Source organism: Pandoraea sputorum (genome assembly GCF_000814845.2).
GTDB classification, from domain to species: Bacteria; Pseudomonadota; Gammaproteobacteria; order Burkholderiales; family Burkholderiaceae; genus Pandoraea; species Pandoraea sputorum.
The window spans coordinates 2705747-2762016 of record NZ_CP010431.2; the positions used below are offsets into that span (position 1 = coordinate 2705747).

The 56270-nt window shown below is 61.2% G+C and carries 56 protein-coding genes (2 of these 56 running past the window's edge); 31 read left to right on the forward strand and 25 right to left on the reverse strand.

Translation table 11 applies throughout. The annotated features are described in order from the left end of the window. Positions 1-1025, forward strand: partial view of a lyase family protein gene (locus NA29_RS11940; protein WP_084103676.1) — the 3' portion only. It extends 469 nt beyond the left edge of the window; the window shows 1025 of its 1494 coding nt (coding positions 470-1494); its start codon lies beyond the left edge, outside the window; it ends in the stop codon at positions 1023-1025. Between the two features lie 89 nt (positions 1026-1114). Here the strand turns inward: NA29_RS11940 and NA29_RS11945 are convergent, their stop codons facing one another. Further along, positions 1115-1831 (reverse strand): SDR family oxidoreductase, encoded by a 717-nt coding sequence (locus NA29_RS11945; RefSeq protein ID WP_039398410.1) that lies wholly within the window; start codon positions 1829-1831, stop codon positions 1115-1117. A gap of 129 nt (positions 1832-1960) precedes the next feature. Here NA29_RS11945 and NA29_RS11950 point away from each other — a divergent pair, with 129 nt between their 5' ends. From NA29_RS11950 to NA29_RS11960, 3 genes are all read left to right on the forward strand, one after another. Then, on the forward strand, positions 1961-2887 hold the full coding sequence (locus NA29_RS11950; protein WP_039398414.1) for a LysR family transcriptional regulator: 927 nt from the start codon (positions 1961-1963) through the stop codon (positions 2885-2887). Positions 2888-3148: 261 nt separating this feature from the next. Next, the gene (locus NA29_RS11955) at positions 3149-3406 is read left to right on the forward strand and encodes a hypothetical protein (RefSeq protein WP_039398416.1); all 258 of its coding nucleotides are present in this window, start codon (positions 3149-3151) and stop codon (positions 3404-3406) included. A gap of 191 nt (positions 3407-3597) precedes the next feature. After that, the gene (locus NA29_RS11960; protein ID WP_052252864.1) at positions 3598-4107 is read left to right on the forward strand and encodes a DUF4822 domain-containing protein; all 510 of its coding nucleotides are present in this window, start codon (positions 3598-3600) and stop codon (positions 4105-4107) included. Positions 4108-4197: 90 nt separating this feature from the next. Here the strand turns inward: NA29_RS11960 and NA29_RS11965 are convergent, their stop codons facing one another. Then, positions 4198-4491 (reverse strand): DUF1488 family protein, encoded by a 294-nt coding sequence (locus NA29_RS11965; protein WP_039403199.1) that lies wholly within the window; start codon positions 4489-4491, stop codon positions 4198-4200. Further along, the gene (locus NA29_RS11970) at positions 4481-5896 is read right to left on the reverse strand and encodes an MBL fold metallo-hydrolase RNA specificity domain-containing protein (RefSeq protein WP_039398418.1); all 1416 of its coding nucleotides are present in this window, start codon (positions 5894-5896) and stop codon (positions 4481-4483) included. Before NA29_RS11970 ends, NA29_RS11965 begins: the two co-directional genes overlap by 11 nt. Here NA29_RS11970 and NA29_RS11975 point away from each other — a divergent pair. The 5 genes from NA29_RS11975 (at position 5895) to NA29_RS11995 (ending at position 9821) form a co-directional block, all read left to right on the forward strand. After that, entirely contained in the window at positions 5895-6638 is a 744-nt protein-coding gene (locus NA29_RS11975; protein ID WP_084103678.1) for a universal stress protein, read from the forward strand. The two genes, NA29_RS11970 and NA29_RS11975, sit on opposite strands and share 2 nt — an antisense overlap. Positions 6639-6642: 4 nt before the next feature. After that, entirely contained in the window at positions 6643-7110 is a 468-nt protein-coding gene (locus tag NA29_RS11980; protein ID WP_039398421.1) for a universal stress protein, read from the forward strand. Positions 7111-7226: 116 nt separating this feature from the next. Beyond that, positions 7227-7871, forward strand: coding sequence for a response regulator (locus tag NA29_RS11985; RefSeq protein ID WP_039398423.1), 645 nt, complete (start codon positions 7227-7229; stop codon positions 7869-7871). Positions 7872-8008: 137 nt separating this feature from the next. Then, positions 8009-8797: a helix-turn-helix domain-containing protein gene (locus tag NA29_RS11990; protein WP_084103682.1), complete on the forward strand. Its 789-nt coding sequence runs from the start codon at positions 8009-8011 to the stop codon at positions 8795-8797. Between the two features lie 28 nt (positions 8798-8825). Then, complete coding sequence (locus tag NA29_RS11995; RefSeq protein WP_039403212.1) at positions 8826-9821, forward strand: zinc-dependent alcohol dehydrogenase family protein; 996 nt, start codon at positions 8826-8828, stop codon at positions 9819-9821. A 27-nt stretch (positions 9822-9848) separates the two neighbouring features. On the opposite strand, the gene NA29_RS12000 is transcribed toward NA29_RS11995, so the two are convergent. After that, positions 9849-11777, reverse strand: coding sequence for a PAS domain-containing sensor histidine kinase (locus NA29_RS12000; RefSeq protein WP_167370894.1), 1929 nt, complete (start codon positions 11775-11777; stop codon positions 9849-9851). Positions 11778-11953: 176 nt separating this feature from the next. Between NA29_RS12000 and NA29_RS12005 the strand changes: the two genes are divergently transcribed. Together NA29_RS12005 and NA29_RS12010 are read left to right on the forward strand one after the other, a co-directional pair. After that, a complete protein-coding gene (locus tag NA29_RS12005) occupies positions 11954-12892 on the forward strand; it encodes a universal stress protein (RefSeq protein ID WP_157744775.1) in 939 nt (312 codons plus the stop codon). 24 nt (positions 12893-12916) lie between these two features. Beyond that, entirely contained in the window at positions 12917-13960 is a 1044-nt protein-coding gene (locus NA29_RS12010; RefSeq protein ID WP_039398425.1) for a zinc-dependent alcohol dehydrogenase family protein, read from the forward strand. Between the two features lie 50 nt (positions 13961-14010). Here NA29_RS12010 and NA29_RS12015 read toward each other — a convergent pair whose 3' ends face one another. Together NA29_RS12015 and NA29_RS12020 are read right to left on the reverse strand one after the other, a co-directional pair. Beyond that, complete coding sequence (locus NA29_RS12015; protein ID WP_039398427.1) at positions 14011-14919, reverse strand: ribose-phosphate diphosphokinase; 909 nt, start codon at positions 14917-14919, stop codon at positions 14011-14013. Next, positions 14919-16457, reverse strand: a complete 1539-nt coding sequence (locus NA29_RS12020) for a thymidine phosphorylase family protein (protein WP_052252869.1) — start codon at positions 16455-16457, stop codon at positions 14919-14921. The genes NA29_RS12015 and NA29_RS12020 overlap by 1 nt, the downstream gene beginning before the upstream one ends. Before the next feature lie 582 nt (positions 16458-17039). Between NA29_RS12020 and NA29_RS12025 the strand changes: the two genes are divergently transcribed. From NA29_RS12025 to NA29_RS12035, 3 genes are all read left to right on the forward strand, one after another. After that, a complete protein-coding gene (locus NA29_RS12025) occupies positions 17040-17555 on the forward strand; it encodes a hypothetical protein (RefSeq protein WP_039398428.1) in 516 nt (171 codons plus the stop codon). 67 nt (positions 17556-17622) lie between these two features. Then, the gene (locus tag NA29_RS12030; protein WP_039398431.1) at positions 17623-18663 is read left to right on the forward strand and encodes an Acg family FMN-binding oxidoreductase; all 1041 of its coding nucleotides are present in this window, start codon (positions 17623-17625) and stop codon (positions 18661-18663) included. A 65-nt stretch (positions 18664-18728) separates the two neighbouring features. Next, positions 18729-20036 carry an NRAMP family divalent metal transporter gene (locus tag NA29_RS12035; RefSeq protein WP_052252870.1) on the forward strand — a complete coding sequence of 436 codons (1308 nt, stop codon included), beginning with the start codon at positions 18729-18731 and terminating at the stop codon, positions 20034-20036. Between the two features lie 50 nt (positions 20037-20086). On the opposite strand, the gene NA29_RS12040 is transcribed toward NA29_RS12035, so the two are convergent. Further along, complete coding sequence (locus NA29_RS12040) at positions 20087-20914, reverse strand: universal stress protein (protein ID WP_084103688.1); 828 nt, start codon at positions 20912-20914, stop codon at positions 20087-20089. 234 nt (positions 20915-21148) lie between these two features. On the opposite strand from NA29_RS12040, the gene NA29_RS12045 reads away from it, so the two are divergent. Genes NA29_RS12045 through NA29_RS12055 form a run of 3 tightly spaced genes read left to right on the forward strand, consistent with a single transcriptional unit; the run spans position 21149 to position 22842 of the window. Then, positions 21149-21802 (forward strand): BON domain-containing protein, encoded by a 654-nt coding sequence (locus tag NA29_RS12045; protein WP_039398435.1) that lies wholly within the window; start codon positions 21149-21151, stop codon positions 21800-21802. Between the two features lie 58 nt (positions 21803-21860). After that, the gene (locus NA29_RS12050) at positions 21861-22334 is read left to right on the forward strand and encodes a pyridoxamine 5'-phosphate oxidase family protein (RefSeq protein WP_039398437.1); all 474 of its coding nucleotides are present in this window, start codon (positions 21861-21863) and stop codon (positions 22332-22334) included. A gap of 46 nt (positions 22335-22380) precedes the next feature. Beyond that, positions 22381-22842, forward strand: coding sequence for a universal stress protein (locus NA29_RS12055; RefSeq protein WP_039398439.1), 462 nt, complete (start codon positions 22381-22383; stop codon positions 22840-22842). A gap of 39 nt (positions 22843-22881) precedes the next feature. On the opposite strand, the gene NA29_RS12060 is transcribed toward NA29_RS12055, so the two are convergent. After that, the gene (locus tag NA29_RS12060) at positions 22882-23841 is read right to left on the reverse strand and encodes a universal stress protein (RefSeq protein WP_167370895.1); all 960 of its coding nucleotides are present in this window, start codon (positions 23839-23841) and stop codon (positions 22882-22884) included. Between the two features lie 178 nt (positions 23842-24019). Between NA29_RS12060 and NA29_RS12065 the strand changes: the two genes are divergently transcribed. Continuing rightward, a complete protein-coding gene (locus tag NA29_RS12065; RefSeq protein ID WP_039398443.1) occupies positions 24020-25273 on the forward strand; it encodes an MgtC/SapB family protein in 1254 nt (417 codons plus the stop codon). A gap of 166 nt (positions 25274-25439) precedes the next feature. Continuing rightward, entirely contained in the window at positions 25440-25979 is a 540-nt protein-coding gene (locus tag NA29_RS12070) for a cytochrome b (RefSeq protein ID WP_039398445.1), read from the forward strand. Between the two features lie 76 nt (positions 25980-26055). Here the strand turns inward: NA29_RS12070 and NA29_RS12075 are convergent, their stop codons facing one another. Further along, entirely contained in the window at positions 26056-26535 is a 480-nt protein-coding gene (locus NA29_RS12075; RefSeq protein ID WP_039398447.1) for a nuclear transport factor 2 family protein, read from the reverse strand. A 23-nt stretch (positions 26536-26558) separates the two neighbouring features. After that, complete coding sequence (locus NA29_RS12080; RefSeq protein WP_039398448.1) at positions 26559-27137, reverse strand: TetR/AcrR family transcriptional regulator; 579 nt, start codon at positions 27135-27137, stop codon at positions 26559-26561. Positions 27138-27602: 465 nt separating this feature from the next. On the opposite strand from NA29_RS12080, the gene NA29_RS12085 reads away from it, so the two are divergent. The 5 genes from NA29_RS12085 (at position 27603) to NA29_RS12105 (ending at position 31710) form a co-directional block, all read left to right on the forward strand. Continuing rightward, a complete protein-coding gene (locus tag NA29_RS12085) occupies positions 27603-28031 on the forward strand; it encodes an Hsp20/alpha crystallin family protein (protein ID WP_039398449.1) in 429 nt (142 codons plus the stop codon). Between the two features lie 238 nt (positions 28032-28269). Beyond that, the gene (locus tag NA29_RS12090) at positions 28270-29034 is read left to right on the forward strand and encodes a polysaccharide deacetylase family protein (RefSeq protein WP_039398450.1); all 765 of its coding nucleotides are present in this window, start codon (positions 28270-28272) and stop codon (positions 29032-29034) included. Beyond that, positions 29027-30295 (forward strand): putative glycoside hydrolase, encoded by a 1269-nt coding sequence (locus NA29_RS12095; protein ID WP_039398451.1) that lies wholly within the window; start codon positions 29027-29029, stop codon positions 30293-30295. The genes NA29_RS12090 and NA29_RS12095 overlap by 8 nt, the downstream gene beginning before the upstream one ends. Positions 30296-30383: 88 nt before the next feature. After that, a complete protein-coding gene (locus tag NA29_RS12100) occupies positions 30384-31004 on the forward strand; it encodes a BCAM0308 family protein (protein WP_224786782.1) in 621 nt (206 codons plus the stop codon). Positions 31005-31056: 52 nt separating this feature from the next. Then, on the forward strand, positions 31057-31710 hold the full coding sequence (locus NA29_RS12105) for a nitroreductase family protein (RefSeq protein WP_039398452.1): 654 nt from the start codon (positions 31057-31059) through the stop codon (positions 31708-31710). A 41-nt stretch (positions 31711-31751) separates the two neighbouring features. Here the strand turns inward: NA29_RS12105 and NA29_RS12110 are convergent, their stop codons facing one another. Continuing rightward, entirely contained in the window at positions 31752-32381 is a 630-nt protein-coding gene (locus tag NA29_RS12110; protein WP_039398453.1) for a rhomboid family intramembrane serine protease, read from the reverse strand. A 17-nt stretch (positions 32382-32398) separates the two neighbouring features. Further along, positions 32399-32752, reverse strand: coding sequence for a hypothetical protein (locus NA29_RS12115; protein ID WP_039398454.1), 354 nt, complete (start codon positions 32750-32752; stop codon positions 32399-32401). A gap of 491 nt (positions 32753-33243) precedes the next feature. Between NA29_RS12115 and NA29_RS12120 the strand changes: the two genes are divergently transcribed. Both NA29_RS12120 and NA29_RS12125 read left to right on the forward strand, forming a co-directional pair. Then, positions 33244-33768, forward strand: a complete 525-nt coding sequence (locus NA29_RS12120) for a phosphoribosyltransferase (RefSeq protein WP_371328965.1) — start codon at positions 33244-33246, stop codon at positions 33766-33768. A 37-nt stretch (positions 33769-33805) separates the two neighbouring features. Beyond that, complete coding sequence (locus tag NA29_RS12125) at positions 33806-35611, forward strand: adenosylcobalamin-dependent ribonucleoside-diphosphate reductase (RefSeq protein ID WP_052252871.1); 1806 nt, start codon at positions 33806-33808, stop codon at positions 35609-35611. A gap of 37 nt (positions 35612-35648) precedes the next feature. Here NA29_RS12125 and NA29_RS12130 read toward each other — a convergent pair whose 3' ends face one another. From NA29_RS12130 to NA29_RS12140, 3 genes are all read right to left on the reverse strand, one after another. After that, positions 35649-36122, reverse strand: coding sequence for a carboxypeptidase-like regulatory domain-containing protein (locus NA29_RS12130; protein ID WP_039398456.1), 474 nt, complete (start codon positions 36120-36122; stop codon positions 35649-35651). Between the two features lie 47 nt (positions 36123-36169). Beyond that, complete coding sequence (locus NA29_RS12135; protein ID WP_039398457.1) at positions 36170-36826, reverse strand: BON domain-containing protein; 657 nt, start codon at positions 36824-36826, stop codon at positions 36170-36172. Between the two features lie 221 nt (positions 36827-37047). Next, the gene (locus NA29_RS12140) at positions 37048-37998 is read right to left on the reverse strand and encodes a universal stress protein (RefSeq protein WP_039398458.1); all 951 of its coding nucleotides are present in this window, start codon (positions 37996-37998) and stop codon (positions 37048-37050) included. A 340-nt stretch (positions 37999-38338) separates the two neighbouring features. Between NA29_RS12140 and NA29_RS12145 the strand changes: the two genes are divergently transcribed. Beyond that, entirely contained in the window at positions 38339-38776 is a 438-nt protein-coding gene (locus tag NA29_RS12145; protein WP_150777255.1) for a hypothetical protein, read from the forward strand. Positions 38777-38875: 99 nt separating this feature from the next. Here NA29_RS12145 and NA29_RS25755 read toward each other — a convergent pair whose 3' ends face one another. Beyond that, positions 38876-39103, reverse strand: a complete 228-nt coding sequence (locus NA29_RS25755; protein ID WP_072633268.1) for a hypothetical protein — start codon at positions 39101-39103, stop codon at positions 38876-38878. Positions 39104-39321: 218 nt separating this feature from the next. Between NA29_RS25755 and NA29_RS12155 the strand changes: the two genes are divergently transcribed. After that, entirely contained in the window at positions 39322-39696 is a 375-nt protein-coding gene (locus tag NA29_RS12155; RefSeq protein ID WP_039398460.1) for an ElaB/YgaM/YqjD family protein, read from the forward strand. Between the two features lie 504 nt (positions 39697-40200). On the opposite strand, the gene NA29_RS12160 is transcribed toward NA29_RS12155, so the two are convergent. Together NA29_RS12160 and NA29_RS12165 are read right to left on the reverse strand one after the other, a co-directional pair. Continuing rightward, positions 40201-41205: an alpha/beta hydrolase gene (locus NA29_RS12160; protein WP_072633269.1), complete on the reverse strand. Its 1005-nt coding sequence runs from the start codon at positions 41203-41205 to the stop codon at positions 40201-40203. A 13-nt stretch (positions 41206-41218) separates the two neighbouring features. After that, entirely contained in the window at positions 41219-41800 is a 582-nt protein-coding gene (locus NA29_RS12165; protein ID WP_039398462.1) for a TetR/AcrR family transcriptional regulator, read from the reverse strand. Positions 41801-42776: 976 nt separating this feature from the next. Here NA29_RS12165 and NA29_RS12170 point away from each other — a divergent pair. Next, positions 42777-46277, forward strand: a complete 3501-nt coding sequence (locus NA29_RS12170; protein WP_052252872.1) for an autotransporter domain-containing protein — start codon at positions 42777-42779, stop codon at positions 46275-46277. Positions 46278-46355: 78 nt separating this feature from the next. Here NA29_RS12170 and NA29_RS12175 read toward each other — a convergent pair whose 3' ends face one another. From NA29_RS12175 to NA29_RS12205, 7 genes are all read right to left on the reverse strand, one after another. Then, positions 46356-47504: a YgeY family selenium metabolism-linked hydrolase gene (locus NA29_RS12175; RefSeq protein WP_039398463.1), complete on the reverse strand. Its 1149-nt coding sequence runs from the start codon at positions 47502-47504 to the stop codon at positions 46356-46358. Between the two features lie 20 nt (positions 47505-47524). Then, on the reverse strand, positions 47525-48823 hold the full coding sequence (locus NA29_RS12180; RefSeq protein WP_039398464.1) for an MFS transporter: 1299 nt from the start codon (positions 48821-48823) through the stop codon (positions 47525-47527). A gap of 269 nt (positions 48824-49092) precedes the next feature. After that, the gene (locus NA29_RS12185) at positions 49093-50031 is read right to left on the reverse strand and encodes an N-carbamoyl-D-amino-acid hydrolase (protein WP_039398465.1); all 939 of its coding nucleotides are present in this window, start codon (positions 50029-50031) and stop codon (positions 49093-49095) included. A gap of 114 nt (positions 50032-50145) precedes the next feature. Continuing rightward, positions 50146-51411 carry a Zn-dependent hydrolase gene (locus NA29_RS12190; protein WP_052252873.1) on the reverse strand — a complete coding sequence of 422 codons (1266 nt, stop codon included), beginning with the start codon at positions 51409-51411 and terminating at the stop codon, positions 50146-50148. 15 nt (positions 51412-51426) lie between these two features. Then, complete coding sequence (locus NA29_RS12195) at positions 51427-52701, reverse strand: diaminopropionate ammonia-lyase (protein ID WP_039398466.1); 1275 nt, start codon at positions 52699-52701, stop codon at positions 51427-51429. Positions 52702-52746: 45 nt separating this feature from the next. After that, positions 52747-53607 (reverse strand): MurR/RpiR family transcriptional regulator, encoded by an 861-nt coding sequence (locus NA29_RS12200; RefSeq protein ID WP_039398467.1) that lies wholly within the window; start codon positions 53605-53607, stop codon positions 52747-52749. 368 nt (positions 53608-53975) lie between these two features. Beyond that, the gene (locus NA29_RS12205) at positions 53976-54626 is read right to left on the reverse strand and encodes a carbonic anhydrase (protein ID WP_039398468.1); all 651 of its coding nucleotides are present in this window, start codon (positions 54624-54626) and stop codon (positions 53976-53978) included. A gap of 284 nt (positions 54627-54910) precedes the next feature. On the opposite strand from NA29_RS12205, the gene NA29_RS12210 reads away from it, so the two are divergent. Beyond that, a complete protein-coding gene (locus NA29_RS12210) occupies positions 54911-55942 on the forward strand; it encodes a MerR family transcriptional regulator (protein WP_072633270.1) in 1032 nt (343 codons plus the stop codon). Between the two features lie 97 nt (positions 55943-56039). Further along, on the forward strand, positions 56040-56270 hold the start of the coding sequence (locus NA29_RS12215; RefSeq protein ID WP_224786792.1) for a lipocalin family protein. 282 nt of this gene lie beyond the right edge of the window; the window shows 231 of its 513 coding nt (coding positions 1-231); its start codon is at positions 56040-56042; the stop codon falls past the right edge of the window.

A 56270-nucleotide genomic window follows, 5' to 3' on the forward strand; every position in this document is an offset into this window, starting at 1 on the left:
ACGGGCACTATTTGCTGGGGCACGTGGCCGGATTGCAGCGAGACGCTCAACGTCTGCATGAATTGTATGCACGGGTGGACCTGTCGCCGATGGGAACCACCGTGCTCAACGGCACCAGTTGGCCGCTCGATCGCGACAAGATGGCGCATGCCCTCGGCTTCGCCGACAAGGTCGACAACGCGTACGATGCCGCCCAGATCGCGGCAACGGACCTGCCGGTGGAGATTGGCGCGCTGGCGACGAGCATCGCGCTGCATACGTCCGCGTTTGTGCAGGACGTGATGGTGCAGTATGCCCAGCCACGTCCGTGGATCCTGCTGCGCGAAGGCGGTGGCAACACCTATGTCTCAAGCGCCATGCCGCAAAAACGTAACCCCGGGCTGCTCAACGACACCCGCACGGCGGCGTCGATGGTCGTGACGCTCGGCGTCGGGCGTGCGATCACCGCGCACAATATCCCGCCCGGGATGAGCGATGCAAAGCACATCGACGAAAACATGGCGGTGCTCGATAAAACGACGGCACTGCTCAAGCGCTGGGATCGTGTGCTCAATGCACTGGTGATCGATCCGCAGCGCGCGCTCGACGAACTCGACAGCGACTGGACGGCGTCGCAGGAAGTCGCTGACGTGCTGATGCGCGACTACGGCTTGCCCTTCCGGGTGGGGCATCACTTTGCGTCGGAAATCGTCGATTACGCCAAGGCCCATGACCTGCGTCCGAGCCAGTTCCCGTATCCGGAAGCGCAACGCATCTTCAAGCAGACGCTCACGGAGATGAAGGTTAGCGCAGGAGATCTGCCAATGAGCGAGGCGCAGTTCCGCGCGACGCTCGATCCGGTCGCCATCGTCAAACATCGTGCAACGTCCGGTGGCCCGCAACCGGCCGAGATGAAGCGCATGCTGGCGCGCACCGATAGCGAACTGAGCGCCGACGGCAAGTGGATCGATACCCATCGTCAGGCGATCGACCGGTCGCTCGCGTCGCTGGACGGCGATTTTCGGAAGTATTTGACGGTGAACTGAGGCTTGGGAAGCGCCAGCCGCTGCCGGACGATCACTACGTCGTCCGGCAGAACATCCAGGCGCATGCGGATCGAAGGCAGAGGAAACCGTCACCAACGGACCGTTTGCCCCCGGTAATCCCGATACTCCAGCCCCGGTCGCCCGCGCTTTGCCAGAAGCACGTCCACGACACCGGGGACACTTTCGTCAATCGACAGGCGCCCCTCGGGGCCACCCAGCTCGGTACGCACCCAGCCCGGTGCGACCAGCAACATGGCGCGCTGCGTGGCCGTTGCCTGACGTGCCGCGAAGCTGCGCATGAACTGGTTTAACGCAGCCTTACTGCCGCGATAGAGTTCGCGCTGGCCGGATTCGTTATCCGCGATGCTGCCTTGCCCCGAAGACATGATGCCGATAAGGCCATCCGTGGGCACGAGGTCGCACAGGCTTTCCACGACTCGCATCGGACTTAGCGCATTCGTGATCATGAGGTCCACAAAGTCCTCGGTCGACACTTCACCGATGGTCTGCGTCGGATCGGGGTTCGTCGTTCCAGCGTTGACGAAGAGAATGTCGAATTTCCGGTGACTGAGCCGCTCATGCAACGCTGTGATCTGATCCGGGCGCGTGATATCGAGCGTCTCGATGTCGACGTGTTCCGGGTGCGCAGCCGCCAGATCGTGAAGTCGCGTGTCATGGCTACCCGCGCGTACGGTCCCCACAACGCGCCAGCCGCGCTTGACGAATTCGACGGCCATTGCATGCCCGAGGCCGCGCGACGCGCCAACGAGCAGAATGGTGGGCACAGGGTCGATGGATGTCTGCATGGTGTTCTCCCTTGACTGGTTGATCTGCTGAATTCTCCAGCTCGATGTTGGGTTGCACAAGACGCCTCTCCTGCAATCGTCATTTGCGTCTGACGCCATGCATCATGACTTTTGGCTTATCCTGAGCGAATGTCACGCATCGACCTCAATCTTCTGACTGCGCTGGATGCCCTGCTGAGCGAACGTAGCGTTACCAAAGCGGCTGAGCGCATGAAAATCAGTGTGTCCGCCATGAGCCGGACGCTCACGCGCCTGCGTGCGTCGACAGGCGACCGTTTGTTGCTGCAGGCGGGGAGAACGCTCGTGCTGACACCTTATGCGGAGCGTTTGAGCCAACGCATCCCGGCACTGGCCCGCGAAGCCGAAGCGGCGCTGAGCCGAGCCGAGTACCGATTTGATCCGGCGACGCTTGAACAGCGCTTCACGTTGCGAGCGGGAGAGGGGTTCATCGACTTGCTTGGCGCGGCGTTGGTGGCGCGTGTTCATCGCGTAGCGCCGGGCGTGCAATTGCGCTTCACTCCAAAGCCGGACTGGAATGCGCAGCCGTTGCGGGAGGGATTGATCGATCTGGAAATTGGCGTCGTCAAAGTGTCGGCACCGGAGGTGCGCGCGCGTCGGCTCTTCCCCGACCGGTATGTCGGCGTGTGCCGTAAGGGACATCCGTTGCTGGGCAAGAAGCAGATCACCGTCGAACGATGGCTGGCGTATGGCCATGTGATGATTTCACGCACCGGTGACGCAGAAAATCCGGTCGACGTGGCATTGGAGCTGGACGAACGGAGGAGGGCGTTGCCTATCGTCGTTCCGTCCTATACGAGCGCGATGCAACTGGTGCGGCGCTCGGACATGCTCGCCGTCGTTCCCCAATCCTGTCTGAGCAATTCGCATTTTCCAAACTACGCAGCAGAAGAAGGCTTGGAATCGTTTGCCCTGCCAATCGAGACCCCGGAGTTCAACGTCTCGGCCATCTGGCACCCCCGCCTCGATCATGACCCCGCGCAGTGCTGGCTCCGCGCGCAGGTCATGGCGGTGTGCGCTGCGCTTTATCCGGAGTGAGGCCGGGTCAGAGGGGTAAGATCGCGGTACCTGAAATGTCAGACTTCAGTGGAGCAAACGGATGATGTCGTTGGCGATTGATCCGGCAAGACCGTACAGGGCAGCGGCAATGATGATCGGGTTCATGACGTTTTCTCCTTGATCCGTGATTCCGTGGGTGTGTCGACTTTCGGCGTTTTGCGTCAGTCGATGAATGAAGTATCGGCCTTTGCCTTCAAATCCGATACTGAGACAAATACAAGTTTTGAATAGGAAAGCACCATGCCCAAAAAGAGCGATGGCGAAGTACAAGCTGAAATCAGCGCGTTGACGGAGTTGCTGCCGCAGCTTCCACAGCGCGCACGGCAGGCGGTTGATGCCGCCATCGGAGTTCTGCGGGACGACCTGTCGAACGACGCGGTCCACGAGAAGTTCGAGGAGGGCACCGAGGAGTTTGAGGACGCGTTGACGGCCTTCATGTGGCGCAACGGCGTAGCAGGAAGCAGTGCGCTTTCGGCGTGGTATCGCGACCTGATGTGACGGGAAATACGACCCTCAGCTCAATTTCCGAACGATGGTGTCGTCCGCGAGAATTAGCGGACAGAATGTGGGGCACTTACAGCCGTCCTCATATTCATACGGCCCATGAAAGAGTTATGGGCCGACGCTCTCGACGCGCAGAAAAGTGGTGTATAGATGTCGATCCGAATTCGGCAGACAGACAACTATCCATGAAGCGCATATCGACGTACGGCTTGCTGCTATGGTTTGCGACCGTGATGTTACCGACAGCCCGCGCCGAACCTGTGACAGACATCGATCCTGCAGCGTTGACCTCGAAAGTCTGGCAAACCACAGCGGTGTATGAAGGCGAAGATCAATCTCGAAACGTGATGGAGCGTTACCCGGGCGTCGTGGGCATTTCGATCTGGGACGCGAGCAGCAACCGATTTGAATACTTTGATCCGGCGACAGGGCTATCGAGGCGCACTCAAGGCGGTGAGGGCTACTTCCTCATCACTGGCGACCGACGCCATCAGATCAACGCCTTCGACGCTGGGGGAAAGCCTCTGGTGCGCCGTTTGGAAGTGCTGAACGAGCACGAGTTCACCTATTCCAGAGTCGTACCGAGGAACATGGTCGACGGGAATCCGAATGTCACGATTCGTGTCGTCCACACCCCATACGCTGGCCCGTTTAGCATTCACTTCAGCGAACGAGAGTCCACGGCCACGCCTTGATGCCAGACGTGTTGAAGAACGACGAATCAGGCTGCGCGTGTACCAGGATCGAGTGGGTCGATGTTTTACGAACGTCAAAGCCCCGAGATTCTATTTTCCAGGCAGGTGTGCCGACTTCCATCGAAAGTGCCCACTGCGCAACAGAACCGGGGCGCCATGGCAGAGCAGTAGATAGCGTTCGGCTGCCTTTTCGATTGAAGCACGGTGCGCTTTGAAAGCAGCCATCAGATCATCGACATGGCACGACTTCGCCTCGAAATGATCTTCCAGTGCCTCAGCGGAGATCGCACACACAATGCGCTTACGCTCACAGTCGACGGCAAATTCGATGGACATGTCGTCTGCGTTGTAGGCTGGCGCGACGCGCGGAAATTCAATCTTCACGGTGCTCGCCCTCGTCATGAGAATCGCCGTTTCGAGTGCTTTTGCCGAAATCCAGACAAACACTTTCCATTGGCTCCACCACTTGGCAGGGCCATCCAAATCGATCGGCAATGCGCCTGCGTAAGCTGTCGGCTGCAGCAGGCTCGCCATGATTCAGAAAGATACTGCCCACCGGTTTGTCGAACTTCGAAAGCCAGTTCAAAGTTTCGCCATAGTCTGCGTGAGCAGAGAGTGTGTCGAGTTGAACAACTTCCGCGTTGACGTGAACGTAATCACCAAATATCTTGACTTCGCTCCCGCCGTTCACCATGGTCGAGCCACGTGTACCCGGCGCCTGAAACCCGGTGAAAAGCACCGTGTTTCGCCAATTGTCGCTCATCGCCTTGAGATGGTGCAGGACACGCCCGCCCGTGGCCATGCCACTTCCCGCGATGATGATCGAAGGCATCGCGCGCGTGTCCAGCCATTTGGACTGATCGACGCTGGTGATAAACGTGGCTGCGCCGCACATTTGTGCGCACTCCGAGGCACTCAAGCGCTGGTCGGCAAGATGTGACGAGTAGGTTTTCGTCACGTTGACCGCCATCGGACTGTCCAGATAGACGGGCACGTCGGGCATCTCTGCGGCTGATTTCAACCGCGCAATCCAGTAAAGCAGACTTTGCACCCGTCCAACGGCAAACGCGGGGACAATGACGCTCCCCCCGCGCGCAAACGTGCGATGCAGTATCTCCGCCAACTGAGCGCCGGGATCCGTGCGGTCATGCAGGCGATCCCCGTATGTGGACTCAAGGACGAGGAAATCCGGCGTTTCGGGATTGGCCGGTGCGGGCATGATCGGATCGTCAGTGCGGCCGAGATCGCCCGAGAACAGAATCCTCCGCCCGTCGACATCGACCTGTGCCATCGCGGCCCCCAGGATGTGACCGGCGTGCAAGAACGTCACCCGGACTTCCGGGCAGACATCAAACGGGGTGTCGAACGCTCGCGGAGTCAGTCGCTCAATGGCTCGTCGGGCATCGTCCGTCGTAAAGAGCGGCAGTGCAGGGTGGTGTTTCGACTTGCCGTGACGATTCAGGAAGTCGGCTTCCTCCTCTTCAAGATGCGCACTGTCGAGCAACAGAATCTCGCATAAATCTCGTGTCGCGGACGTGCAATAGACCGGCCCGGCATACCCTTGGCGAACGAGCACCGGAAGATAGCCACTGTGGTCGATATGGGCATGTGTCAGCACAACCGCGTCCAGATCCCGGACGTTGAACGGCGGGGGCGCCCAATTGCGGTTGCGTAGCGTCTTGACGCCCTGAAACAGGCCGCAATCCACCAGCACATTCCTGTCTGCGACGCGAAGTAACGTCTTCGATCCGGTTACCGTGCCCGCAGCACCGAGGAAACTCAACTCCATGAAGGCACCTCTCGCGTCGACTCGACGACGGGATGTCGCCGGGCAATCACAGCATAGTCTTCAGGTCCGCGGCGTCACGATTTCAGAACCTGCCACGTTGATGTGCGTCAAGGAGGGGACACATGTCAGCTCACGCTTAAGCCGGGTTGGACTACCGTCTAATCGCAACGTCGACCATCGCCGCGTATCGATACCTGCGGCACAGTCGGAACGAGTCAAACTCAGCGAGGACGACATAATGTCTCATCGAATCCTGCTCGCCATCGACGGCAGCGAAACCTCCTGGCACGCCTTGCGCGAAACGATCCGATTTGCCATGCCGGACGATGTCGTCAGAGTCGTCAACGTGATCGACGATCCGTTCGCCCACTATCAATCCGCGTTTTCTTCGTACATCGACCTCGAAGCCGTGAGAGAGGCGTTGATCGCGGAGAGTCAGGAGACGTTAACCACCGCCTACAAGCGGCTGCATGAAGAAGGTATTCAGACGGATACCCGCTCCATCGACCTACGGACGTGGGGCGGCACTATTGCTGGCGCCATTATTCGTGAAGCCCGGCGTTGGCAAACCGACCTCCTGGTCCTTGGCACGCATGGACGCAAGGGCGTTCGCCGCATGCTGCTCGGCAGTGTGGCTGAGCAAGTCCTGCGGCACTCGCATCGCCCCGTCATGCTGGTCAAAGAATCCACGACGCTGCCTACGGGGGCGGCCAGCGTACCGACTGCTGTCGCGGAGAATTGACACCATGTATGAACGAATTCTGGTTGCCATCGATGGCAGCCCCACGGCGGACACCGCCTTCGACTACGCGCTGTCGCTTGCGAAAGCACGTAAGGCGAAATTGCATGTGTTGTTTGTCGTCGATATTCCTGTTGCCTATATCAGCGACGCGGACCCGTTTCCCTTCATCGAAGCGTTGCGAATTCAGGGGAACAGCATCCGGGAGCGAGCCATGAAGCGCCTGAACGACGAGAAGGTCGCCGGCGACGTCGAGATCCGTGAGCTCCTGCCGCTCGGCGGAGACGTCGCGTTTCAGATCAACGCCGCAGCCGAAGAATGGCAGGCCGACCTGATCGTGATCGGAACCCACGGCCGACGAGGCGTGCGACGTCTGACGTTGGGAAGCGTGGCGGAAAACTGCGCCCGGCAGGCGCAGCGGCCAGTCATCCTTATCCCGCCCCCCGGGACGGAGGAATTCGCCGAAGTGTTGTAATCCGCCAATGCGCGAAGACTTGCGCTGCCCGGGAGTCGCGCGTGTAGAATCGATTTCATGGATGTCCGGGCATGGACATCCCGAAACGACGTACTACACGATCCAAAGGCGGACGCATGATTCGCATCATCGTGACAGACGATCACACGCTGGTACGTGCCGGATTGCAACGTATTCTGGCAGGCACCGGCGATATCGAAATCGTAGGGGAAGCCTCGAACGGAGCGCAAGCGCTGGCGCTGCTGGGGGATACGCCGTGCGATGTCCTGTTGCTCGATTTGTCGATGCCCGGGCGCAGCGGCGTCGATCTTATCGCGCAGATCAAGGCGTCGTTTCCCCACCTGACCATTCTTGTCCTCACAATGCACGGCGAAGAGCAGTACGCTGTGAGAGCGCTCAAGGCCGGTGCAGCGGGTTATCTGACAAAAGAGAGTGCGCCGAACGAACTGGTGAGCGCCGTACGCAAAGTTCACGACGGTGGGGTTTACCTGAGCCCCTCGATGGCGGAGCGAATCGCCCGGGATCTATCCTCTGCGGCCACCGAAGGCCCGAGTTTCCGTCGTCTGTCCGACCGCGAGTTCGATGTATTCCTGATGCTCGCCCGAGGGCTGACATTGGGCGACATTGCTGGCCGCCTTTGCGTGAGTACCAAAACGGTCAGTACCTATAAGGCACGCGTACTGCAAAAGCTTCAACTCAGGAGCCAGACCGACCTGGCGCATTACGCTATCCGCCACGATCTGCTGCGCGACAAACTCTGAGGCGCGCACTGTAGTCCTTTGCCTACAGGCTGTCATGTCGGCTGACATGAGATCGCGCCCGTCGCTTATTTTTTTTCCTCGCTTCGTCTCCGATACTTCAGACGTGATGACACGACGCTGAATTGCCGGAGTTTGCCATGCATGCCATTTCCCGCCAACTGGACACCGTCCCCGTCGAAGCCCCTCAACACGTGAGGGTTCACCGCGCCTTCGACGTCGTCGAATCCGCAAGCCCAAGATGTAGCACTTGCCTGCTGCGCCAGTTCTGTCTGGCCGAAGGACTCAATGATGAGTCGATTCGCCGTCTGGACGGCGTGACACGTGTTCGGCGCACAGTTCGGCGCGGCGAAGTGCTGTTCCGCCCGGGGGACGCGCTTGAGTACATCTATGCCGTACGTGCGGGTTCGTTCAAGACGGTGTTGACACACCCAGACGGACGCGAGCAAGTCACCGGCTATCTGCTTGGCGGAGAGTTGCTGGGTCTGGGAGGCATTGCCAGCGGTCGATATGTCTCCGAAGCCGTCGCTCTCGAAGACAGTCAGGTCTGCGCAATCCAGTTCGCAGAATTGGAGGCCGTTGCCGCGAAGGTGCCGGTCGTGCAGCACCAGCTTCACCGACTGATCGCCGCGGGCATCGTGCGCGAACAACAACAGTTGCTTCGACTGGGAACCGCTCGCGGGGAGGCCCGACTGGCGAGCTTTTTGCTGGACGTATCGTCGCGGCTGGCCGCCCGGGGATACTCGCCCAACGCATTCCTGCTTCGCATGACGCGCGAGGAAATCGGCAGCTTTCTTGGTTTGCAACTTGAAACCGTCAGTCGCATGTTTTCCCGCCTCCAGGCACAGGAAGCGTTGCGGGTACGCCAACGCGAAATCACGCTGCTCGATACGCAGCGACTGGCTCAAATGGCGAATGCCGTTCAGTAATCGCGCCACGTTCACGGAGCACGATGGCATGCGAGCGATGCAACTATCCAAGGCTGACGGCACGCTCAGACTCGTTGATATTCCCGTGCCGACCCCAACGCCTACGCAGGTGCTGATTCGTGTGAGCGTCTGTGGTGTTTGCCGCACCGACCTGCATGTCGTGGACGACGAATTGCCGGGTGTTCCGGATGGCATCATTCCCGGTCACGAAATTGTGGGGATTGTCACCGCTACAGGGCCGAACGTCCGGGACCTGCAAATCGGCGACCGTGTCGGCGTGCCATGGCTGGGATCGACCTGTGGATGTTGCCGCTTTTGCCTGAACCACAAGGAGAATCTCTGCGAAGCAGCGCGATTTACCGGCTATACGCTCAACGGTGGTTATGCCGAGTATGTCGTCGCCGAAGCTCAGTTCACGTTCAAGCTCCCCGATGCCTACGATGACGCGACCGCCGCGCCGCTGCTGTGCGCCGGTCTCATCGGCTACCGGTCCCTGAGCATGACCGGCGACGCACGGCGTCTGGGGATCTACGGATTCGGTGCTGCGGCGCATCTCATTGCGCAGATTGCGAGCGCTCAGGCACGCGAAGTGTATGCCTTCACCCGGCCCGGCGACAACGAAGGCGCGGCGTTCGCCTTGTCGCACGGCGCCAGTTGGGTTGGCCCGAGCGACGCGGATCCGCCCGTGCCGCTGGACGCCGCCATCATCTTCGCGCCGGTCGGCTCGCTGGTGCCTCAGGCGCTCGCGGCCGTAGACAGGGGAGGGGTCGTCGTTTGCGCAGGCATTCACATGAGCGACATCCCAAGGTTTGCCTACCGACTGTTATGGGGCGAGCGTCAGGTGCGCTCCGTCGCGAATCTGACGCGAGCGGACGGTCTGGCCTTTCTCGCCCTGGCCGAGAGCATCGCGCTGAAAGTGGCCACGACAACATACCCGCTCGAAAAGGCCAACGCAGCACTTGACGACCTGCGCCGCGGTGCCATTTCGGGGGCTGCTGTGCTTCAAGTGCGGCCTGCTGCGTAGATATCCGCCCGCGCTCAATGCGCTGAGTCAAAGCGCTGAGGGCGGCGTCGACGCGGTGGGTTCCATCGGGATGACGGTGGTCACCATGGTGCCGCCCTCCAACGGGCTGCGGACTTCCAGCGTCCCGCCGAGCAGGCGGGCCCGCTCCCGCATGCTGATGAGCCCCAGGGCATCCGGTTTCGGACGCGTCGGCGGCAATCCTCGCCCATTGTCGGAAATACGAAGTCTGCACTCTCGGTCGCAGGACAATTCGACCGTGATCGCGGTGGCATGCGCGTGCTTGGCAACGTTGTTCAGGGCCTCCTGCACGATACGGAACAAAGTCGTCGCCACTGCCGGCGCGACAGCAGGTAACCCGTGTGTGCCCGTCACATCGACGGCCACGCCATAGCGACGTGAAAACTCCTGCGCGTACCATTCGATTGCCGGACCGAGGCCCAGATCGTCGAGCATCGGTGGACGCAGATCGGCTGCCATCTGGCGAACTGCGCCGACCATGCCGTCGATCGATTGTTCGATGCGCTTGACGTCCGCCGACATAGCAGGCTGCCCGTCCAGCGCTTGTCTGAGCATCGCCGCGTCCATTTTCAATGCGGTGAGACGTTGACCGAGATCGTCATGAAGTTCTCGTGCGATACGGGACTTTTCGTCTTCGCGAACCTCCTGAAGTCGTGCATTGAGTTTCTCGAGTTCGTGGCGGGATGTTTGCAGGGCGCTCGCCAATTGACGTTGCTCAGTGACGTCTCGCAACACGACCGTAAAGAATTTGCCGCTGGCGTCAGCACTCTGTGAAATGGATGCCTCCATCGGAAACTCCTCACCGTCCGCCCGCAAGCCCCAGAGTGGACGACCGCGCCCCATCAATCGCTCCGACACTCCGGTCGCCCCGAAGCGTTCGATGTGCTGAAGGTGGGCGTCGCGGAATCGTTCGGGGATGAAACGTCCAATCGGCTCCCCGATCACCTCCATGGCGCTGCACTTGAAAATACTCTCGGCGGTCGGGTTGAATATCTGGATTCGCTGCTGGGCGTCGATGGTGATGATCGCCTCGCGAACCGACTGAATGACGCTAAAGAGTCGGCTTTCGGAGCGTTGCTTGCCGATCGCTTCCCGTTCGTTGACGGACATGGCGTGCCGACGGGAGAGCAGGGCCACGACCCAGGCAAGTATCGTGATAATGCTCATCAAAATGCCGGAAGCAAGCGCCCAATTGGCGACGCCTGCGCCGCGCAATGCAGCAAACTCGCCCGAGGCCGTGTAGGCCAGTTCCAGCGCTGGCCGGTCCGCGTAGGTAACGTGTGCGACCGTCCGATAATCGACCGGCGGTCGAGGCTCTGCCGGCGCGCGAGGCGAGAGGCTGTCGAAGATCTGTTGCGCAGGCCCCTTGTCGCCGTTCACGGCAATCGTCAATGTCAGGTCATGAAGCAGCGGTCCGATCGCCGCATGAACCAGCGTATCGACATTGGCGATGGCGTAAGTACAGTCCGCAGACAAATCCTTGCTCGTCATAAAGATAAGTGATGGCGGAGTACCGGACACCGTGGCACCGGCGAACAGGCGTTCCCGAACGTCAGGGCCGGCGGGAAGGCGAACGCGGGCGCGGGTGCCGAGCACCGGTTCCCCGCTAGGTGAGTAGCCGGACGTTCTAACGATTTCCTCACCGGAGCGTTCGCACTTGCCGAAACTTATTAACCCCGGCAAACGTTCGGATAGCTTCATCCCTTTGATGTAGTCCATCCAGCGGGTGTCGTCGGACTGAGGCGTAGCCGCAGTGAGGTCGGACGCGCCATGCAAGGCGTCCCGGTAAGCGGTCAGTGCTATCGAAAGCTTGTCGGTTGCCGCGCTTGTGCGCAAGGCAAAACGCGCATCGACATTGTTCTGAAGCGCTGTCCGAACGGCGAGCCAGTTGGCCAGCGCAACAACCACACACATCACACAGAGCATGGCGATGATCACAGCGTCCGCCCTGCGGCGTGAAGCGAATTGCGTACTGCGAAGCGTTCTGTCCATCGATCGCCCCGATTCAAGAGTGATTCAAGCGTTTTCGTGCGGTAGGTAGGCTAGTTGTATCACCGTTCTCCTGCGTTTCCCATACGCATCAATCCGCAATGTCTACGGCCGCTGGCAGGGATATGGGACCGACCGATGGTGGCCTTGACGCTTATCAAAGGCACCCCGACGCTCTGCACTACTGTTCAGAGATGACATCACGTCTCAGGAGCATGGCCATGACTTTCCGCACGTTACTCGTACATGTCGACAATAGCGATCGGTGCCGCGCCCGGGTTGAACTGGCGGCTGACTTCGCCTATCGATTCCCTGCCCATCTGACGGGCATCTACCTGCCGTTTCATCCTCCGGGCTTTCCCGATGTGACGGCCATGGGCGGCACCGGACTTCCGCCGCCGCCTGCGCCCGAGAGCGACCCCAAACGCCTCGCTCAGGCAGAACAGATGTTCTCGGAAGTGTGTCGACGGCAGGACGTCAGCCCGGAATGGATTACGCCGCGCTATGAAGAAAGCTCCGAAATGCGGACCCACGCCCGGTATGCGGATCTCGTGATCGTTGGACAAGAGGATCGTTCCGACCCCGAGTCCTCACCGACGATCGGATTTGTCGCGTCGGTCGTGCTCGGAGGCGGGCGACCGGTATTGATTCTCCCGTATGCGGGAAAGCTGCCCACGGCGTTCAATCACATTCTTGTCGCGTGGGATGGCGGCCGCGAAGCCGCGCGTGCCGCCGCCGATGCCATGCCGTTTCTGCGCTCGGCGAAAGCGGTCGACGTGATGCATGTGAGCCGGGTTGCTCGTCCGGACGATCTGGGCCCCATACCCGGCATGGACATCGCCATGTATTTCGCGCGGCATGGTGTCAACGTCACTGTGACACCGGAGTGTAGGACAAACGATGTCGCGATTGGCGAGGCGTTACTCTCGCGCGCTGCCGACCTGAACGCCGACCTCATCGTCATGGGCGGGTATGGGCATTCGCGCATGCAGGAGTGGGTGCTGGGTGGCGTGACCCGCACCATGCTCGAATCCATGACGGTTCCTGTGCTGATGTCGCACTGAACCTCAGCAATGCGGAGTAACGCCATGAAAGCCCTTGTATTCCACGGTCCGAAGCAGATCACGCTGGAAGACCGGCCGACCCCCGAAATCCTGGCGCCCACCGATGCCATTGTGAGGATTCGCAAGACGACGATTTGCGGTACGGATCTTCACATCCTGAAGGGGGACGTTCCCACCGTGACACCGGGCCGCATTCTTGGGCATGAGGGCGTTGGGGAAGTGGTGCAAACCGGTGGGGCGGTCACATCCTTTAAGGCCGGAGACCGGGTGCTGATCTCGTGCATTTCATCCTGCGGAAAGTGTCCCGCGTGCCGCAAGGGCATGTATTCCCATTGCGCCGTGGGCGGGTGGATTCTCGGCAATCGTATTGACGGAACACAAGCCGAATACGTCCGCGCGCCTTATGCGGACACCAGCCTCTACCACGTGCCCGCCAGCGTAGACGACGACACGCTGGTCATGCTGAGCGACATCCTGCCGACCGGCTTCGAGTGCGGCGTTCTGAACGGCAAGGTTCAGCCGGGCAGCAGCGTTGCCATCGTCGGGGCGGGGCCGATCGGGCTGGCGGCATTGCTCACGGCGCAGTTCTTCAGCCCGGCTCAGGTGATCGTTATCGATCCGGATATCGCACGGCTGGAAGTGGCCTTAAGGCTCGGTGCGACGGCCATCGTGTCTCCGGAAAAGGAGGACGCCGCCGCTTTCGTCAACAGCCTGACAGGCGGGCAGGGGGTCGACACGGCCATCGAGGCGGTCGGCGTGCCTGCGACATTCGAACTCTGCGAAGCGATTGTGGCTGCCGGGGGCACGATTGCGAACGTCGGTGTCCACGGTCGGAAGGTAGACCTGCATCTCGAATCCCTATGGGACAGGAATATCAGCATCACAACCCGGCTGGTCGACACCGCCGCAACGCCCATGTTGCTCAAAACCGTCGAGTCAGGGCGGCTCGCGCCGGGTGTCCTGATCACGCACCACTTTTCGCTCGCCGATATTCTCGAGGCCTATCGAACCTTCGGTGACGCGGCGAACACGCATGCGTTGAAAGTGATCATCACACCGAAGGCGTAGCGCCCGACTTGCCCTTAGGCGCCCGCGTAGTGCGCCGTCGGCGAAGAAATTCACCGGCGGCTGGCCAGTTCGTCAAGCAAGTCACCAAGCGCCTCACGCACGGCCGGTGTCACATCGATGGCGTTCGACGCGTGGGGCACGGTATTACAGGTCACGACCGATCCGGCACCTGCGGCGATCAGTTCGTCTACCCCGATCCCGTCGAACAGCCCGTGCACCGCGATACACACGGGACTTCCGAAGCCCGCTTTGACCAACGCGCCAATCGCGGCGAGCATCGTTTGCCCGCTCGCGAGAATGTCGTCCACGATCACCGGCTGGCGATGCGCATACGCGGCTGGCACATGTAGTTCAAGGCTAACCTGCCGATCGCCCTGTCGGGTCTTGTGGGCCACGACCGACGGCGCGCCGATTCGCCCCGCGATCTGCGCTACCCACGCGGCGCTTTCCGTATCCGGGCCGACAATGAGCGGATCGGTAACGTTCGCGGCGATCCACGCGGCCGTCGCGGTCGCGCTGTGGGCAGAGCGCAGCGGAATCGTATAGACGGCGCAAAGCGATGGCAGGCGGTGCAAATGCGGTTCAACCGCGATCAGACCATCGAACCAGCTACTGAGCAACCGGCCGAAGCTGTTAGCCGATACCGATTCCCCCGGTCGAAAACGCGCATCCTGACGCAAGTAGCACAGGTATGGCGCGATCAGGATCACCTCACGCGCGCCAAGGTCTCGCGCCGTGTCTGCGGCAAAGAGGAGCGGCAGCAGTTTCGCGTCAGGCCGTTTCAACGAGCAGACGATAACGATCGACTTTCCGCTCAGCGGCCCGTCAAGCGTGACAAGTTGCTCGCCATCCGGAAATCGATGGATCAGCAAGCGTTGCAAGGGACATTCGACGAGTCCGGCGAGCACCCGGGCAAACGATTCGTTTCCGGGCATAGCGTAAATGGCGACGTCTTTCATCAGGCCCTCACACAGACAATGTCCGGAAAGCGGTTTGCATACTCGAATGCATATTCGAGTTCACCGGGACTCTCCGCATAGATGGTAAAAAGCGGCTGCCCCGCGCCGACTACCGTGCCGATGGGCGATTCAAACACCACCCCGGCACGCTTCGCGAGGGGAGCACCGGCAAGCTTCGCGACGCGCGACAGTTGCCGATTGTCTACGGTGGTGACAACACCAGCGTGGCGAGCCGTTATCGGCTTGCTATGACGGCCTACGACAGGCTCCAGCATGCCGCCCTGAGCTTCACAGATGCGCTGAAACTGTTGCCATGCGAGCCCGCTGATCAACACTCGGCGCGCCATCTGTGCCCCTTCGCCCGGCAACGCCTTGCCGCCGGCTTCCAGGATCCGTCCTGCAATCTCTACGCTCTTGGTCATCAGATCCATCGGTGCCCGGGCGCGATTCTGCAGCACCGCCAGTATGTCGCGGGCTTCGAGACTGGGCCCGATACCTCGCCCAACCGGCTCTTTGCCCTGGCAGACGTACGTGACGACCTCCAGTCCAAGCGCGCGTGCGATGGTACGCAGTCGTTCCGAAAAGCGCGTGCTGGCGTAGTCCGAGCGAATCTTTGTGGTAGGGCCGACCGGAATATCGATCAGGACGTGCGTCGCGCCGACGGCAAGCTTCTTCGACAGAATCGAGGCGATCATCTGCGCCTCGCTGTCCAGTTCCAGGGGGCGCTCCACCTGTATCAAAATGTCGTCGGCCGGACTCAGATCCGCCGCGCCACCAAAAACGACGCATCCCCCGACATCCTCGACGACACGGCGCATTTCGTCCGCACCGAGATCGACGGGGGCTAACGTTGCCATGGTGTCGGCGGTGCCTGCGGGAGAGGTAATCGCACGCGAAGACGTTTTCGGCATGACCAGGCCCTGCGCCGTTACGATCGCCACGACGATAGGTGTAGTCCGATTACCGGGCAGTCCACCAACGCTGTGCTTGTCCATGACCTTGTCGGCAGCCCATGTCAGCGTCTTTCCCGTTGCAACCATGACCTGCGTGAGTGAGATGATTTCGTCGTCGGAAAGACGGTCGCCCGTGCACGCGCTCAGGAATGACGATATATGAATGGGCGAATAGCGTCCCGCAGCGATATCGCCGATCACTTCGCTTAATGCGTCGTATGTGAAGGGTTCGCCGTACATGCGCCCACGAACATGGCGAAAGGATTCCAGCGGTGGCATGTGATGAACCCTCACCCAATCGCCTTCGGCAACATCCAGTGCTTGCAGTGCCGCCTCGCTCAAGCCGATCTCGTCGAGTTCCAGCCAATCGCCCGTGACCGTTTGCAACGTGGCCGCGATGGTCGTCTCACCATAGTCGAGCTGCAAACGCGTCTGCGCGGCAAAGCCTTCGGAACGGCAGACCTGGCTGTCGTGGCGCAGATATGCAACGGCCTCACGAAGGGTGTCGACGCTGACATGGCGCGCACGTAAGCACCGCCCGCAGGGCGGTACGGCGGAATCGGTCTTCGTTTGGCGGTCCGCCATCCCGGCCTCAGGATCGGGAACCGCAATCGGGCAAGCGCGTTGGACGTTCTCCGGCACGGGGCACCTTCCTTGCAGAATGGGACGCGGGGGCATGGCGGGAATCACGCTCACACGGACCGACATGCTGGTGCCTCAAAGCCTAGTCGGAATCCCGTAGAAGGTAGCGATTGGTTGTCATGACGTTGACGCGGGTCAAGCGGCCGGGCGTCACAGCCGCCAGGCTTTCCGAGGGTGCAAAGACATTGAGATATGTCAACCGTATGCCCGCCGATCGGCGCTAAGGTAAGAGCGTTGTCGGTGCCAGTCGACCGATGTTCGAATCACCCGATGTTGCCGAGTCAGTGGCACTTGCGCCCGTATACGGCCCCGTTCAGGGCGCAAGCAAGTTGGGATTACGCCCGCTTCGGCGGGCATTTTTTTGCGCGACGGTAGCGCACGCGCGCATTGACATTGACGTGGCGCAAGGCGCAATTGCAGCGCGCGATTATGGTTCAAGTCAGCATGCCTCATCACGCCTGCGCGTGAGGCCCGGGTCGATACCGACCCACCGCGGGCACGCAATTGGTTCAAGGAGCTCCGACAATGCCTACCGAACAGAATCCGCCGCTGCACATTTACAAAGCGCCGATGCTCGCAGCGCTTGACGCACATCGCCACTGGCTCGCCAATCTCAAATGCCTGCGACAGGTGCAACTACAGGCGGATGACGGGTTGCTTGAAGCGGACGATGCGTTTGGTGCCGAACTGGCCAATGCGCCAAGCTTTAATGCCGTCTTCACCAGCCAACTCGCGTTCATCAACCGCCAGTTGGCGGTCCAGCATCTGATCTGGCAGGGGTGGTTGCAGATGGGAGCGCGTGGACCTGCCGCATGGGCGGAGCAGTACCAGTGCGCCGAAAAGGCGTGGCAGCACATTTTCTCGGATACGCTCGACGCCTCGTCGAATCGCGGCTCGAGTGCATGGGAAGCGTGGGGCGATTTGACGCGATCCGCGATGGACGCCGTCAACACCCTGTCAGGAGAAACCGGGCGAACGCTGGCGCAGCGCCTGGCCTCGCTCCAAACGACACTCGTCGGCACGGCCAGCGAAAAACAGTGAGGTCCGGGCGCAGCGTCGATCATGAATGACAACGGCCAGACGGACCGGATTATCCGAGGAGACTATCGTGACCCAAACCTACGACGACCGGCTTCACGCGTGGTGCGTTGACGAGCAGACGTTCCCAACATCGGCTTCTGCGCGCGAAAAGCTCCGGTTCTGTCTGCAATACGCGATTCTTGCCCCCTCGACTCACAACACGCAGCCGTGGCGCTTCGTCCTGGGCGACGATAGTGACGATAGCGTGCTGCTGTGCGCGGATCGATCTCGAGGACTTCCCGTCAGCGACACTTACGACCGCGAACTGGCGATCAGTTGCGGCGCGGCCTTGTTCAATCTACGCGTCGCGCTCAGTCATTTCGGTTGTGCCTACGCAATCCGGATTTTGCCCGCGTCTGCCGAGCCCGATGTCATCGCCAGTGTTCAGCTTCTGGACGAAGGTTTCGTCGACCCTGTCATTGCAAGGCACTTCACCTCGATCTTGCGCAGAGTAACGAATCGCCAGCTATTTGACGCAGCGCCGGTGCCCCAAGTCGTGATCGATCAGCTGTGCAAAAGTGCTGAGGCCGAGGGGGCTCGACTAACGCCTGTCGTTGACGAAAGCGACCGCCTGCGTCTGGCAGAACTGATCGATCGGGCGGATCGGGCGCAACTTGGCGATGCTCGCTTTCGCAGAGAACTTGCGTTGTGGGTCAGCGCGTCGCGCCGTGACGACGGCATGGCCAGCTACTCGTCGACAGAAAGCCATCTTCTCGACTTCGCGTCGCCGGTCCTTGCGTCCGTTGTCAGAACGTTCGATATCGGCGGCGGCATTGCCGCAAGCCACCGGCGCATCGTCCAGGGATCGCCGCTACTGGTGTGCCTAAGCACCCCCGCCGACAATCCGGAAAACTGGATCATGGCGGGGCAGGCCATGCAGCGCGTTCTGCTCACACTGACGGACAACGGGCTGTACGCTTCGTTTCTCAACCAGCCGATCGAAGTCGATGCGTTGCGCGCCGATGTCGGTGCAGGCGCTTCGGATCATCCGCAATTGCTGTTGCGCGTGGGGTATGGCGCCTCGCAAGCGCACACGCCGCGCCGCAGCCTGGCGTCGGTCGTCTCCTGACCTGTGTCGGTCATCCGTTCCGGCCCGATGTCTTTGCCGAGCGGGTCACGCAAGCGGGATCAGCAATGACATCGGATCTGGCTAACGAACGCTCACGGACGCGCGTCGCGACGCTGCGCAGGCTTATCCGCGAGAATCCGCTTGCACGCATCGGACCGGGCATGATCACCGGCGTTGCGGACGACGACCCGAGCGGTGTCGTCACCTATTCGCAGGCGGGCGCGCAGTTCGGCCTGAATATGCTGTGGACCATGCCGCTGGCTTTTCCGCTCATGGCGGCGATGCAGCTCATTTGTGCCCGTATCGGTCGCGTCACCGGCAAGGGCCTGGCGGCCAATATCGGCACGAGATTTCCGCCGTCGGTGCTTCGCGGGACTGTCGCGCTGCTGCTCGTGGCCAATACACTCAATATTGCAGCAGACCTCGCCGCTATGGGGGAGGTCGCAGAGTTGATCGTCGGTGTCGAGCGGCACTGGATGACGGTCGGTTTTGCGCTCGGCACGTTGTCGTTGCAGATATTCGTGCCATATCACCGGTATGTCGTCTTCCTCAAATGGCTGACGATGTCTTTGCTCGCCTATGCCGCCGTGCTGTTCACAGTGCATGTGCCGTGGCATACCGTGGCGCTGAGAACGTTTCTTCCCGAACTGAAGCTCGACGCGTCCGCAGCGGCGGTGGTCGTCGCTGTGTTCGGCACCACCATCAGTCCGTACCTCTTCTTTTGGCAAGCCTCGGAAGAGGTCGAAGACATGGCGCGCAATCGGGCTGCGCAGCCGCTGGTGGACGACGCGACCGCCGCCGGACCCGAATTGCGCCGGATCGGATGGGATACCTGGAGCGGGATGTTTTACTCGGATCTGACGGCCTATTTCGTGATCCTCGCGACTGCGCTCACCTTGCACGCCGCAGGCGTGACGCGCATCGACACCGCAGCACAGGCGGCCAGCGCACTGCGCCCGCTGGCAGGGGATATGGCGTACGTGCTGTTCAGCATCGGCATCGTGAGCGTCGGGTTGATCGGCGTGCCGGTGCTTGCGGCGTCGGGCGCTTACGCGCTGGCCGAGTCACTGCATTGGGAGGAGGGGCTCGAGCGCAAGCTCACCGGTGCCAAGGGCTTCTACGGCATCATCGCACTGAGCATTCTGGTCGCGACCGGCATGCAGTTCACGACGATAAGCCCGATGAGAGCGCTCTTCTGGAGCGCGGTGATCAACGGCGTCGTGGCCGTCCCGCTGATGGTGATCGTGCTTGTGCTTGCCGCGAGTCGTTCGGTGATGGGCCAGTTTACGGCCCGTTGGCCGATCCTGGCGTTGGGGTGGATCGCGACAGGGGTGATGGGGGCAGCGGCGCTCGTCATGCTATGGCCTGATTGAGAGACGCCGCCACCCCGTTGCTTCAATGTGCCGCACAGGGCGCCGTCGCGTCAGTGAGACAACAATACCGGTGTGGACATGTGCTTGAGCAGCGTGCGGGTGGCGCCTCCGAATACGAGCTCCCGTGTCGGTCCATGTCCGTAGGCACCCATGACGATCAGATCGGCCTGATAGGCTTCTGCGACCGACAGCAGTTGTACGCCGTCGCTGGCTTCGGTGTCTTCCCTGATCGACACTGGCGTAGCGCGCAAGCCGTGCGCCTCCATCAATCGCACGATGTCGTGAAGCGAGGGATCGTCCTCGCCCGGCGCGCGGTCGATGCTGACGATCTGAATGTCCTGGGCGCGTCCGAGCAACTGCCAGGCGTCGCCGATCGCACGCCGAGCCTCGCGCGAGCCATTCCACGCTACGACAATGCGGCGGATTTCGCGAGGCAGCGTCACGTTGTGCGGGACGCCCATGACGGGAACACCGGCCCACCGAATGACGTCGCCCAGCCCATCGAGACCTAACGCAGCGACTCCGCCCGGCGCATCCGGTTGACCGACGATGCAAAGGTCGGTGGCACGCGCGGCATTCGCGAGGAGCGTCGGCGCTGCACCGTAGGGCGTGCGCCAATCGCCAACGATATCCGCCTCGGCGCACAACTTCGAGAAGAGATGCTCAGCCGCCTGGAGTGCCGTACGCGAATGCGCCTCGGTCTGAAAATGCTCGCCCGACGACTGAAGCTGTCCGGAATGAACCGCCCCCGGACGGTGAGGTAAATAGATGCCCGAGAGACGGGCCTCGTGTTGTCGCGCCAACTCGGCGCTAAAGCGCAGCCGCGCCGCCCCCGTCGCGGTGTCGTCCACGTGAACGCAGATTTTCCGTAGGCTCATTTGATCGCTCCTGAGATGGGTGTCTTCCTGTTCACCCGAGGGTTGGCCGTGACGTCGAATCGTCACTGTCTGCCTATTTATAGCCGCGTGAGCACGATTCGCGGTGTCTGCCGATGCCTCCCGTTGACGTGCGTCAAGCCGCAGCAAGCCAGATCGGCGCAACGCGATCCCGCGCCCTAAAGTTCAACCACAGAACGGACTCAACGGTTCAACGCATCTCCCCGGAGACATTCGATGAAGACCGACATTCAATTGCAGCGCGACGTTATGGACGAACTTGCACGCGACACGAACATCCACGCGAACGACATCGGCGTGGAAGTCAGGGACGGCATCGTCACCCTTTCCGGCGACGTCGGCAGCTTTCTCGAAAAGTGTGAGGCAGAACGCGTAGCGAGCAAGGTCGCCGGCGCACGCGCGATCGTGGTGTCGCTGGAAGTCAAACCGGCGAACCATGACCGTCAGACCGACGCCGACATCGCGCGCGCAGCGCTCGCCATTCTCAAATGGCACGCGGGCCTACCGCCTGAGGGGATGCACGTCAAGGTCGAGAATGGCTGGGTCACGCTGGAGGGCGCTGCGCCGATGTACACGCAGCGCTTGCAGGCGGAGAACGCCGTACGTGCGTTGCGCGGTGTCAAAGGCGTCATCAACGACATCAGGGTCGAAGGAAGTCCCCATCGACGCGAGATCGTCGGGCACATCGCTGCAGCGCTTTCGCGCCAGGCGCAACGGGAAGCTAGCCACCTTGAGATTTCGCTGCTCGGCAACGGCGAAGTCCTGCTCACGGGGACGGTGCACTCGCTCGCGGAGAAGGAAGCGATCCGGGGCGCGGCCATGAGCACTCACGGCGTTAGCGCGGTCGTAGACCGGCTGCAAGTGGAGTGACGGGAGAGTAGGTGCCACCGCGTTGCGACGTGTGTCGCGACATAACGGGAGACGGTCAATGAATCCGAAGCTTGAGACGGTCGTGATGGCGATTCTGGACGGCTGCCGGGAGTTGTCGCTTGCCACGTTGATGCAGGACGGCAATTCGCAATCCGACATCGTATGTTTCGTCCATCAAGGGCTCAATATCTACTTTGCGACGGCACGGGACAGCCGCAAGATTGCCAACATCGGGCATAACGCGCAAGTGTCCTACTGCCTTTTCACACCCTACGCAGGATGGCCGGAGATCAAGGCGATCTCCGGGCATGCCTATGCGGAAATCCTGCCCGATGAATCCGCTGAGCGCTCCCTCGCCATCCGTTTGCTCGACGCCCGCTTTCCCGATGCGTGGACGCGAGTCCCCGAGCACGGATCGAGTCGAACCACGATCGTGAAGCTCGAATCCTGGGCAATGAAAGTGCTCGACTATAGCCGTGGCTTCGGTCACGCCGATATCGTCTCGATTGCTTCGAAACGCAAATTTGAATGACGTCGTCCGGGGCTGCATACGTCGTCTCAAAAACCAGAGGTGCCACATGTATCGAAACATTCTGATGGCTTTCGACGGCAGCGCTTCGTCGGAGATCGCGCTTACTCATGCCGCACGCCTCGCGCGCGCGTTGGGCGCCAGCCTGCGTGTCGCTTACGTCGAAGTCGATCCCGCGCTGTACTTCCCCCTGATGGCTGCGGCCTTGCCATCGATTTCCGACGTCAGAGACTCGGTCGGTGCGGAAACGATGGCCGTGCGGGAGGCGGCACTGAATGTGCTATCGCGCGAAGGGGTAGCGACCGACTTCATCACGCTGCCGCTCGTCGACAGTCACATGCACGTGGCCGACCGTGTGCTCGCCGAGGCGCTGCGTGCCGGATCGGATCTTGTCATCTCCGGCTCACATGGCCGTCGGGGGCTGTCTCGTCTGGCGCTCGGGAGCGAAGCGAGCCGTCTCGTATCACGCGCCGAGATCCCGGTGCTCGTCGTAAAGTCGACCGCTCAGTGATCTTCCCGGCGATCTCGCGGGGGAGCGGTTCAATACGCGCTATTGCGCCACATTGACTACGAGAAGCGGGCGATCGATTTCTCGCGCCACGCGCTCGTTCTCGTGTCCCCGGAACCACGAGAACATACCGTTGCGGTCCTCTGCCCCTACGACTACGACATCGGCCTTCCAACTACGCGCCTCCCGTTTGATGGCGCACGCCACGTCCTCGGTCAGACGAGTGTGCGAGACCAGACGCTCGATCGTCATACCGGGGTTACCTTCGGCCATCACTGCCTGCGCTTTCGCCAACGCGTGATCGGCCGTCCGGGTTTCGAGCGTTGGGGAGATGAGAAACTGACGCAGTTGAGCCAGGTCGATACCCCGGTCTTCGACGAACAACGCCAGAAGCCGGGCATGTGGCGGGGCAAGCCGCAAGCCCACACGCACCGCGTGTAGCGAAGCGTCGCTGCCGTCTACAGCAAACAAGAGGCGCTTCGCTGGGTGCAGCGTCGATTCGTCCGCATCGCCTGGCACCACAAGAATGGCGCGGTGCGTGTGCTCGGCCAATTCTGCGGACACCTTGGTCGCCAGCAGGGAAATCACGCCAGCAGTGCGCTCGGCCCCGACGACGATCAGATCGGCGTCCCAGTCCCGGGCAGCGCGCGCCAATTGTGTGGCTATCTCGACGTTTCCGAGCGCCGGGCCGAGCAAGCGCAGATGGACTTGCGCACCGCTGCTTCGCAGCGTTGAACGTGCCGTTTCGAGCGACGCCAGCTCATCGTTTTTCAGTTCCTCGAACGCCTCGCGAACGTCGGCGGGCGTGGCGGAGTGGGGCAGGAGGTAGGCCTTGGGGTCCTCGAAGATTCCCATTACCAGCACCTGCGTCTGTGCCGAGCAAAGGTGCGCTGCGTAGCTGACGGCCCTGTTCGAGGCACCGCCAGGGTCGACAGCGATGAGAATTCGCTTGAAGGGGCGATGTGCGGTCTGAGGCGACAGCAATGGCGAGTTGGGAGACATGGTGGATATCACGGCAGATGCCGCGCCGAAGTGAGGTGTCGATACCAGCATAGGCACGCGAGCGGTCAGTGCGATTGCGCTCGATCAATGTTGGTTCATTGCGTAGGCACCGATGCCATGCACCCACTAAGCTGGAGGCATTCTCGCTACGACGGTGGCAACCGTGCCGAATTTCGTCATGACCGGACCCATGAATGACCTGTTGCCGTTTGCGGCGGCACTGGCGATCGGTTTGCTGATCGGTGCCGAACGGGAACGACGCAAAGGCACGACACGAGAGCGTGGTGCGGCGGGTATCCGGACGTTCGCCCTGACCGCCATGCTCGGCACCGTCACCATGTCGGCAGGGGGTGTCTGGTTTGTCGTCGCGATGGCTGTCGGTCTCAGCACACTTCTGGCCGTGGCCTACTTGCGGCCGCACGACGACCCCGGATTGACGACCGAAGTCGCGCTGCTCCTTACCCTGACGCTCGGCGCACTGGCGCAACGCGCACCGGGTCTGAGCGTCGCGCTCGGTGTGGCCGTGGCATACGTGCTACAGGTCCGCTTTCGCCTCCATCGCTTTGTGACAGGCGCCATCACCGAGCGCGAATTGCAGGACGCGCTATTGCTCGCCGTCGCCGCACTCATCATTCTTCCCGTCCTTCCCGACCGGCCAATCGACGGGTTTCACGCTCTGAACCCCTACACGATCTGGCGGTTCACGGTGGTCATGCTACTGGTCGCACTCATCGGACATATCGCGCAGCGCGTGCTCGGGCCGCGGGCAGGGCTGCCTGTCACGGGCTTCGTGTCGGGTTTTGCGTCGAGCATTGCGACGATCAGTGCCATGGGGGCCCTGGCAAAACGAAATCCCGAACGGCTTCCGACGGCCGCAGCCGGTGCAGTGTTATCGACCATTGCGACGATGATACAGCTGGGAATTGTGATCGGCACGATCCATCCCGGGGTGCTGATCCAACTGGCGTTCCCGCTTGGCGCCGGTGCGCTGAGCGCGCTGGCCTATGCCCTATGGGCACTGTGGCGCGCAAGCCGTCAGAACGGGGCGGACATGCCCGTTATCGATACGGGTATCGATCTGAAGTCGGCATTGATACTGACGCTCAGCGTCTCGCTGGTCATGCTCGCATCGGGGGCACTTTCGCAATGGTATGGGCGCGCCGGTTTACTGGTCGTGGCGATGACCGGAGGATTGGCCGATGCGCACTCGGTGGCCGCCAGCGTCACCTCGCTTGTTGAGCAGGGGCAGTTGAGCATGCCGAGCGCGGCGCTCCCCATTCTTGCCGGCGTGTCGACGAACGCATTGGCCAAAGGCGTCGTCGCGGCGATTTCGGGTGGCCCGCGGTTCGCAAAGACGGTGGTGCCCGGCCTTATCTTTGTCGTCGCCGCCATCTGGCTTGCCGACCTTTTGTCTTCCACCGGCGGGGCCTAGGCATTCGCCGGACAGACGTAAGCAGTGCTGGTGCCCCGTCAGATTAAATGGGGGGCTTGCTAAGTCTTCGCTAAGTGTCGTGCCTCAGAATTAGCCGTCATGGGCCGTGGCATTGTGCAACCGTGCAGGCCAAATGTAGTTTCCAACCGATGGATGAGAGGTTCAGATGAAACAAAGCATTACGCGTTACGATGCGGCGTCCCGGTACTTGCACTGGATCACTGCCGCACTTTTAGCGGTTCAATTTGGTGTCGCCTGGGCGATGCCGGATATCACGAAGCAAACGCCGGCCATCGGTCTCGTCGCGTGGCATCTCTCGTTAGGCGCAACGATTCTCGGGCTTACGGCAATACGGATGCTGTGGGCGCGTTGGCGGATCAAGCCGGAAAGCGGACAGAAGTCGCTTATGCATGCGTTCGCCGCAATTGCACACAAGGGGCTTTACGCACTTTTGGTGATCATGCCCGTGCTGGGCTGGATCAATGCGTCGGCAAGAGGCTACGGGGTCAAGTTCCTTGGCGTGATTCCGTTGCCTGCTTTATCGGCGCAGGGGTCATCGTTCGGTCACGCAATGGGCGACGTGCATTCGCTGCTGGCCTATGGGCTGTTGGGCGCTGTAGCGCTGCACGTTTGTGCTGCGCTTTACCATCACTGGGTGCTTCGGGACGGGACGTTGCACAAGATGCTTCCCCTGTCGAGAACATGACGCAGACTTGATGCGGGGCGCTGCCAACCGAGCACGCCGCCAGTGCGGCGTGCTCGGTTGCGGGTCGAACTTGCAATCAGAGTCCGAGATCGGACAGCCCCGGATGATCGTCCGGCCGACGCCCAAGCGGCCAGTGGAACTTGCGCTCCGATTCCTTGATCGGCAGATCGTTAATACACGAGTAGCGATTCGACATAAGCCCATCCGGGCCGAACTCCCAGTTCTCGTTACCGTACGAGCGGAACCAGTTGCCGGAATCATCTCGCCATTCGTAGGCATAGCGCACCGCGATACGGTTATCGGCAAATGCCCACAGTTCCTTGATCAGACGATAGTCGAGTTCCTTGGCCCACTTGCGCTCGAGGAATGCCTGCGCTTCGGCACGGTTGTTCACGAATTCGGCGCGGTTGCGCCATTTCGTATCGACGGTATACGCGAGCGCGACCTTGGCGGCATCTCGGCTATTCCATCCGTCCTCGGCAAGGCGGATTTTCTGAATCGCGGTCTCACGCGTGAACGGCGGAAGCGGCGGACGGCTGTCGTTGGTGGATGACACGTTGGATTACCTCACGGGTTGGGTTAAGACACGGCAAGAAGTCGACGCGCTACACGCGCGGCAGTGTCGGCGGCTTCGGTTCCGCCGAAAACGAGCGCGACCGAGATCGCGCCGTCAATCAGGATCAACAGCTCTTCGGCGAGCGCATCCGGCTGGGGCAATCCGCTCGCGGTAGTGAGTTCGCTCAGGTAATCGAGAAGCCGTTGTTTATGGAGTTTCGATACCGACCGAATACTGCTGGCCGGATCGCCAATCTCACCGGCCGCGTTCAGGAACGCACAACCGTGAAAGCCGTCGGAGGCAAACCAAGTACGCAGGGCGTCGAAGCACGATTGCAGGCGATCGAGAGGATCGTCGCTTTTCGATGTCGCAGCGACGAACCATTGCATCCAACGCTCGTCGCGCCGCAGGAGCGCAGCTTCCACCAACGCTTCCTTCGTCGGATAGTGACGATAAAGCGTTTTGCGGACCACGCCCGACTCCTTGACGATGGCATCGACGCCAGTGGCGTGAATACCCCCTGCGTAGACGAGTCGCTCGGTGGTATCGAGCAGCGCGAGTTGAGGTGCAGAGAGATCGGCGAGTTGAGAAGAGAGGGCCATTGGGAGATGCGGAGAATGATCGTTCTCTGCAGTGTAGAACGATCATTCTCCGGAGTCAATGAGATTTCAGGGAGCGCGTCGAATGTCTCGAAGTGGATATCTGTGAAGACGTTAAGAAATCGCGTTTCTGCTGATGGCTTGTGAGGGCGAATCAGATCGTTTCGATCTCAGACGAGAGGTCGACCCACCGTCGGTGATGCGCCGTTTCACGGCTCGCTGACCGATTCTGGCGCTGGGCTGGCCCGAAATTAAGGCGACTTCAAGGTATGAGTTCGCTGAAATCCTGCCGGACGAGTCGCCTGAACGATCGCGTGTCATAAGTTTGCTTCCGCAGGCGCGGCAGCCTGAATCGACACCCCGGCTTGACTTCGGTCAATGACGGCGTGGGGCGCCCTTATACAGTAGATACGGTATGTGCCGGGGATACGGAGTACATCACCACGTTATCAACTTTTGGAGTCAGCCATGGCCAACCTTACTCGATTCGATCCATTGAATATCGAAGAGCCTTTCGAAAGCTTTATCCGCAACGCCTTCTGGCGCCCGCTCGCGCTGGAAAGCAGCAAGCGCATGCAGATCAAACTCGATGTCGAGGAAGACGATACGAAGTTCACCGTTCGCGCCGACATGCCTGGCGTGAGCAAGGAGGACATCAAAGTGACACTGGATGGAAATCAGGTTTCCATCAGCGCCCACATCAGCGACTCGACGGAAAAAACGGACAACGGCAACTTCGTGCATCGCGAGCGCTATGAAGGCGATATGTATCGCAGCTTTTCATTGTCGCAAAGCGTCGACAAAGACAAGGCACAAGCGAATTACCGCGACGGCGTGCTCGAACTGGTCTTGCCGAAACGCGCCGATGCGAGCCGGCGCGAACTGACGATCCAGTGAAGCACGCGGCGTCAGCCGTCTTTCGCCTCGAGGCCGGAGCGGGGCTCGCAGGCCCTCTCCGGCAAGGCGTGCCAACTTATCCGACTGCCTCCGCAGGCTAGTGCCATCCCATCGACGGCGCTCCGTGACAAAAACGATCATGAACGAGAATAGGGGCCCGGGTACCGAAATGGGACAAGTGATCGCCGCATGGCCGCGCCGAAACATCCGTCGGCTTACCGTCTCGTTGGCAGCGGCAATGCTGCTGTTGAGCGTGCCTGCGCAGGCGGACGCCGGGCCGGCACAGCATGACGTGCTTATCCTCGTTTACCACCGCTTTTCGGAGGGCAAATCGGCGCACGATGTGGGCTCGACTACAGTGAGCCTGGAGACGTTTTGCTCTCAGCTCGAATTCTTCACTGCGAACGGTTACCGGATCGTGCCGATGGCAGATGTGCTTGCGTGGCTCGCCGGGTCTCAGGACACGTTACCGCCGCGCGCCCTCGCGCTGACGCTGGACGACGGCCACCGATCGGTCTTCGAGATTGCGTGGCCCATGCTCAAAGCCAGGTCAACGCCCGTCACGCTCTTCCTCTATCCCAGCGCGATCTCGAACGCGTCGTATGCGATGACCTGGAATCAGGTTCGCGAACTGACGAGATCGATACACGTCGGAGTCGGATCCCACACCTATTGGCACCCCAACTTCAAAACGGAGCGCGCCCGGCGCACGCCTGCCGACTATGAGCGCTTCGTACGCGATCAATTCCGGCGTTCCCGGGCATCTCTCGAAACGGCAATGGGCAAACCCGTTCAGTGGCTGGCGTGGCCATTCGGAATCTATGACCCACAGCTCGAAGCGATCGCACGCGAGGAGGGCTATCGATACGCATTCTCCATTGATGCGAAGCCCGTCACTCCTCATTCCGATCCGATGGCTATCCCGCGATACTTGATGACGCAAGAGTGCGGTGCGGTTTGCCTGCGACGCATGCTCACGCAAGCGCAGACACGCCATGATTAATCGATTGAAGTGCACCGGCGCGATAGTGCTGTGCCTGCTGGCACTGGTTCCGCTCGCCGCGAACGGTATATCGGGCACAGTCGTCGACGCAACGTCGCGGCGTCCCATACCGGGTGCAACCGTTGTCGCGGGCGCGCACGTGCAGGTGAGCGCAGAAGACGGATCGTTCACGATCCCCGAAGCGGATCCGTCTGTCACAACGCTGCAGATTAAGGCCCCGGGATTTGCAAGGGTCGCGATCCCCATGGCGCAGGCGGGGGAAGGCACTATCGTTTCAATGCCGAGGCTGCGCCCTAAGGCCGTTTATCTGTCTGCTTACGGCGTCGCGAGCCGATCGCTGCTTGCCAGCGCCGTGGCTCTCACGAACACCACGGTCATCAACGCCCTCGTGATCGATATGAAGGGCGATCGCGGCGTGACGCCATACCGGAGCCCAGCGCGAGAGCGCATCGGCGCTCAGGCGCATGTTGTGAAGGGCGCGCCGCGCGTCGCGGACCTCCCGGGATTGATCAAGTCCCTGCATGCGCGCGGCCTCTATCTCATTGCGCGAATCGTCGTTTTCAAAGACGACCCTTTGGCGCAGGCGCATCCGGAGTGGGCCGTGCGCGATGCCAGGGGCGACGTGTGGCGAGACCGGGAGCAGTTGCGATGGCTCGATCCGACATTGCCGCTCGTCTGGTCCCACAACCTTGATCTTGCGGAAGAAGCGGCGCGTATGGGATTCGACGAGATCCAGTTCGACTATCTGCGATTTCCGGATACGTCAGGTCTGCAATTTCATGAGCCCAACACAGAGGCCAATCGGGTGGCGGCCATCACCGGCTTTCTCGACGCCGCGCGCGAGCGCCTGGTGCGCTACAACGTTTACACCTCCGCCGATATCTTCGGCTACGTGTGCTGGAACCTGAACGATACCGAAATCGGGCAACGGATCGAGACGTTCGGTGCCCGCGTGGATTACATCTCCCCCATGCTTTACCCCTCAGGGTTCGCGTGGGGACTTCCCGGGTGCCGCAAGCCGACTGAACATGCCGGTGAGATCGTCGAGCGCTCGCTGGGCGAAGCCATTCGGCGCTCTGGATTGCCGGGCGTCAGATTCCGGCCATGGTTGCAGGCATTTCGAGATTACGCCTTCGATCATCGAACGTTCGGTGCGGCGGAAATCCAGGCACAGATCAGGGCGGCCGAGTCGGAGCAAACCGACGGCTGGATGCTGTGGAATCCCAGAAATCAATACGATCCCGCCACGTTGCCGCGGTAGTGCTCCGCAAATGCCACTCGTTCATTTTCGGTAGAACGACACGTGGCGCGCACAGAATTTGATTCAGGCCAAAGCGCGGGCGTCCCGAATGACTACCGTTAACGTGTCGATCGTTCCATCTGAGTTGCAGCAACGACGCTTTCACGCACCGGGGCGACGGTCGGTTGTGCGCAAACGCGTATCCGCTATTTTCAGGAGCTGCATGATGAAAGTCAGAGCCCGGTCGGCAATGGTTCGACCTGTGAGGTGGGATCGCTTTCCGGAAGCGGATATTCCGGACAGCTACAAGCAACCCGACTTAGCACCCGCCCTTGCTGTTTGCCCGGGCTGCCATGCCGTCTATCTGCGAGGGCGCTGGCAATGGCGTGCAATACCGCCTGGGGCGGCATCGGTGACCTGTTCCGCGTGTCATCGCATCGCAGACAACATGCCCGCCGCGCGCCTCTGCCTGGAAGGTGATTTCGAGGCAAAGCATCGGGCCGAGATTCTCGGACTTGTCCAGCATCGGGTACAACGCTTGCAACGAGAGCATGCGATGGATCGCGTCATGAATGTCGCCTCGGATGAGACCGGGACCGTCATTACCACGACCGGCGTGCATGCGGCACGCGATATCGGTACCGCGATTCATCGAGCCTACGGCGGAAAGCTCCAATTCGACTACGGGCACGGCCAATCCGAGTTGCGCGTGCGGTGGCATCGTCCCTGAACCGCAAGCACCCGCGCACAAGATTAGACGTCATTCACTGAGAATTCAGACCATGAACGACCTTCAACATTCTCCTTACGAAATCGTCCCCGAGGCGCCTGTGCGTCCGGCTGCGACCGGCTCCCCGGACATCATCGATCTTCCCTCGCCGGACCTGAGCGCCGGGGCCTCTCTGATGATTGCGCTTGCCCGGCGCAGAAGCACGCGGGAATATTCACCGGCTTCGTTGTCCGCCCAGCAACTCGGCGACCTTTTGTGGGCCGCCAATGGCATTAACCGCGCGGACACCGGTGGACGCACGGCACCCTCCGCGCAGGGTGTTCACGAGATCGATATTTACGCTGCGTTGCCCGAAGGAGTGTACCGGTACGACCCCATTTCGCACGAGCTGCGGCTCAAGCATGCGGTGGATGCCCGAAACCTGACCGGGTATCAGGACTTCGTCAGCAACGCGCCGCTGGATCTCGTTTATGTGGTGAGCCATGAACGCGCAGATCAGTTTCCTGCCGTGCAGCGGGACTCGTTTGCGGGGGTTGCCATCGGTGCAATCTCGCAGAACGTTTCGCTATACTGCGCCGCCTCGGGACTGGCGTGCGTAGTTCGCGGCTGGCTGAACCATCGTCTGCTCGCCGACGCCATGTCGCTGAACGAAAACGAAGTCCCCGTACTCGCACAGACGATCGGACACGCAGCGGTGACGCTCTGAAGAGCGGCGAAGCGAGGACGCAGCGTGGTGAACGCTCGAATTTACCCGCCAGCATGCTGCTGGCGGTTGTGCTGCCGCCAGTACAGCATCAGGAGTGCGCTTCCCAGCATTCCCCCCACATGGGCGAAATGCGCGATTCCGTTGAGCGTCCCGGAAACGCCTAGCGCCAACTCCGCAATACCGTAGAGCGTAGCGAACAGCCAGGCTGGAAGAGGGATGGGCGGAATAAGCAGAATGACCGTCCGGCGCGGGAACAGGACGGCAAATGCGAAGAGCAGGCCAAATACCCCGCCGGAGGCTCCCACGGTCGGATACGGCGAGGGAAGGAGCACAGACGTGACCAGCAGTTGTGTCAGCCCTGCGCTGAATGCGCTGCCGACGTAAAGCGCGAGCAAGCGCATTGCGCCGATCTCGTCTTCGATATCTCTGCCAAAGAGATAAAGCCCCCACATGTTGAAGGCGAGATGTACCCATCCCGAATGAAGCAGACTGTAGGTCAGCAGTTGCCAGACGTGAAAAGGTGCGACGGGATAAAGCGTGCCAGGGGTGTGCGCCATGTCCGAGGCTGCGGACGACAGGGGCCAAAGCGCGAGCACATCGATGGCGGTGTCGCCCACGGCCAGCTGAATCAAAAACGCCACGACGTTGATAAGGACAATGAGTTGGGTCATGGCGATTTTCGCTTTCTTCAATGAAGCACCCGGGGCAACGGGATGGGGATCGGTGCCATGAGTGCAATGTCGAAGTCGGTCCCCGCCATCGCATCGATCACCCGGTGCGCATGCGCGACAGCGACCTGAATGGCGCGATACGGGTCCGTATCCAGACAATTGCTCAGCCGAATATGAATGACGACGCCTTCCGATGCAACGGCTTCATTGCGTTCCCCCGGATCGTCGGTGTCCCCGACGCTAACACCACGCAAGACAGCGATGGGCACATAGCGCCGCTCATTGCTTGGAACAGAAAAGCCCCCCGGACCGACAAGTTTTGCCTGTGCCTCGATCTCGAAGCCTTTGTATCGCTGGTGAAGGGAAGACATGGAATCTCCGGTAAGTCATTTGAGTGATGTGCGCGTTTGCGGTGCCGTACATCTCGCCATCGGCTATCTCAAATGTATAGGCCCGTTCATGGCGATCGCCATGACGCATGTCAAAACCGCATGCGCACGGGGCCGATGCGCAGGGTTTCTCCTTACGCCGACATTGCGCGTTCGCGTTGGGGTGGGGTGGGGTGACAGGCCGTGAGCGTTGAGCAACATTGATTTGCGACAAGGCTCCCCGCAGACAACGTGCCAAGCTGAAACGGTCGCGGATCGTACTGTGACGCTCGCCGTTTTTTGGGCACCCACAGTGAGTCGCGCAGGCGGCTCGCTTCGGCCACGGAGGACGGTGCACAAAGGCGTAGTCAGGTTTGAGGAGCAGATCGATGCGTCCGTTTTCCAACAGACAAGACGCCGGACGTCAGTTGGGTCGGGCGTTGGGTCGTTACGCGGGCAAACATCCGTTGATATTAGGCGTGCCGCGAGGGGGCGTGCCCGTCGCAAGCGCCGTTGCCACCGCGCTGGGCGGCGATCTCGATCTTGTACTGGTGCGCAAACTGAGGGCTCCCGGAAATGCCGAGCTTGCGATTGGCGCCGTAGACGAATCCGGCGAGACGTTTCTGACACCTTACGCCCGAATGGGAAACCTCAAGAGCACCTATTTGCAGCAAGAGAGGCTCGCGCAACTGGAAACGTTGAAGCGCAGACGCGCCAGTCTTACGCCGGGCCGGAAGAGCATCAGCCCGCGGGGACGCATTGCGATTGTCGTCGATGACGGGGTCGCCACGGGATCCTCCATGATCGCTGCGTTGCAGGCTGTGCGGCAATACGCACCGGCTCGTCTCATCTGTGCGGTGCCGGTGGCGCCGTCAGACGCGCTTCGCGCGCTTGCCACGTATGCCGACGAAGTGGTGAGCCTCGCCACGCCGGATGACTTTGCCGCAGTGGGAGAGTTCTATGAGGACTTTGCTCAGGTAAGTGACGATGAGGTGTTGACATGCCTGAAGATGACTTGACCCGATTCCCTAATCTGCAAGGCGCGAGTTGCATGACATGAAATCGCCCCCAGCATCGGAAATCTGCAACAGCCTATTAGCGCAGCGATACTTTGCGCCAGGGGAATCGACACGCAACGACGTCTACCGCCGTGTCGCGTGCGCGCTTGCGCAGGCCGAGCAGCCCAAACACCGAGCGCATCAAGCGCGGCGCATCTACGCCAATATGCTCCGTGGAGCGATCGGTGCGGGTCGAATCATGGCCAACGCAGGGACGCTTAAATCGGCCACGATGATCAATTGCTTCGTTCATCCGATCGTGGCGCCAGATACCCAAGTTGCGCAACAGCACGACATTCTGCGCGCGATACAGAACGCCTGCCGCACACTGCGCATGGGCGGCGGCGTGGGCTACGATTTCTCGAGCGTCGCCCCATGCAACGCCAGCGTGGGCGAGGAGGGCGGTTCGACCGGAGATGTCTGTGCAGTCATCGACCGCTTCGATCTCGCCTGCCGTTCGTTGCCACTTCCCGACACACGAGGAGGTGCGCAAATGGCGGTATTGCGATGCGACCATCCTGACCTGGAGGCCTTTATCGAGGCGAAGCGCGGCAGACTGCGCTGGGCGACGTTCAACGTTTCCATCGCGGTAACCGACGCTTTCATGCACGCCGTCGAGAACGACGCCGTGTGGCAACTTCAGCACCGTGCGACGCCCGACGCGAGAACGCTGGGGCGCGGTGTACACCGACTTGTCAACGGCAACTGGTGCTACGCCACCGTACCCGCGCGTCGTTTGTGGCGCCGCATTGCCGAAGCGGCTCATGACAGTGCGGAACCCGGGCTGCTCTTCATCGACACGATTCGGCGCGCCGACGATCTGGCCGATATCGAATCGATCGCCGCGACGAACCCATGCGGTGAACAACCATTGCCTCCATGGGGGAGCTGCGTTCTCGGCCCGATCGACCTCTCACGCAGAGTCCGGCATCCGTTCGGAGTCGGTGGCAAGCCGGCGTTCGATTTTGCGACGCTCGGCCACCTCGTTCGCACACAGGTGCGAATGCTGGACAATGCCATCGATATCACGCAATGGCCAATGACGGAGCAGTGCATCGAGGCCAGGAGCAAGCGACGCATCGGTGTGGGAGTCACCGCGCTAGGCGACGCACTGACGATGATGTGCCAGCGCTACGATTCGCAAGCGGCACGCGATCTGGCCAGCGATATCGGCCGATGCCTTCGCGATAACGCTTACATGGCCTCGGCGATGCTCGCGGGCGAGCGCGGCCCATACCCGTTGTTTCGGCTCGAGCGAACCTTGTCCGCAGGTCACTTCGCCTCTTCGCTGCCCGACGCAGTGCGCGATCTCATCGCTCGGCAGGGGTTGCGTAACAGTCACTTGCTATCGATCGCCCCAACCGGCAGTGTCAGTCTGGCGTTCTGTTCAAATTGTTCGAGCGGCATCGAACCCGCTTTCGACTGGGTGTTTCAGCGGCGTATGCGCCTGAACGACGAACCGGCGCGGGACTATCGACTCAAGAATCACGCGTTTCTGTCCTTTCAGAGGCTATGCGGCGAGCAAACGGCATTGCCTGACTACTTTGTCACGGCTGGGCAGGTCTCGGGCAGCGATCACCTCAACATGGTGGCGGCCCTTCAACCGTTTATCGATGGCGGCATTTCCAAAACCGTCCTGCTCTCGAAACCCACATCGGTGCAAGAGGTAGGGACCATATTTAAGCAGGCCTGGCGTGCAGGACTCAAGGGGGTGACAGTCTTCCGCCAGGATGACATCGCCGATGCGGTACTGCATACGATCCCTTCGCCGTGCGACACCCCCCGGTGTGGCGTCGCGAGTTGATTCGCGCGCCCCGGGGTAAGGACGGCCCCTCCTGCCATCAGCGTTTCGGCGGCGTCGGGCAGTTCGCGCAAAGGTGCAGATCACCGAGATAGCCAGGAATATCCCAATGGAAATTCAATTCCGCGCTCCCCCGGGCGGGGACTCGAACGGTGCGGTGCTCGGCCATTTGTGGCATTTGCGCCGCAACGCCGTAACGCCCAGGCGGCAATTTGACGAACAGGAACGGGCCTTCGGTTCTCACTGCGAGTATCGAATGTCCGGCGGCGTCGGAGATCATCACATCCACGTCCGACAGATAGCTGCCGGACGTCGTTGCGAAGGTCATTCGCAGGTTGTATCTGGCGGCCGCCTCGCGGAATTGTTGGACTTCATCCTCACCGATGCCGCCGGTGATAAAGGGGACCTCCGACGATTTCTCGTGTGTGGTAAGGGGCGCCGATACGGCATTGTCTGCCGTCCATAGGGCAGGAAGCCAGCAAAGCAAGCAGGCTATAGCAACGAATCTGATCATGGCAATTCCCCTTGGAAGCCTCATGATGCAGCGCGCCGACGGCACGCCTACGGGCGCCCGACGGACATTTCATCGATTACATGTCGCACGCCGGGAGCGGACCACGCGGCGTTGCACGCCATCGTCTTCTCATCCAGAGAACTGACATTCCCGCGCAACGTGACCGTGCCGTCGGCGACGTGAACGGAGATATGCCGCGCATCTTCCTCGGCATGCCGCCTGAGCGCCGACTCAATCTTGCTGGTGATATCGGTCGGTGCCGCACGGCGCTTGATACGAATATCGTTGAAGACGGTGTTGACACCACGAAGGTGCGCGACGACCTTCTCTGCCGCTAGCATCTGGTAGCCCCAGTCGACTTCACCGGTCAGCGTAACGCACCCTTTTTCCACGGTGACTTGTACGGCACGCTCGGATAGCCCTGCGCTCCAAAGCAGTACGGTGCGCGCAGTACTCGCGATGTCGGCATCGGTGCGTCGATGCTCGTTGGGTACCGCTACCACCATTTCGACGACCACGGCCCGCACGCCTTCGACACGCTGCGTCGCCCGCTTTGTCGCGAGTTTCTCTGCGTAGCTATGCAGATGGCCCGACAGCGTGACGATACCGTCGTGGACTTGTACGCCGATGTCCGCGGCATTGATGGCAGGGTCCCACTCCAGTTCCTGCTCCACGTCCTTCTTCAACTGAAGATCGTTTTTCATCCTTACCTCCTTGTTTTACCGAAGGCGGTGCGCCCCGCGTCGATGACACCGCCCCACGATTCAAGCTAATCCATCGGGGCTCGGCGGGATTGACGCTGGTCAATGATCCGGTTGCATGAGCCGAATTCGGTGCCCGGATTTTCGACGCCAAACAGGGGTTGGGGACGGCGGGCGGTTCCGGTGAAGTCGTGCGTTGCCGTTACCGCTTAGCCCACGGGGCGTCACCCATGCGACCCGCGTACGAGCAGGACCGGTGTTCGGGCGATCTGCGCCACGCGTCCGGCGACCGTGCCCAGCATCCAACGAACGATGCCGCGTCGCCCGTGAGTACCCATTACGATCAGGTCGGCATGCCAGCGTTGCGCCTCCCGGACAATCGCGTGCGCAATATCGTCCCTTGTGCGGTCCGTTCTGATGAGCGCGGTGCTAGATCTGGATGACGTTTGGGCGAGCGTCAGTTTTGCCGCCTCAAGCGCACGAGTCCCTTCTTCCACGAATTCGTTTTCGAGAAAATCGACGGGGACAAGATCGCTCAGGCGCACCGCGCAATCGACCACGTAGAGTGCTCGGACATGCGTGACGCTCGTGGCAAACCGCAGGCCGAAGCACATTGCCTGCGTCGCCTGCTCGCTGCCGTCAATGGCGAACAACAAGCGATTGAGCGAATGGCTGACCTTTTCTGAAGAGATTTCGGGCACGACGAGCACCGGGCAGTTTGCGAGTCGCGCCACTGGTTCTGAAACGACACCCTCGATCCAGCGCGACAAGCCATGGTGCTGATGTGTGCCGAGCACCACCAGTTCCGCGTGCCATGCGAGCGCGTCGTCGACGAGAGCGTGCACGACGTCACCACCGTGCTGGGACAGGTCGATTGTGTGCGTTTCGACGTGAATGTCCCGCTCGGCAAAAGCGCCGGCGGCGGCGGCAACCGCCTCGTGCGCCTTCTCCGACAGTTCTGCGCGTGCCGCATTCAGCGCTTCGCCGACGAGCGAGCCTACGGGCACATGCGTGAGCGGGTTCTCAGCGACACTCACGAGACGGACCGCACCCGAGGGGGCGATAACACGTCGTGCAACGGCAATAGCATGTCTTGCCTCGCCATACGGGTCGATTGCGACGAACACGCGGGCGGGTAAGTGAGGGGGTGATTTCAGGGAAGTCGGTCCGTTCATTGTTCACCACCTTTACGAATCGGGTTGTGCCAGGGGCGCGCGATCAATGCCGAAAGCGACGTTTGAGACGCGCTCACGAACGTCACCGTCTCGCGATCCGGCCGACGGTTTCAGTTTGGACGACGCCAGCCTCCGGCAGGTTGATTGAGGTCAACCATCGGGCATGCCCCATGGGCTACGGACCGATGACAAGCGCGCAATGTGACGACGCCCACATGCCTTGTTGACTTGCATCAAGCCTCGTGCGGTGCTCGGAACTAGCGTTGAGACGGGTTCCCGGAGGGGGCATGAAACGGCGTCGCCAGACCGGGCCTGTGTAAAAACTGAGGAGACAAACATCATGCGAAGCGAGACGAGGCATGGGCGCGTTTGCGTCTTGATTTCTGCGGTATTTGCCATGCTGGCCGGGGAAGCGGGCGCACAACCGGTAGACGGCAATTGGGGGTGTGCGCAGGGTTATGGTCCCGGCATGATGCGTGACGGGAATGCCGGCCGAATGATGGGGCAGGGCATGATGGATGGGCCAGGGGGATGCGCTCCGTGTGCCGATGCCGATCGGTTCCCGCAGCGCGAGAAGCTCAACCTGAGCGTCGATCAGGTACGCAGCAATATGGAGTCATGGCTAAGACGAGCGGGCAACCCGCGCCTGAAGGTGGGTAAGGTGGCCGAGCGCGATGCCGATACGGTTTCCGTCGAAGTCGTGACGGTCGAAAAGAACGTGCTCGTGCAACGCTACGACGTGAACCGGCACTCCGGCTGCATCCGACCGGCGCGGTAGTCAGCGGCATTGCCTTGGGATCGGGGCAGACGCCTTGGGCACCTTATCCCCGTGCGAAACGACAAGCGAATGTCGGACGGCCGGGCTCAATCGTCCGCTTCAGCGGGATTTAGACGCTCTTTCCTTCTTCTGTCGTTTGCGCGACATATCGGAAATGAGCCACCGCGCAACCGCCTCGGGGCCGTTGATATCGCAGGAGGCAAGACGGCAATCGTCGTCAAGGTACGCAATCACCGATCCATTGACGACACGGTAGTGCCCCACGTACCGGCGACCGTTGATCTCGACTTCCACCGGCGTGCGGCTATCTGAATTGAATGGCGACATGATCGGGCTTGTTCCGATGTTTTTACCGCTTCACGATAGTCACGACGGCGCTCGGATTTGCACGGAAATCAGGAGATGCTTGATCTATGTCATCGCCGCTCGAAGTGCCCGGGTTTTGACCTGAGGCAAAGCCAACCGACGAATCGATGCCACTATCCAAAAGGCGCCAGACAGTCCGGCGGCGACAAATGCAGTGCCAGAACTCAAAGGAGTCGAACATGAACGACACTTCGATGGAACATCGGAATCAACGGCAGACCCTCATCAACGATGCAGATGCGCTGCTCGCGGACGTCAAAGCGCTTTTGAAGGACCTCGCCGACGAAGCAAGTCTGGAGGTGGGGCAAGCCAATCCGTCGCTCGGTGCGCGACTGCAGAATCTAACCGCGCATCTTGAGGACTTGCGCAAGACAAGCCGCCAAACAATGTCCGAATGGGCGACGGTGACAGATGGCTATGTGCACGCGCACCCGTGGAAAGCGCTCGCCGCGACGGCCTCGGTCGCGGCGGTGGCGGCAGCGGCGGGAGCGATCGCGGTGCCCAAGCTCGTGCGACGCCGGGCGCGTGCGACGGATGGCGACGTCCAGTTGTAACGCTATTGCGCAACTGCCGGACGACAGCAACGTTGGCCAGCCGGAAGCAACCCTAATCATTTGAATTTTATTGAAATTCCCAGCAAGAATGCATATTTGAGCGTCCTGATCCGTGCAGCAACGTTGGCCAGTTGTCAGCTTCGCGTAGCAACTTGAGGCAGGTGACATTCCAAAGGGGAAACGAAGGGCAGGTGTCGCTCTCGGCGTCGGAACAACGGACAGTCGAACGGATGATGGTCGTAGGAAAGATCAAATCGGATTGTGTAACTGCCTCTATCACGAGCAACTCAAATGCAGAACACTGGTGTTACTTGGTACCGCGTTTGTCGAGTTCTTTCACCAATGCACACAAGTGTCGCCGTACGTGGCGTGCGATGTAGCGAATCAATTTTAATCCGACACCAGCAGGGCGGTCGCTTGTGGCCGATAACGGGTGACCGCTTTCGACCCTCACGCGCCTTTCGGCATTTTGCGTCAAATGTCTGATCGGTGGTCGAAATCTGACTAAAGGTCAATCGGGGGCGGCAGATGCGCGTGGACAAAGCGAGCCACTTCGGCGCGCAACTCCATGTCTTCTGGCGCGCCCATGAAACCGCCATGAGGCATTGCTTCGAAGATGTGTAGCTCGCAGGGAACGTTGACGCGGCGCAGGGCGCGGTGCAGTCGAACGGCGTTCGACAGGAACAGGTCGCGCGTGCCGCTCTGGACAAAGGTCGGCACAAAACCCCGGGAGAAATCGCCGAACAGCGGCGACAGATAGGGATGAGCCAGATCGGCATCCGCCGCATACAACAGGTTGTTAGACATAAGCGGTCTGGGCAGCAATACGTCGACGAGCTGGTTTAGTACGAAGCTGTCGCCGGACTCGGTCAAATCCACTTCCGGCGACAGCAACACCAGCGCTGCCGGCAGTGGTAGCCCTTCGTCGCGCGCGCGCAGCAGCATGGCTGCGGCCAGATTGCCGCCGGCGGACCGGCCGCCGACGATGATATTGCGCGGCGAATACTGTTGCAGCAGACGCCGGTACACCGCCATGCAGTCGTCCAGCGCGGCCGGATACGGGTGCTCCGGCGGCATGCGGTAATCGATGCCCCAGCAGCGGAGGCCCAACTGGTCGGCGTGCATTTGCGCACCGATACGGCAAACTGCGCCACCGCCGAAGACCAAGCCGCCGCCATGCAGATCAACATAGATCGCGTCCTCGACCAGAGGGTTTGTCGGTGCGGCGATGTGTACTGTGGCGCCATCAACCTCCACGGTTTCCACGCTCGCGCGCAACTGGCCGGCCATCTGGGCCATCGCGGCCCCGTATTGCGCGTCGGCAGCGGCCTTCAAGCGCATCCAGCCGTCGAAGTCCTCCGGGTGGGGCGGGCAGTGCAACGCATTTAGCGGCATGCCGTCGGCATTGACGAGGCGGCGCAGCGCGGCTTGGGCCTCGACGCTGATACTGTGAGGAAAGGGGATGTCACGGGCCGGAACTCGGACTCCGTCGGCCGGGATCGTGTTCATGGCAAATCCTTCTTTAAAGTGCGTCAGGGCTGGACGGCCAGTGCTGTAGCGCCACATGCAGGGCCTCCAGACTGCGCCGCCAAGAGGTTTCGGCATCGGGCGCGCTATGCGCGAATGCGGTTGACAGTTCGAGCGTTGCATAGCCCATGAAAAAACTGCCGAGAAAGCGGATGGCATGGACCTGTTCGGCCTCGGGCAACGCGTAGCCACGCAGCACCGCGCGACTCAATTGCGCCAGTTGTGGGCCGGCACTGGCAGCAGCGAGTTCAGGCGCCAGTTGGTAGCGGGCGGCGGCGAAGCGGCCGGGGTGTCGATGCGCATAGTCGCGATGGACATCGGCCAGCGCCCACAGCGCGTCCTTGCCAGCACGGCCAGCGATCGCTTCGGTGGCGGCGTCGGCAAGTTGCCGTAGAGCAAACAGAGCAATCTGGCATTTCAGCGCGTCCAGATTTTTTACGTGGGAGTAGAGGCTGGCGAGCCGGACATTGAACCTGCGCGCCACTGCGGCGCCAGTCAGTTGTTCGAAGCCGATTTCGTCGGCCAGTTCGGCCCCGCCTTCCACGAGCCGGGCGACCGTCAATCCTGTCTTGGTCATTGAGTTCCTCGCCACAAAACTAATAGTATTAGGTTTTTTCCTAACTGTATTAGGACTCAGCCGTAGAGTCAAATTGTGCGGGGATACATGCACGTGATCTGAACGAGCATGTGCTCGGAACGAGACAGGTATCGGAGTGTCGCGAGAAATTGAACTAGGCGTCCATATCCACGACCGCAACAAGAGGCAAGTAACTAGCGACAACGAGCAACTAGAGGCATGCGTCTGTGGGATTTGGATTTCCGCGAACACCTGGCCATCGTTGCTCCCACTGGCTGGTCAAAGTTACTGCCGTCCGGCAGCGGTTGGGGCCGCTGCAAATTGAGACCCGTCGATGTGTCCGGGCAGGTTATAGATCTGGATGCTCGGGAGTGTCCTAAATTTAACATAATGTACATTATGCGAATATACGGTATGTATTTGGAGGTTGCGTCATGACACGATTTCGGCCGATCTCGGGTGCAACAGCCAGGATTGACATGCTTAGGAAAGCTACAAGCTCTTGATCCTCCTCGCTTGAGTTGAAACGCACAACAAGGAACTCGCTTTTCGGGGGCAAGCTCAGTCATTCCCGATTGACAGTCGTTAAAACGTGTGAAAGTATTCGCGGGATTAAATGGTTGCCGAATATAACAAGAACGCTGCGTCGATCGACGGCGCAAGCCAATATAACGGGGTTGTCCGAATGCTTCGTACTGCGTTTCAGACGTCATACGCCTTTGCGCGAGCGCAACTTTCCTTTGCTGCACGGCAAGGCAACGCCATTTCGACATTTTCTGTCGCACCCGACCGACTCATCGCCGTATCTCGCGTCTTGACGCACTAGCGTCTGCACGCCCTCCCGACTTACGCACCGAATATCAACGGACTTCGCCCGCATGGCGGAGTTTTTGTGTTGGCTTCACGGGCGTTAGGCCCGGGGGCGTACCGAATCCAGGGTCCGTCGCAATAAAAGAATACTCATTAGGGGAAGCAAATGAATCACGTCTACCGCGTGGTGTGGAGCGTCGCTCTTGGCATGTATCAGGTCGCATCGGAAATTGCCTGCGGCCATAGTGGCAAGTCACGATCGGTGGACCGTCGCCAGACACGCAAGGCGGCAGCCGCTGCGGCACTGGTCGCACTCTCAGGCGTGGTTCAGGCGGTGCCCGCGCCCTACGCGGGGATACTCACGCAGTCTGATAACAACGGGTTCGCGCTTTCTCCCGGCAACGCAATGGGGTGGTTCCCCGTATGGGACTGGAACGGTACCGATCTGAACATCACGATGACCGGCGTCAAGACCGTGAGTTTCAACAACCTGACTGGGCAGATCCAGGTGGGTGCTGGGGCTGCAATATACGGTGGCTCAGAGGGTATTGTCATCACGGCAACTAGCCTGCTGTCGAACCTGTCGACGCTGACGAACAACGGTACCGTGTCGGGCTCGCAAACCGGCGTGACCGTGGCCGGGGCGTTGGGTTCGATTGCCAACAATGGCCTGATTTCGAATGGGCTGTTTAACGCCGCTGCCGTTCAGGTGTCGGGGACTGTCGGAACGCTGACTAACACCGGCGCCATCACCGGCGCAAGCGATCGCGGCAATGGCATTACCGTGGCACCGGCGGACCCTGCTCTGCCTGCCCTGCTCAACCGTATTGACAATACCGGTACGATTTCCGGTGGCACGAACGGTATTAACAACGCGGGCGGGACGATCGGTACGATCTCGAACAACGTTGCCGGAACCGTAACAGGCACGATCAAGGGGCAAGTCGGCATTGTCAATACGACCAACTACCTCAACGGTACCCTCGTGGCCGGCTCGCTCGATCGGCTCGAGAACTCCGGCCTGATAACGGGAACGGACGTCGGTATTGCCAACGCGTCGACGATCGGCACGATTCACAACAATGCATCGGGTTTGATCTCGGGCACCAGCTCCTACGGGATTCGCAACGCGCTCGGCCAGATCTCCGCAATCGAGAACAGCGGCAATATCACGGGGGGCATCATCGGTGTCCAGAACCTGGCGACGATCACATCGGTCGATAACGTCGGCCAGATTTCCGGCGTATCCACCGGATTGGCCAACACTTCGCATATCAGCACATTAACCAATTCGGGCACGATTGCCGCGACCGATGTCTCGGTGGATGCGATGGGGCTGGTTAGCACCGGCCAGTTCGGCGCGCTTAGCAATAGCGGACTGATTAGCGGATTTAACGCCCTTGTGAATCAAGCGCCGGGCAATGGTGCGTCGGCTACGCTGGGCACGCTCACGAACAGCGGCACGATTGCTGGCGCTGGTGGCACGATTTCCAGCGCAGCGCATGGCGTGGCGAATTACGGTGGCACCATCGGTACGATCAACAACCTCGCCAGTGGCAAGATCACGGCGACCGGCACCAATCTGCCTGCCGGGGTTTACAACAGTGCTTCGGTCATCGGTGGCACGATGTACGGCGGTACGATCAACGCGATCAACAACGCGGGTCTGATCACGGGCGATTACTACGCGATCTATAACACCGACCGTATCAATACGATTAACAACCTCGCCGGTGGCGTGATCACGGCGTCTGGCGGCGCGATCTCGAATCAGGACCTCAACGGCAGCATCGGCCAGATCAACAACGCGGGCACCATCGGCGGCTGGATCATCAACCGCTCGGTCAACGATATGCGCATCAGTGGCGCCACCGACTCGACGTTCGGTACGCTCACGGGCGTTGGCGGCGGTGTCGGTACTATCGTGAGCACCAGCGCCGATGTGCACTTCAACGGCGGCAACCTGCTGGTCAACGACAACTTCGACCTGAACGGTACGCGTACGGCTTACAACGATGCGTCGGTGCTGCAAGTCAATCGCGCGCTTCAGGTCGCGGGTAACTATGCGCAGGCAACGGGCGCAACGCTGCAAATCGGCGTGGCAAACAACGCAGTGACGACGGGCGACATGACCACCGACAGCGGCTACGGCCGCCTGGTGGTGAGCGGCAACACCACTCTCGCCGTGGGCTCGAATGTCGCGCTGCAATCGCTAGGCTATTCGTTTGCCGCCGGGCAGCGCTATGTGGTGATCGACACCGCCGGTACCGCCAACTACAACGCGGATTCGCTGGTGTACAAGGTCAACGGTTCGACGACGCTTGCTGCAACCGGTGCTGCCGTGACCAACGGCACGCATCAGAATCTGGTGGTGACCCTCGCCCAAGGCTCGGGAAACAACGGTGGAACGCCGAGCGGTGGTAACGGTGGCAATAGCGGTGGCAATAACGGCGGTAACAACGGCGGCAACAACGGTGGCAGCGAAGGCGGCAACAACGGCGGCACTACGCCGGCGTTCGACCCGCGCAGTTATGCCACCATCGCATCCAACCCGAATGCCGTCTCGTCGCTGCGCGGGCTGCTCGGCTACACCGGCGTGAGCGACCTGCGGTTGCTAAACCTGTACAACGCGACACTGGGTTCGCTCAGCGATAACTCGACGAGTTCGGCTAACCGCGTTGGCCAGCAACTGGCACCGGTTCAGCACATCCGTGCCGCAGGTGCCGCGACGATCGACGCGTTGGGTGTGGTGAACACACACGTCAATAGCCTGCGCCTTGCACAGGCGGGCGGCACGGGCGTGGCCACGGGCGATGGCGCGTCGAATTGGGGAGTGTGGGGTGAGGCGTTTGGTGGTCACGCCAGCCAGTCGGCACGTGATGATGTCGATGGTTACAGCAGCAATTACGGCGGCCTGTTGGTCGGTGCCGACCGTGCCTTCGGCGATCACTGGCGTGCCGGTGGTGCGTTCCAGTTCTCGCGCACGGTCATCAACAACGACGGCAGCACGTCGGGCAACAACACGAGCGTGAATGGTTACGGGCTGATCGGCTATGCCACCTTCACGGGCCAGCCGTGGTACGTGAACGTATCGGGTTCGGCGGTGATGCAACGCTACAACTCGACGCGTATGGTGTCGATGCAAGGCTTCAACGGCGTTGCGAGCGGCAGCTCCAACGGTCAGCAATATGTGGCCAGTGCCGAGTTCGGTTATCCGCTGGCAGTCGGTCGCGCAGTAGTTACGCCGCTGGCGAACCTCACGTATAGCTATCTGAACCAGAACAGCTACACGGAAACTGGCGGCAACGGCACAGCGCTGTCGGTGAGCAGCGCGTCTGCGAGCTCGGTGCGCAGCGCGTTGGGTGCGAAGTTTGCACTGCCGTTCGATACGTCCTATGGCAGCCTGGTGCCGGAATTGAGCGTGCGTTGGGTGCACGAGTACAACCGTACGCGTTTGGCCACCGGGGCAAGCTTCGCTGCAGACCCGATCGGCCAGACGGGCTTCACGACAGTGGGCGCGACGCCGGTGTCTGACCTGGCGGATATTTCGTTAGGACTCACGCTCCTGCGTGCGAACAACCTGAGCGCCTCGGTTCGCTACCAGTTGCAAGCCGGTTCGGGCTTCATCTCCCACACGGGTATCGTGCGCGTGCAACAGCGTTTCTAACTTTAGGTGTTGCACCTGCGTTGACCTTTACTGGAAACAGGAGCAACACCTCGCGTGTGAGAGCGTCGGCCTACCAGGTCACGCCCCCGCCAACTCCAGCGCGAGCGCACGATAGATGTCGCGTGCGCCCTCCAGTTGGTCGAGCGCGATCGACTCGTCGATGGTGTGCGCGTCTTCCTCGTTCCCCGGGCCCAGACCAATGGTCGGAATCCCGCGGCGCCCCGCCGATTCCGATCCGTTGGTGCAAAAGCGCCAGGTGCCAAGACTCGCGACGCGGCCCGCCGACTGAACGGCGCGCCCCGCAGCAGACACCAGCGCGTGATCGTCTGCAATCTGCCACGCAGGCAACCATCGGAAAGGCCGTGCGCAGCAACCGGTGAATGTCCGCACCTTGTCTCCGGTCACGCTCAGCGTGAAGCGCTCCAGACCCGCAGCGCGCAATTGCACCTCGATCTCCGAGAGCACATCCTGCGACGTCTCCCCAGGTAGCGTGCGCCGGTCGAAGCGGATCGTCGTCGCCGTCGGAATCATCGAGATCGACGGATACGGTGTCGAGACGATGTCCGTGGGCACCAGCAGTGCGTTACCCAACGACGCGTGCGTCGGCAACTGAAGATCCTGCAAGGCGATTAGCGCCCGTGCCGCCGCATGCAGCGGATTCTCGCCGCACTCAGGCGACGCCGCATGCGCAGGCGTGCCCTCGAACGTCAGCAGAATTTCCATGCGGCCCTTCTGCCCCGACTTGATCTGAAGCTTCGACGGCTCGCAAATCACCACCGCTGCGGGCGAGCACCGGTCCAGCACCGGCGCCAACGCGAAGCCTTCGACGACTTCCTCCATCACGCTGGCCGAAACCGCGACGCGCTGCGTCAGACGCCCCGTCGCCGCAGCCTGCGCTACGCCACACATCGCAGCCGCGATGCCGCCCTTCATGTCGGTGCTGCCACGCCCGTAGAGCCGCCCGTCGCGAATCTCACCGCCGAATGGCTCGATCGACCACTCGCCCACCACGGGCACAACATCCATGTGGCCGTCGAACAGCACGGCAACATCCGTATCCGCCGGACCGATAAGGCCCAGCACCGATCCGTTCTCGTCGCGATGAATCTCGTCGAAGCCGAGATCGCGCATGTGCTGTTCGACCAGCGAGGCCATGCTCCCCTCCTCGCCCGAGAAGCTCGGCGTGCGCACCATTTCCTGCGTCAGGGCAATAACATCGATCGTCATGTCGTCATGTCTCCCGAGGCTTAGCGGTTGACCAACCGCGCCGGGACACGCAGCACCAGGATGGCACCGATGAACGCGAAGCTCGCGAGGAAGTACATGCCCCAGTCGGTCGAGCCTGTTGTGTCCTTGATCCAGCCGATCGCGTAAGGGCTGACGAATGCCGCCAATCCGGCGAAAGCGTTGATTCCGGCGATACCCGCGGCTGCACTGCGGCCTTCGAGGAAGGCCGTCGGCAAGCTCCAGAACAGCGGCGAGCACACCATGCATCCGGCAGCGGCGACCGAGAGCATGGCAACGGCCACCGGCGGGTTATGACCGAACAGTGTCGAGAGGATGAGACCGACGCCACCCACGATGAACGGAATCACCATGTGCCAACGGCGTTCGCGGGTCTTGTCCGAATGACGACACACCAGCACCATCGACACGACCGCACACGCATTGGGGATCGCCGTGAGCAAGCCAATCTCCAGCAGCGACGTCACACCGGTCGACTTGATCACCGATGGAATCCAGAACGCCAGGCCCGACAGACTCGACACCGTGCAATAGCAGATCAGCGCCATGTGCAACACCCGACGGTCCTGAAGCAGTTTCCAGAGCGACACGTGCTCGACCTTCTCGCGCGTTTCCGCCGCCACGTTATGGGCGAGGCGCGCCTTTTCGGCATCGTTGAGCCAGCGCGCATCGGTGATGCGGTCGTCGAGATACGCGAGCACCGCGACACCCAGCACGAGCGACGGCACGGCTTCAATGATGAACATCCATTGCCAGCCTGCAAAGCCGTGGCCCATATGAAATGTCTGCATGATCCAGCCAGAGAGCGGACCGCCGAGAATCCCGGCAAACGGCACGGCCGTCATGAAAATGGCGACGATCTGTCCGCGACGTGCTGACGGGAACCAGTACGTCAGGTACAGGATGATGCCCGGGTAAAAGCCCGCTTCGGCGGCACCCAACAGGAAGCGCAGCACATAGAACTGGGTCGGGGTCTGCGCGAAGGCCATGGCCGCAGAGATGAACCCCCACAGGACCATGATGCGCGCCAGCGTCTTCTTGGCGCCGATGCGGTGCATCAGCACGTTGCTGGGCACTTCGAACAGGAAGTAGCCAATGAAGAAGATGCCGGCGCCAAGGCCGTACACGGTCTCGGAAAAGCCAAGGTCGTCGAGCATCTGTAGCTTGGCGAAACCGACGTTCACTCGATCGAGGAACGCGGCCACGTAGCACAGCATCAGGAACGGCACGAGCCGCCACGCCACACGACGGTACAGTTCATTGTCGGCAGCGGCAGCGAGCGCGCCAGGGTCGGCATGCATGGAATGGTCAGGCGGGTTGCCCGCAAGGGATGCAGGGGACGGTGCGTTTTTCATCATAGGCTCCAGCGCGAATATATCTCGTGACGAACTGTTGGCCAGGCGTGATGCGCACGAAGACTTCGGCATAAGCTTCGGGCAACACGTTCCCCTGCGGGCCTCGCGGCCTGCATGCCTGTTATGGGGGTTGGGAAAAACCGGGAGGCGTCGCGTTGCCTGCCGCGTGCCTCCGTCAGACGCTTGTGCGTCTCACACGGTATGGCGAACCGGCATCAAGCCTCCGGTGCCACTGCGCCGCGCCGCTCGACGATCATGCGATACGCCTCCGGACGACGGTGCTTTGCAAAATTGAAAGTCGTGCTCTTGTACGAGTGGCACAGATCTAGGTCGCAACGCGCGATGGCGAGTTCGTCGCCTTTGGTCGAACACGCGGCCACGACTTCACCCGACGGCGCGATGATGCAGCTACCACCGATCATCTCGCAGCCCTCTTCCTTGCCCGCCTTGGCCACGCCGACGACCCATGTGCCGTTCTGATAGGCACCCGCCTGCATCACCAACTGATTGTGGAACATCGACAGATCGTCGTGCTCTGGCGCAGGCGGGTTGTGGACCGGCGTGTTGTAGCCGAGCAGGATCATCTCGACGCCTTGCAGGCCCATCACGCGGTAGGTCTCCGACCAGCGGCGGTCGTTGCACAGCGCCATACCCATTACGCCTCCGAAACCCCGCCACACTTCGAACGAATCGCCCGGCTCGAAGTAGTACTTCTCCAGATGCTGGAACGCGCGCCACGGCTCGTTCTCTGCATGGCCCGGCAAATGCACCTTGCGGTACTTGCCGATGATGTTGCCGTCGGCGCCCACCAGAATCGACGTGTTGAAGCGGTGCGGCCGGCCTGCGTCGTCGAGCGCGATTTCCGCATACCCCAGGTAGAAGCCGATGCCCAGACGTTTGGCCGTGTCGAACAGCACCTGCGTTTGCGGACCGGGCATTTCGCGCTCGTAGAACGCGTCGATTTCGACCGGGTCTTCCATGTACCAGCGCGGGAAGAACGTCGTGAGCGCCAGCTCAGGGAAGACGACCAGGTTGCAGCCCATCGCGTGGGCGTTATGCAGATGTGCGAGCAGACGCTCCATCACGTCGGCTCGGGAATCGGCGCGCTGGATCGGTCCGAGCTGCGCGGCGGCGACGTTGACGATACGGGACATTACGTTTTCTCCTTGATGAATCCTCGAATCCCTGCGCGTCCGATGTGCCGGACGCCTCCTCCAGGGGTACTGCCTGACATATATTGGGTATGCGTTTCGATCTTCGGCTCGGCCTCAACTGGCCAACTCGGTCATCAGCGCGAGCAGCAGGTTCGCCCCGGCGCCGATGTCAAGGTCGTGGGTATACTCCGCCACGTTGTGCGAGAGACCCTTCACGCTCGGCACGAAAATCATGCCCGCCGGACACACGCGAGCGAGCATCTGGGCATCGTGCCCTGCCCCGCTCGGCATACGTCTGACCGAATGACCGCGCTCACGCGCCAACGACTCGACCCGCGCGACAATGCGCTCGTCGAATTGCACCGGCGCAAAGTCCGCGAGCGACCGATGCGAGATGCGTACGCCCTCCGCTTGCGCAAGCGCCTCGGCCTTCGCGAAGACACGACGCACTGCTTCCGAAAGCACATCGGCATCGGTATTGCGAAGGTCCAGGGTAAAGACCGCACGATTCGGAATCACATTGATGAGGTTCGGCGATACCGTGACATGCCCGACCGTCGCCAACTGACCACCACCGAGTTCGCGCGCGAGATCCCGCGCGAAACTGGCAATCGCGTAGGCGACATAGCCCGCATCGTGACGCATGCCCATCGGCGTTGTACCGGCATGATTCGACACGCCCTCGACCGTGAACTCGGTCCAGTGAATGCCCTGCACGCCTGTCACCGCACCGATCGTGATGTCCTCATGCTCCAGCACCGGCCCTTGTTCGACGTGAAGCTCCACGAACGCATGCACATCGGGACGATCAACCGGTTGCGGGCCCGAAAAGCCGATACGCGTGAGGTTCTCTCGCACCGTAGTGCCATCGATGCCGACCGTCTCCAGCGCGTCGTTGAGCGGCATGCCACCGACGTAGACCAGGCTGCCCATCATGTCCGGCGAGAAACGCGCGCCCTCCTCGTTCGTGAAGAACCCGACAGCGAGCGGGCGGCGCGTGACGATGCCCGCATCGTTGAGCGAGGCAATGACTTCCAGACCTGCAAGCACGCCGAGGTTACCGTCGTAACGCCCGCCCGTGCGCACGGTGTCGATATGCGATCCGGTCATCACCGGCGGCCCGTCTTCCAGACCGGCGCGTACGCCGACGACGTTGCCGATAGCATCCACGCTCACCGACAACCCGAGCTCGCGCATCCAGCCTACGACGAGCTTGCGGCCTTCACCATCGGCGTCGGTCAGCGCCAGGCGGCAGCAGCCACCGCCGTCGATGGCACCCACTTCGGCCAGCGCCGCAATGCGCGCCAGCAATCGCGGTAGATCGATGCGCAAACCGGCGATCTCGTTGTCTGAAGATACGGTATTGAGAAGCGTACTCATGAGGTGTCTCGTCGCTCAGGCCGCGCGCGCCTTTTGGACACCCGCCGCGTCAGCCGTCACGGCTTGCGCGGGCTTGCCGACGATCTGCTCGTACAGCGCCGGATCTGTCGCGCCTTCGCTACCGAAGACCAGCACCCGGCTCAACGCGTCGAGTCCCAGCTCCGCACGTGCCCGCGCATCGGCCGCAGCACCCAGGCATCCGGCAAGACCGGCGACGGCCGATTCGCCCGCGACCATCGGGGCGTCTCCATAGCGGCCGTCCGCGAGAATGCGCATCGTTTCCATCGCAGACGCGTCGTCAATGGTCAGGAACGCCTGTGCCCCCGGACGCAGCATTTCCCACGCGAGCAGCGAGACTTCACCGCACGCCAACCCGGCCATCACCGTATCGAGGTCGCCATGCACCGCCACCGGCTCGCCTGCGCGCGCGCTCTCGTACAAGCAAGCCGCCTTGTCCGGCTCGACTACGATGAAGCGCGGACGTGCTTCGCCGCGTGCTTCGAGCGTCTCCCAGAAATGCGCGAGCACCGCGGCGGCAAGACCGCCCACGCCGCCCTGCAGGAAGACGTGCGTCGGGCGTTGGCCCGATTCGTCGCCGAACTGGCGCAGCGCTTCGTCGGCCATCACGGCGTAGCCCTGCATCACATCCTTGGGCACATCCATGTAGCCAGGGTACGACGTGTCCGACACGACAAACCGGCCCAGACGTTCAGCGTCTTCGGCGGCCTGACGCACGGCGTCGTCGTAGTTGCCCGCTGTACGCACGACCTCGGCGCCGTAATGCGCGATGGCGTCGACGCGGCCCTGACTGACGGTCGCATGCACGTAGATCACGCACTGGCAGCCGAAGCGCTCTGCGCCCCATGCCACCGAGCGGCCATGATTGCCGTCGGTCGCACACGTCACACACAACGTGCGGGTCAGGTCGGCAAAGCGGCCCGAGAGCAGGTCGGCCACGCTTACGCCTTTTTCACCGGTACGCGCTTCGATTTCGCGGATGAGCAGACGACTCACCGCATAGGCCCCGCCCAGCGCCTTGAAGCTCCCCAATCCGAAGCGACCCGCTTCGTCCTTGTAGCGGATCTGCGCGACACCGGCGGCGCGCGCCAGCCCGTCGAGTGCGACGAGCGGCGTCTCGGCGTAGCCGGGCCAGCATGTGATTTCTCGCGCAGCCGTGGCAAATGCGTCGCCGCCCAGGATCGCGCGACGCGCTTCGCCATACGCGGCATCGGGTTCGACGGCCGGGTTCACAAAGCGTTGCAAGCGCAGATTGGGAAGGGGGTGGGTCATACAAACTCCTCGGTTTCTGGGTGGATCTGTCGGTATCGGTTCCGGCTATCGGCGCAAGTCGCCGTAGTCGTCGTGCAGGCGCTCGATGTGGGCAAGCCGCTCGCGTGCTGCGTCGCCAAGGGCAAGGCCCAGGCGGGTGCAAAGGTGGTTGATGACGCTCATGGCGGCCACATACGAATCAAACATGCCGGTTGTGCGGTTCACGCAGCGCAGCACGATGTCACTACGTGCGGGTAGTTCGGTCGCCGTCGGATCGGTCAGGATCACCACGCGGGCCCCCACACGGTTGGCGTGCTCCACCATCGGCCGGAGCAAATTCACGCGGCGGCGGAAGTCCATGACAACGAGCACGTCGTCTGCACTCAAGTCGGCAAGATCTTCCGCAAGGTTCAGGCCTGCACCGGGTACGAGCAGCACGCCATCGCGCACCTGTGTGAGCAATGCCCACATGTACTGGGCAAGCACGCGGCCATTGCGAAAACCTGCGATGAAAATGCGACGAGCGCTCGCACCCATCGCTACAGCGCGCTGAATATCCGCAGCGTCGATGCGTTCGAACGTGTGCGCGAGGTTCTGCAGGTCGGTGGCCAGATGCGCACCCAGCGCACCTTCCGGAGCGTCGCCCGTGGCTTCAGGAGCGGCAATGCCGGCCAGCGCGAACAGCGGCGAGCCGTGGTCGGCATCGTCACGCATGCGAGTGCGCAGGTCATTGAAGGTCTCGTATCCCAGGCGCTTGAAGAAGCGCGCCGCCGATGCCTTAGAGACTTCCGCCATTTCCGCGAGCTCGGTGGCGGAGTACGAGGCCAGTTGCGACAAGTGCGTTAGCACCACGTCCGCGAGACGCTTTTCACTGGGTGTGAAGTCGTCTTGCAGTTGCAGAATGCGATCTTGAAGCGTGCCGTTCATGGTGTTTTCCAATCAGCCCGACGATTCCTCGGCGGGCGCAAAGTTGCGGGTTCCAGCATGCTGCCACCGTCTGCGCCGTTTGCCTCGCAAGTTTCAGTGACCATCGTTTTTGGAACTTATGTTTCAGTAAACTATGTAAACGAAAATAAAGTGTCAAAAAGAAAAAAATAAAGCTACTGGCTCCAAACCTCCGTCGACGGCCAGGAAGGGAACAAAAAGGGCGAAAGGGAGAAAGGGTCCTGGGCTCGAATCGATCAAATCGCCGCCCAAATAAAAAATGCCCGCCGAATGGCGGGCATTGCATGCCGAAAACTGCAGGCGCCTCGCAGGCGACGGTTACGCGATACCGTCCAGCGCCTTGGCGAGACTCATCGAGTGCGGGAGGCGACTGCCACCGTGTTCGGCGAGTCGGCCAGCGGGACGAACTTGCGGGTCTCACCGTCAAGCGCGTCGATGCCGCCGGTTTCGATGTCGTAGACCCATCCATGCAGGTTCATACGGCCTTGCTCAAGCGCAAGGGCAACCGACGGATGCGTGCGAATGTTCGCCAGCTGCGCAATCACATTCTCCCTGACCAACCCGTCCAGCTTGGCACTAGGCGTGTCGTACGAATGCGCTGCATTGATTGCCTTCGCGGCGTCGGCGTGACGCAGCCAGTTGGCTACGGCGGGCATGTGGTCGAGACAGGTGCAGCGTGAAATCGCGCCCATCGCACCGCAGTCCGAGTGGCCGCAGATCACAATGTCCTGTACCCCCAATACCGAAACCGCGTACTCGACGGTAGCGGAAACGCCACCGGGTTCCGGTCCGTATGATGGAACGATGTTTCCCGCATTGCGAATGACGAATAGCTCACCGGGCTCGCGCTGCGTGAGCAGCTCGGGCACGACTCGACTATCCGAACAGGTAACAAAGAGGGCTTTGGGGTTCTGACTCGTGGCGAGTCGCTTGAAAAGCTCGACGCGCTGAGGAAAGGCCTCGCGCTGGAAACGCAGAAAGCCGTCAATGATGTCACGCATAGCAAATCTCTGAGTTAAGACGTCGGTGCAAGGGCGATCGCTTTGCCTAGCCATGATCCGCCATCGACCGGTGCTCATTATCCCCCATCCGCCTCCACAGCCCAATGCCCCGTCAGACGAACTTGGCACGAGGGCTGACTGACCATCGCACCGAAGCGACGCGAATCACCTGCCCTCCTGAGCGATGCACCCGAGCATCAAATGAGTCACAATCGAATCATAATGCAAACTCATATTTTCCACATTTTTCAATTTTGAGTCCAATTATTGACTCAGTGGAATTCATGAGCTACGGTTTGAGTCAGAGAATCAATTCGACTCATAACACCATCGGAAGGAAACGCTCAGTGAGTTCACCTCGACGGTATCGAAGCGGCGAGGCCGCAAAACTTGTAGACATGCCAGCCGCGACGTTGCGGATTTGGGAGCAGAGATACGGCGTAATCTCCCCGGCTACCAGCGCCTCCGGACAGCGCCTTTACTCCGACGAAGACGTGAGTCGGCTGAGAACGATCAAGTCGCTGGTCGACAACGGACGTCCCATCGGTGTCATCGCACGCCTGGACAACGCGCAACTGATGAGACTGGCGAGTGGCGCCAACAGCGCTTCTCTTGCCGAGCACACGCACGGCGCAACGCTGTTCGTCGTCGGTTTCGGGGACAGCGTCACGTCCGATCTGCCCGCCGGTGTCATGCACGAGTCGTTCGATAGCGTCGAAGAGATTCCGCACCTGGCCGAGGGGGCGGGTGCGGCGCGCGGATTGGCCGTACGGGTCGAGTCGTTGCATGAAGACACAATACTGTCCGTCGTCGCCGCTGCGCAGTCAGCCCATTGCGATCACGTCCTCGTCGTCTATGCATTCGGCACGCGTCAGGCCATCGAACTGGCTCGCCTTGCACGGATACGGCTGGCACGCACTTCCGATGCCTTGATCCATACAGACGAATTGCTTTCCGATTTCTTGCAGACATTGACGAATGCGGATGATGCAACGTCGGCGAACCGTCAGTTCTGGTCACGTACACCGCGTCGTTTTGATGAAGAGACGTTAAGCAAATTGGCGCGCCAGTCCTCAACCATTGCCTGTGAATGTCCCAAGCATCTCGTTGAACTGGTGCTGCAAATCGCAGCCTTTGAGCGTTATAGCGACGAATGCATATCGCGCTCCCCGGCCGACGCCCTGCTACATCGACATCTGGGCGATGCCGCCAACAGGGCTGTCGCATTGTTTGAAGACGCGCTGGCCGCAGTCGTCGAGCATGAGGGCTGGTCGCTCCCATTGCCCGCGCCGGTCTCACGACCGGACGACTGCTGACCCTCCGTCCCCCATCACTCTTCACAGGTCAGCCATGAGAGACCTCGTTGGCACGAGAACATCGCTGCGCATACCGTTGCTGGGTCTGCTTTCGTTCATGCTGATATTGCTTTGCGCGTGCGCCAGCACGAAGCCCCCTCCGGGCGTGGTTCCCGTATCGCCATTCGATATCGGTCGCTATGAGGGGCGTTGGTATGAGCTCGCACGTCTGGACCACTCATTCGAACGGGGCATGACCGACGTATCCGCAACGTACGCCCCGGCACAGGACGGTAGCGTCAAAGTGCAGAACCGCGGGTTCGATCCAGTGAGCGGTCGGTGGAAGGAG

Bases quoted from the DNA above. Each gene is read 5' to 3' on its own strand.
- NA29_RS11945 (WP_039398410.1), bottom strand. From the start codon at position 1,831: ATGCAGACATCCATCGACCCTGTGCCCACCATTCTGCTCGTTGGCGCG.
- NA29_RS11950 (WP_039398414.1), top strand. From the start codon at position 1,961: ATGTCACGCATCGACCTCAATCTTCTGACTGCGCTGGATGCCCTGCTG.
- NA29_RS11955 (WP_039398416.1), top strand. From the start codon at position 3,149: ATGCCCAAAAAGAGCGATGGCGAAGTACAAGCTGAAATCAGCGCGTTG.
- NA29_RS11960 (WP_052252864.1), top strand. From the start codon at position 3,598: ATGAAGCGCATATCGACGTACGGCTTGCTGCTATGGTTTGCGACCGTG.
- NA29_RS11975 (WP_084103678.1), top strand. From the start codon at position 5,895: ATGAAGGCACCTCTCGCGTCGACTCGACGACGGGATGTCGCCGGGCAA.
- NA29_RS11970 (WP_039398418.1), bottom strand. From the start codon at position 5,896: ATGGAGTTGAGTTTCCTCGGTGCTGCGGGCACGGTAACCGGATCGAAG.
- NA29_RS11980 (WP_039398421.1), top strand. From the start codon at position 6,643: ATGTATGAACGAATTCTGGTTGCCATCGATGGCAGCCCCACGGCGGAC.
- NA29_RS11985 (WP_039398423.1), top strand. From the start codon at position 7,227: ATGATTCGCATCATCGTGACAGACGATCACACGCTGGTACGTGCCGGA.
- NA29_RS11990 (WP_084103682.1), top strand. From the start codon at position 8,009: ATGCATGCCATTTCCCGCCAACTGGACACCGTCCCCGTCGAAGCCCCT.
- NA29_RS11995 (WP_039403212.1), top strand. From the start codon at position 8,826: ATGCGAGCGATGCAACTATCCAAGGCTGACGGCACGCTCAGACTCGTT.
- NA29_RS12005 (WP_157744775.1), top strand. From the start codon at position 11,954: ATGGGACCGACCGATGGTGGCCTTGACGCTTATCAAAGGCACCCCGAC.
- NA29_RS12010 (WP_039398425.1), top strand. From the start codon at position 12,917: ATGAAAGCCCTTGTATTCCACGGTCCGAAGCAGATCACGCTGGAAGAC.
- NA29_RS12015 (WP_039398427.1), bottom strand. From the start codon at position 14,919: ATGAAAGACGTCGCCATTTACGCTATGCCCGGAAACGAATCGTTTGCC.
- NA29_RS12020 (WP_052252869.1), bottom strand. From the start codon at position 16,457: ATGGCGGACCGCCAAACGAAGACCGATTCCGCCGTACCGCCCTGCGGG.
- NA29_RS12025 (WP_039398428.1), top strand. From the start codon at position 17,040: ATGCCTACCGAACAGAATCCGCCGCTGCACATTTACAAAGCGCCGATG.
- NA29_RS12035 (WP_052252870.1), top strand. From the start codon at position 18,729: ATGACATCGGATCTGGCTAACGAACGCTCACGGACGCGCGTCGCGACG.
- NA29_RS12040 (WP_084103688.1), bottom strand. From the start codon at position 20,914: ATGAGCCTACGGAAAATCTGCGTTCACGTGGACGACACCGCGACGGGG.
- NA29_RS12045 (WP_039398435.1), top strand. From the start codon at position 21,149: ATGAAGACCGACATTCAATTGCAGCGCGACGTTATGGACGAACTTGCA.
- NA29_RS12050 (WP_039398437.1), top strand. From the start codon at position 21,861: ATGAATCCGAAGCTTGAGACGGTCGTGATGGCGATTCTGGACGGCTGC.
- NA29_RS12055 (WP_039398439.1), top strand. From the start codon at position 22,381: ATGTATCGAAACATTCTGATGGCTTTCGACGGCAGCGCTTCGTCGGAG.
- NA29_RS12060 (WP_167370895.1), bottom strand. From the start codon at position 23,841: ATGTCTCCCAACTCGCCATTGCTGTCGCCTCAGACCGCACATCGCCCC.
- NA29_RS12065 (WP_039398443.1), top strand. From the start codon at position 24,020: ATGACCGGACCCATGAATGACCTGTTGCCGTTTGCGGCGGCACTGGCG.
- NA29_RS12070 (WP_039398445.1), top strand. From the start codon at position 25,440: ATGAAACAAAGCATTACGCGTTACGATGCGGCGTCCCGGTACTTGCAC.
- NA29_RS12080 (WP_039398448.1), bottom strand. From the start codon at position 27,137: ATGGCCCTCTCTTCTCAACTCGCCGATCTCTCTGCACCTCAACTCGCG.
- NA29_RS12085 (WP_039398449.1), top strand. From the start codon at position 27,603: ATGGCCAACCTTACTCGATTCGATCCATTGAATATCGAAGAGCCTTTC.
- NA29_RS12090 (WP_039398450.1), top strand. From the start codon at position 28,270: ATGCTGCTGTTGAGCGTGCCTGCGCAGGCGGACGCCGGGCCGGCACAG.
- NA29_RS12095 (WP_039398451.1), top strand. From the start codon at position 29,027: ATGATTAATCGATTGAAGTGCACCGGCGCGATAGTGCTGTGCCTGCTG.
- NA29_RS12100 (WP_224786782.1), top strand. From the start codon at position 30,384: ATGACTACCGTTAACGTGTCGATCGTTCCATCTGAGTTGCAGCAACGA.
- NA29_RS12105 (WP_039398452.1), top strand. From the start codon at position 31,057: ATGAACGACCTTCAACATTCTCCTTACGAAATCGTCCCCGAGGCGCCT.
- NA29_RS12110 (WP_039398453.1), bottom strand. From the start codon at position 32,381: ATGACCCAACTCATTGTCCTTATCAACGTCGTGGCGTTTTTGATTCAG.
- NA29_RS12115 (WP_039398454.1), bottom strand. From the start codon at position 32,752: ATGTCTTCCCTTCACCAGCGATACAAAGGCTTCGAGATCGAGGCACAG.
- NA29_RS12125 (WP_052252871.1), top strand. From the start codon at position 33,806: ATGAAATCGCCCCCAGCATCGGAAATCTGCAACAGCCTATTAGCGCAG.
- NA29_RS12130 (WP_039398456.1), bottom strand. From the start codon at position 36,122: ATGATCAGATTCGTTGCTATAGCCTGCTTGCTTTGCTGGCTTCCTGCC.
- NA29_RS12135 (WP_039398457.1), bottom strand. From the start codon at position 36,826: ATGAAAAACGATCTTCAGTTGAAGAAGGACGTGGAGCAGGAACTGGAG.
- NA29_RS12140 (WP_039398458.1), bottom strand. From the start codon at position 37,998: ATGAACGGACCGACTTCCCTGAAATCACCCCCTCACTTACCCGCCCGC.
- NA29_RS12145 (WP_150777255.1), top strand. From the start codon at position 38,339: ATGCGAAGCGAGACGAGGCATGGGCGCGTTTGCGTCTTGATTTCTGCG.
- NA29_RS25755 (WP_072633268.1), bottom strand. From the start codon at position 39,103: ATGTCGCCATTCAATTCAGATAGCCGCACGCCGGTGGAAGTCGAGATC.
- NA29_RS12155 (WP_039398460.1), top strand. From the start codon at position 39,322: ATGAACGACACTTCGATGGAACATCGGAATCAACGGCAGACCCTCATC.
- NA29_RS12160 (WP_072633269.1), bottom strand. From the start codon at position 41,205: ATGAACACGATCCCGGCCGACGGAGTCCGAGTTCCGGCCCGTGACATC.
- NA29_RS12165 (WP_039398462.1), bottom strand. From the start codon at position 41,800: ATGACCAAGACAGGATTGACGGTCGCCCGGCTCGTGGAAGGCGGGGCC.
- NA29_RS12170 (WP_052252872.1), top strand. From the start codon at position 42,777: ATGAATCACGTCTACCGCGTGGTGTGGAGCGTCGCTCTTGGCATGTAT.
- NA29_RS12175 (WP_039398463.1), bottom strand. From the start codon at position 47,504: ATGACGATCGATGTTATTGCCCTGACGCAGGAAATGGTGCGCACGCCG.
- NA29_RS12180 (WP_039398464.1), bottom strand. From the start codon at position 48,823: ATGCATGCCGACCCTGGCGCGCTCGCTGCCGCTGCCGACAATGAACTG.
- NA29_RS12185 (WP_039398465.1), bottom strand. From the start codon at position 50,031: ATGTCCCGTATCGTCAACGTCGCCGCCGCGCAGCTCGGACCGATCCAG.
- NA29_RS12190 (WP_052252873.1), bottom strand. From the start codon at position 51,411: ATGAGTACGCTTCTCAATACCGTATCTTCAGACAACGAGATCGCCGGT.
- NA29_RS12195 (WP_039398466.1), bottom strand. From the start codon at position 52,701: ATGACCCACCCCCTTCCCAATCTGCGCTTGCAACGCTTTGTGAACCCG.
- NA29_RS12200 (WP_039398467.1), bottom strand. From the start codon at position 53,607: ATGAACGGCACGCTTCAAGATCGCATTCTGCAACTGCAAGACGACTTC.
- NA29_RS12205 (WP_039398468.1), bottom strand. From the start codon at position 54,626: ATGCGTGACATCATTGACGGCTTTCTGCGTTTCCAGCGCGAGGCCTTT.
- NA29_RS12210 (WP_072633270.1), top strand. From the start codon at position 54,911: ATGAGCTACGGTTTGAGTCAGAGAATCAATTCGACTCATAACACCATC.